Origin of the sequence: Algoriphagus lutimaris (assembly GCF_017051705.1) — a bacterium.
Classification (GTDB): Bacteria; Bacteroidota; Bacteroidia; order Cytophagales; family Cyclobacteriaceae; genus Algoriphagus; species Algoriphagus lutimaris.
The window spans coordinates 1,842,170-1,899,840 of sequence record NZ_JAFIDJ010000001.1; the positions used below are offsets into that span (position 1 = coordinate 1,842,170).

At 39.2% G+C, this 57,671-nt stretch carries 51 protein-coding genes (2 of these 51 running past the window's edge); 24 read left to right on the plus strand and 27 right to left on the minus strand.

Features of this window, described 5'->3' with window-relative positions; translation table 11 throughout:
- Together JYB62_RS07555 and menD are read left to right on the plus strand one after the other, a co-directional pair.
- Positions 1 to 926, plus strand: partial view of a chorismate-binding protein gene (locus tag JYB62_RS07555; RefSeq protein WP_205644794.1) — the 3' portion only. 292 nt of this gene lie to the left of the window's left edge; only the last 926 of its 1,218 coding nucleotides appear in the window; its start codon lies beyond the left edge, outside the window; it ends in the stop codon at positions 924 to 926.
- Complete coding sequence (gene menD, locus JYB62_RS07560) at positions 884 to 2,608, plus strand: 2-succinyl-5-enolpyruvyl-6-hydroxy-3-cyclohexene-1-carboxylic-acid synthase (RefSeq protein ID WP_317194640.1); 1,725 nt, start codon at positions 884 to 886, stop codon at positions 2,606 to 2,608. The genes JYB62_RS07555 and menD overlap by 43 nt, the downstream gene beginning before the upstream one ends.
- A 10-nt stretch (positions 2,609 to 2,618) precedes the next feature.
- Here the strand turns inward: menD and JYB62_RS07565 are convergent, their stop codons facing one another.
- The 4 genes from JYB62_RS07565 to JYB62_RS07580 form a co-directional block, all read right to left on the minus strand.
- On the minus strand, positions 2,619 to 3,737 hold the full coding sequence (locus JYB62_RS07565) for a glycoside hydrolase family 16 protein (protein ID WP_205644795.1): 1,119 nt from the start codon (positions 3,735 to 3,737) through the stop codon (positions 2,619 to 2,621).
- A 67-nt stretch (positions 3,738 to 3,804) separates the two neighbouring features.
- The gene (locus JYB62_RS07570) at positions 3,805 to 4,140 is read right to left on the minus strand and encodes a hypothetical protein (protein WP_205644796.1); all 336 of its coding nucleotides are present in this window, start codon (positions 4,138 to 4,140) and stop codon (positions 3,805 to 3,807) included.
- A gap of 167 nt (positions 4,141 to 4,307) precedes the next feature.
- A complete protein-coding gene (locus tag JYB62_RS07575; RefSeq protein ID WP_205644797.1) occupies positions 4,308 to 4,592 on the minus strand; it encodes a helix-turn-helix domain-containing protein in 285 nt (94 codons plus the stop codon).
- A 178-nt stretch (positions 4,593 to 4,770) separates the two neighbouring features.
- On the minus strand, positions 4,771 to 5,637 hold the full coding sequence (locus JYB62_RS07580; RefSeq protein ID WP_205644798.1) for a LysR family transcriptional regulator: 867 nt from the start codon (positions 5,635 to 5,637) through the stop codon (positions 4,771 to 4,773).
- A 100-nt stretch (positions 5,638 to 5,737) separates the two neighbouring features.
- On the opposite strand from JYB62_RS07580, the gene hutH reads away from it, so the two are divergent.
- The 4 genes from hutH to hutG all read left to right on the plus strand — a co-directional run bounded on the left by hutH (position 5,738) and on the right by hutG (position 11,618).
- On the plus strand, positions 5,738 to 7,303 hold the full coding sequence (hutH, locus tag JYB62_RS07585) for a histidine ammonia-lyase (protein WP_205644799.1): 1,566 nt from the start codon (positions 5,738 to 5,740) through the stop codon (positions 7,301 to 7,303).
- 11 nt (positions 7,304 to 7,314) lie between these two features.
- Positions 7,315 to 8,568, plus strand: a complete 1,254-nt coding sequence (gene hutI, locus JYB62_RS07590) for an imidazolonepropionase (protein WP_205644800.1) — start codon at positions 7,315 to 7,317, stop codon at positions 8,566 to 8,568.
- A 71-nt stretch (positions 8,569 to 8,639) separates the two neighbouring features.
- Positions 8,640 to 10,640 carry a urocanate hydratase gene (locus JYB62_RS07595; RefSeq protein ID WP_205644801.1) on the plus strand — a complete coding sequence of 667 codons (2,001 nt, stop codon included), beginning with the start codon at positions 8,640 to 8,642 and terminating at the stop codon, positions 10,638 to 10,640.
- 6 nt (positions 10,641 to 10,646) lie between these two features.
- Positions 10,647 to 11,618 carry a formimidoylglutamase gene (gene hutG, locus JYB62_RS07600; RefSeq protein WP_205644802.1) on the plus strand — a complete coding sequence of 324 codons (972 nt, stop codon included), beginning with the start codon at positions 10,647 to 10,649 and terminating at the stop codon, positions 11,616 to 11,618.
- Positions 11,619 to 11,668: 50 nt separating this feature from the next.
- On the opposite strand, the gene JYB62_RS07605 is transcribed toward hutG, so the two are convergent.
- Positions 11,669 to 14,605, minus strand: a complete 2,937-nt coding sequence (locus JYB62_RS07605) for an FAD-binding and (Fe-S)-binding domain-containing protein (RefSeq protein WP_205644803.1) — start codon at positions 14,603 to 14,605, stop codon at positions 11,669 to 11,671.
- 215 nt (positions 14,606 to 14,820) lie between these two features.
- On the opposite strand from JYB62_RS07605, the gene JYB62_RS07610 reads away from it, so the two are divergent.
- A complete protein-coding gene (locus JYB62_RS07610; protein ID WP_205644804.1) occupies positions 14,821 to 15,591 on the plus strand; it encodes a YdcF family protein in 771 nt (256 codons plus the stop codon).
- Positions 15,592 to 15,606: 15 nt separating this feature from the next.
- On the opposite strand, the gene JYB62_RS07615 is transcribed toward JYB62_RS07610, so the two are convergent.
- From JYB62_RS07615 to JYB62_RS07630, 4 genes are all read right to left on the minus strand, one after another.
- Positions 15,607 to 16,908, minus strand: a complete 1,302-nt coding sequence (locus JYB62_RS07615; protein WP_205644805.1) for a type II toxin-antitoxin system HipA family toxin — start codon at positions 16,906 to 16,908, stop codon at positions 15,607 to 15,609.
- Positions 16,902 to 17,237 carry a helix-turn-helix domain-containing protein gene (locus JYB62_RS07620; RefSeq protein ID WP_205644806.1) on the minus strand — a complete coding sequence of 112 codons (336 nt, stop codon included), beginning with the start codon at positions 17,235 to 17,237 and terminating at the stop codon, positions 16,902 to 16,904. The genes JYB62_RS07615 and JYB62_RS07620 overlap by 7 nt, the downstream gene beginning before the upstream one ends.
- Before the next feature lie 136 nt (positions 17,238 to 17,373).
- A complete protein-coding gene (locus tag JYB62_RS07625) occupies positions 17,374 to 21,267 on the minus strand; it encodes an AAA domain-containing protein (protein WP_205644807.1) in 3,894 nt (1,297 codons plus the stop codon).
- The gene (locus tag JYB62_RS07630) at positions 21,268 to 22,080 is read right to left on the minus strand and encodes an SDR family oxidoreductase (RefSeq protein ID WP_205644808.1); all 813 of its coding nucleotides are present in this window, start codon (positions 22,078 to 22,080) and stop codon (positions 21,268 to 21,270) included. It abuts the gene before it with no gap.
- 108 nt (positions 22,081 to 22,188) lie between these two features.
- On the opposite strand from JYB62_RS07630, the gene rlmD reads away from it, so the two are divergent.
- The 4 genes from rlmD (at position 22,189) to JYB62_RS07650 (ending at position 28,725) form a co-directional block, all read left to right on the plus strand.
- Positions 22,189 to 23,598: a 23S rRNA (uracil(1939)-C(5))-methyltransferase RlmD gene (gene rlmD, locus JYB62_RS07635; protein WP_205644809.1), complete on the plus strand. Its 1,410-nt coding sequence runs from the start codon at positions 22,189 to 22,191 to the stop codon at positions 23,596 to 23,598.
- A 128-nt stretch (positions 23,599 to 23,726) separates the two neighbouring features.
- Positions 23,727 to 25,397, plus strand: a complete 1,671-nt coding sequence (locus JYB62_RS07640) for a Na/Pi cotransporter family protein (RefSeq protein WP_205644810.1) — start codon at positions 23,727 to 23,729, stop codon at positions 25,395 to 25,397.
- A 74-nt stretch (positions 25,398 to 25,471) separates the two neighbouring features.
- The gene (locus JYB62_RS07645) at positions 25,472 to 28,051 is read left to right on the plus strand and encodes a cation-translocating P-type ATPase (protein WP_205644811.1); all 2,580 of its coding nucleotides are present in this window, start codon (positions 25,472 to 25,474) and stop codon (positions 28,049 to 28,051) included.
- A gap of 296 nt (positions 28,052 to 28,347) precedes the next feature.
- Positions 28,348 to 28,725 (plus strand): hypothetical protein, encoded by a 378-nt coding sequence (locus tag JYB62_RS07650; RefSeq protein ID WP_205644812.1) that lies wholly within the window; start codon positions 28,348 to 28,350, stop codon positions 28,723 to 28,725.
- A 160-nt stretch (positions 28,726 to 28,885) separates the two neighbouring features.
- Here JYB62_RS07650 and thiL read toward each other — a convergent pair whose 3' ends face one another.
- Positions 28,886 to 29,914: a thiamine-phosphate kinase gene (gene thiL, locus JYB62_RS07655; RefSeq protein WP_205644813.1), complete on the minus strand. Its 1,029-nt coding sequence runs from the start codon at positions 29,912 to 29,914 to the stop codon at positions 28,886 to 28,888.
- 96 nt (positions 29,915 to 30,010) lie between these two features.
- Positions 30,011 to 30,415, minus strand: coding sequence for a methylmalonyl-CoA epimerase (mce, locus tag JYB62_RS07660; protein WP_205644814.1), 405 nt, complete (start codon positions 30,413 to 30,415; stop codon positions 30,011 to 30,013).
- Between the two features lie 95 nt (positions 30,416 to 30,510).
- Between mce and JYB62_RS07665 the strand changes: the two genes are divergently transcribed.
- The 4 genes from JYB62_RS07665 to JYB62_RS07680 all read left to right on the plus strand — a co-directional run bounded on the left by JYB62_RS07665 (position 30,511) and on the right by JYB62_RS07680 (position 34,466).
- Positions 30,511 to 30,837, plus strand: a complete 327-nt coding sequence (locus JYB62_RS07665) for a HesB/IscA family protein (protein ID WP_074223443.1) — start codon at positions 30,511 to 30,513, stop codon at positions 30,835 to 30,837.
- A gap of 149 nt (positions 30,838 to 30,986) precedes the next feature.
- Entirely contained in the window at positions 30,987 to 32,084 is a 1,098-nt protein-coding gene (gcvT, locus tag JYB62_RS07670; RefSeq protein WP_205644815.1) for a glycine cleavage system aminomethyltransferase GcvT, read from the plus strand.
- Positions 32,081 to 32,794, plus strand: coding sequence for a 2-phosphosulfolactate phosphatase (locus JYB62_RS07675; RefSeq protein ID WP_205644816.1), 714 nt, complete (start codon positions 32,081 to 32,083; stop codon positions 32,792 to 32,794). Before gcvT ends, JYB62_RS07675 begins: the two co-directional genes overlap by 4 nt.
- Before the next feature lie 193 nt (positions 32,795 to 32,987).
- The gene (locus JYB62_RS07680) at positions 32,988 to 34,466 is read left to right on the plus strand and encodes an alpha-amylase (RefSeq protein WP_205644817.1); all 1,479 of its coding nucleotides are present in this window, start codon (positions 32,988 to 32,990) and stop codon (positions 34,464 to 34,466) included.
- 205 nt (positions 34,467 to 34,671) lie between these two features.
- On the opposite strand, the gene JYB62_RS07685 is transcribed toward JYB62_RS07680, so the two are convergent.
- Positions 34,672 to 35,433 (minus strand): PIG-L deacetylase family protein, encoded by a 762-nt coding sequence (locus JYB62_RS07685; RefSeq protein WP_205644818.1) that lies wholly within the window; start codon positions 35,431 to 35,433, stop codon positions 34,672 to 34,674.
- A 5-nt stretch (positions 35,434 to 35,438) separates the two neighbouring features.
- Entirely contained in the window at positions 35,439 to 36,197 is a 759-nt protein-coding gene (locus JYB62_RS07690; protein ID WP_205644819.1) for an SDR family NAD(P)-dependent oxidoreductase, read from the minus strand.
- A gap of 196 nt (positions 36,198 to 36,393) precedes the next feature.
- Here JYB62_RS07690 and JYB62_RS07695 point away from each other — a divergent pair, with 196 nt between their 5' ends.
- The gene (locus JYB62_RS07695) at positions 36,394 to 37,872 is read left to right on the plus strand and encodes a sulfatase (RefSeq protein ID WP_205644820.1); all 1,479 of its coding nucleotides are present in this window, start codon (positions 36,394 to 36,396) and stop codon (positions 37,870 to 37,872) included.
- Between the two features lie 102 nt (positions 37,873 to 37,974).
- Here JYB62_RS07695 and JYB62_RS07700 read toward each other — a convergent pair whose 3' ends face one another.
- Positions 37,975 to 38,313, minus strand: a complete 339-nt coding sequence (locus tag JYB62_RS07700) for a nucleotide pyrophosphohydrolase (RefSeq protein ID WP_205644821.1) — start codon at positions 38,311 to 38,313, stop codon at positions 37,975 to 37,977.
- A 118-nt stretch (positions 38,314 to 38,431) separates the two neighbouring features.
- On the opposite strand from JYB62_RS07700, the gene JYB62_RS07705 reads away from it, so the two are divergent.
- The 3 genes from JYB62_RS07705 to JYB62_RS07715 are packed head-to-tail and all read left to right on the plus strand — an operon-like array spanning position 38,432 to position 40,527.
- A complete protein-coding gene (locus tag JYB62_RS07705; RefSeq protein WP_205644822.1) occupies positions 38,432 to 39,076 on the plus strand; it encodes a MarC family protein in 645 nt (214 codons plus the stop codon).
- 12 nt (positions 39,077 to 39,088) lie between these two features.
- Positions 39,089 to 40,129, plus strand: coding sequence for a zinc-dependent alcohol dehydrogenase family protein (locus tag JYB62_RS07710; protein WP_205644823.1), 1,041 nt, complete (start codon positions 39,089 to 39,091; stop codon positions 40,127 to 40,129).
- Positions 40,130 to 40,140: 11 nt separating this feature from the next.
- On the plus strand, positions 40,141 to 40,527 hold the full coding sequence (locus JYB62_RS07715) for an iron chaperone (protein WP_205644824.1): 387 nt from the start codon (positions 40,141 to 40,143) through the stop codon (positions 40,525 to 40,527).
- 4 nt (positions 40,528 to 40,531) lie between these two features.
- Here the strand turns inward: JYB62_RS07715 and JYB62_RS07720 are convergent, their stop codons facing one another.
- Positions 40,532 to 41,791 carry an aminotransferase class V-fold PLP-dependent enzyme gene (locus JYB62_RS07720; protein ID WP_205644825.1) on the minus strand — a complete coding sequence of 420 codons (1,260 nt, stop codon included), beginning with the start codon at positions 41,789 to 41,791 and terminating at the stop codon, positions 40,532 to 40,534.
- A 255-nt stretch (positions 41,792 to 42,046) separates the two neighbouring features.
- Here JYB62_RS07720 and JYB62_RS20045 point away from each other — a divergent pair, with 255 nt between their 5' ends.
- On the plus strand, positions 42,047 to 44,746 hold the full coding sequence (locus JYB62_RS20045) for an alginate lyase family protein (RefSeq protein ID WP_317194642.1): 2,700 nt from the start codon (positions 42,047 to 42,049) through the stop codon (positions 44,744 to 44,746).
- A gap of 171 nt (positions 44,747 to 44,917) precedes the next feature.
- Here JYB62_RS20045 and JYB62_RS07735 read toward each other — a convergent pair whose 3' ends face one another.
- From JYB62_RS07735 to JYB62_RS07765, 7 genes are all read right to left on the minus strand, one after another.
- Positions 44,918 to 47,602, minus strand: a complete 2,685-nt coding sequence (locus JYB62_RS07735; RefSeq protein ID WP_205644826.1) for a hypothetical protein — start codon at positions 47,600 to 47,602, stop codon at positions 44,918 to 44,920.
- A 141-nt stretch (positions 47,603 to 47,743) separates the two neighbouring features.
- Entirely contained in the window at positions 47,744 to 49,222 is a 1,479-nt protein-coding gene (locus JYB62_RS07740) for an ATP-binding cassette domain-containing protein (RefSeq protein WP_205644827.1), read from the minus strand.
- Positions 49,223 to 49,268: 46 nt separating this feature from the next.
- Positions 49,269 to 49,721 (minus strand): D-aminoacyl-tRNA deacylase, encoded by a 453-nt coding sequence (gene dtd, locus JYB62_RS07745; RefSeq protein ID WP_205644828.1) that lies wholly within the window; start codon positions 49,719 to 49,721, stop codon positions 49,269 to 49,271.
- Positions 49,718 to 50,431: an NAD-dependent epimerase/dehydratase family protein gene (locus tag JYB62_RS07750; protein ID WP_205644829.1), complete on the minus strand. Its 714-nt coding sequence runs from the start codon at positions 50,429 to 50,431 to the stop codon at positions 49,718 to 49,720. Before JYB62_RS07750 ends, dtd begins: the two co-directional genes overlap by 4 nt.
- The gene (locus JYB62_RS07755) at positions 50,428 to 51,054 is read right to left on the minus strand and encodes a thioredoxin family protein (RefSeq protein WP_205644830.1); all 627 of its coding nucleotides are present in this window, start codon (positions 51,052 to 51,054) and stop codon (positions 50,428 to 50,430) included. The genes JYB62_RS07750 and JYB62_RS07755 overlap by 4 nt, the downstream gene beginning before the upstream one ends.
- A gap of 31 nt (positions 51,055 to 51,085) precedes the next feature.
- Positions 51,086 to 51,499: a YkvA family protein gene (locus tag JYB62_RS07760; protein ID WP_205644831.1), complete on the minus strand. Its 414-nt coding sequence runs from the start codon at positions 51,497 to 51,499 to the stop codon at positions 51,086 to 51,088.
- 3 nt (positions 51,500 to 51,502) lie between these two features.
- Positions 51,503 to 52,024 carry a DUF7935 family protein gene (locus tag JYB62_RS07765; protein ID WP_205644832.1) on the minus strand — a complete coding sequence of 174 codons (522 nt, stop codon included), beginning with the start codon at positions 52,022 to 52,024 and terminating at the stop codon, positions 51,503 to 51,505.
- A gap of 110 nt (positions 52,025 to 52,134) precedes the next feature.
- Between JYB62_RS07765 and JYB62_RS07770 the strand changes: the two genes are divergently transcribed.
- Both JYB62_RS07770 and JYB62_RS07775 read left to right on the plus strand, forming a co-directional pair.
- Positions 52,135 to 52,449, plus strand: coding sequence for a HesB/IscA family protein (locus JYB62_RS07770; RefSeq protein ID WP_074223427.1), 315 nt, complete (start codon positions 52,135 to 52,137; stop codon positions 52,447 to 52,449).
- A 34-nt stretch (positions 52,450 to 52,483) separates the two neighbouring features.
- Positions 52,484 to 52,978, plus strand: a complete 495-nt coding sequence (locus tag JYB62_RS07775) for a DUF6265 family protein (RefSeq protein ID WP_205644833.1) — start codon at positions 52,484 to 52,486, stop codon at positions 52,976 to 52,978.
- On the opposite strand, the gene JYB62_RS07780 is transcribed toward JYB62_RS07775, so the two are convergent.
- From JYB62_RS07780 to JYB62_RS07800, 5 genes are read right to left on the minus strand one after another with little or no spacing between them, the layout of a single operon-like run.
- Positions 52,975 to 53,433: a DUF4268 domain-containing protein gene (locus JYB62_RS07780; protein ID WP_205644834.1), complete on the minus strand. Its 459-nt coding sequence runs from the start codon at positions 53,431 to 53,433 to the stop codon at positions 52,975 to 52,977. The genes JYB62_RS07775 and JYB62_RS07780 overlap by 4 nt on opposite strands.
- Positions 53,434 to 53,435: 2 nt before the next feature.
- Positions 53,436 to 54,299 carry a ChaN family lipoprotein gene (locus JYB62_RS07785; RefSeq protein WP_205644835.1) on the minus strand — a complete coding sequence of 288 codons (864 nt, stop codon included), beginning with the start codon at positions 54,297 to 54,299 and terminating at the stop codon, positions 53,436 to 53,438.
- On the minus strand, positions 54,292 to 54,657 hold the full coding sequence (gene folB, locus JYB62_RS07790; protein WP_205644836.1) for a dihydroneopterin aldolase: 366 nt from the start codon (positions 54,655 to 54,657) through the stop codon (positions 54,292 to 54,294). The genes JYB62_RS07785 and folB overlap by 8 nt, the downstream gene beginning before the upstream one ends.
- Positions 54,657 to 55,643 carry a DivIVA domain-containing protein gene (locus JYB62_RS07795; protein WP_205644837.1) on the minus strand — a complete coding sequence of 329 codons (987 nt, stop codon included), beginning with the start codon at positions 55,641 to 55,643 and terminating at the stop codon, positions 54,657 to 54,659. Before JYB62_RS07795 ends, folB begins: the two co-directional genes overlap by 1 nt.
- A 3-nt stretch (positions 55,644 to 55,646) precedes the next feature.
- On the minus strand, positions 55,647 to 56,561 hold the full coding sequence (locus tag JYB62_RS07800; protein WP_205644838.1) for a WD40 repeat domain-containing protein: 915 nt from the start codon (positions 56,559 to 56,561) through the stop codon (positions 55,647 to 55,649).
- Between the two features lie 36 nt (positions 56,562 to 56,597).
- Here JYB62_RS07800 and JYB62_RS07805 point away from each other — a divergent pair, with 36 nt between their 5' ends.
- On the plus strand, positions 56,598 to 57,227 hold the full coding sequence (locus JYB62_RS07805) for a 4'-phosphopantetheinyl transferase family protein (RefSeq protein ID WP_205644839.1): 630 nt from the start codon (positions 56,598 to 56,600) through the stop codon (positions 57,225 to 57,227).
- Positions 57,228 to 57,232: 5 nt separating this feature from the next.
- Positions 57,233 to 57,671, plus strand: the 5' portion of a protein-coding gene (locus JYB62_RS07810) for a redoxin domain-containing protein (protein WP_205644840.1). The gene runs 140 nt beyond the window's last position; the window shows 439 of its 579 coding nt (coding positions 1-439); the start codon lies at positions 57,233 to 57,235; its stop codon lies beyond the right edge, outside the window.

Sequence of the window (57,671 nt, forward strand, 5' to 3'; positions counted from 1 at the left end):
ACCTACCAGAATGGGCAAAAATCCAGCTTGAAGACCAAAAGAAACTTAATGATGGAGAGCTTAGAAAGCTTCTTTTTGATCAAACTATCAATAATAAAATCATTACTTCAGGAATAAGTGAGGATAAATCGCATTTTCTCCGACTTGTAGAACTTGGAATAGAAGCGGTCAAGGAAAATAAGTTGGAAAAGGTTGTTCCGGCTAGAACTAAAACCATTGACATCCCGAAAGATTTTAATTTAGCATGTACACTTCTGAGTTTGATGAATTCCTATCCCAATGCGCTGATCAACTTTTTCCACATTCCACATTTAGGAACTTGGATGGGCGCTTCTCCGGAGGTATTAATCGAAACCAAAGGTGATATCTTCTATACGATGTCTTTGGCTGGGACCCAAAAAGCAACTGGGGATAACCCTCTTAAATCTGTAGCATGGACGCAAAAAGAGATCGAAGAGCAAGCCTTAGTAAGTAGGTATATAGTCTCTTGTTTTAAGAAGATACGACTTAGAGAATACGAGGAACACGGTCCTAAAACCGTTGTAGCTGGAAATCTATTACATCTCAAAACAGACTTTAGAATAGACATGGAAGCAACTGGTTTCCCAGAGCTTGGTTCCATCATGCTAAATTTACTACATCCCACTTCTGCTGTTTGTGGTATGCCACGAAAAGAAGCTCATGATTTTTTACAGGAATATGAGGATTTTGACCGCTCCTTTTATGCAGGATTTCTTGGTCCAGTCAATGTCCAAGGTCAAACTTCGGTCTTCGTCAATTTACGTACTGCTTCCTTATTCAGCAATAAAGCGGTTTTATATTCAGGAGCAGGAGTTACCGAGGATTCAGTTCCAGAAAAAGAATGGGAGGAAACTGAGTATAAGTGCGAAATCATTGGGAAATTCATCCAAAATCCAACGACTTGATCCTCTCTCACATTATCGAACTGGTGGCAATATGCGCTAAAAAAGGAATCAAGAATGTTATCTTGTCTCCTGGTTCCAGATGTGCTCCTCTTACCTTGGCTTTTGCACGTCACCCAGACATTCATACCCGAACGATCTCTGATGAACGTTCAGCTGCATTTATAGCTTTGGGGATGGCACAACAATTAGAAGAACCTGTGGCTTTGGTATGTACAAGTGGTTCTGCCGCCCTAAACTATTTCCCTGCTATTGCCGAAGCATTTTTTCAAAAAATCCCTTTGCTTGTTATCACTGCCGACCGACCCAAAGAATGGATTGATCAATACGATGGTCAAACGATATTTCAAGAGGAGGTATATGGTAAACATGTAAAAGGAAGTTTTCAATTCCCTAATTCAATTGGAACGGAAGATGATTCCTGGCTAGCTGCGAGGGTGAGTAATGAGGCAATCAACCTCTCCAAGCAATATCCTTGTGGTCCCGTTCACCTCAATATCCCATTAAAGGAGCCCTTTTATCCTACTGAAGGGGAATCAATCCATTTCCCCGAGAAACCTCGTGTTTTCAACCAATTTTCCAGCAAAGTACTGCTATCGGATGAATCTTTTGCAAAACTCAAAAATCGCTTAGGTGGAGTGAAAAGAATGCTGGTAATTGTTGGTCAACAAAGGCCTAATCCGGCAATCCTAACCCTGCTCAATTCTTTATCAGAAACACATCAAGTAGTTTTTATTTCCGATTGCATCGGGAATATGCAATCAGATAAAAGTATCACGTTACATGATCACTGGTTAGGCATCACTCAGCTAACCGGCAATTTAGAGCCAGACCTTATCATAAGTTTTGGGAAATCTATTATTTCCAAACCTTTAAAACTCTTTTTGAGAGAAACGAAGGCATCCCATTGGCATATTCAAGAAGATGGAAATGCGAAAGACACCTTTCAACGGCTTACCCGCATTCTGCCCACTAATCCAATTGCCTTCTTCAAATGGCTTACTGAAAACCTTCAACCACAAAACCCTGAGTATTATCAGGCTTGGCATTCCTTAGAATTTAAGGTTAAGAATAAGTTACCAGAAGCACTTGACAGGATGGATTTTGGCGAATACTCCGCTCTTCATTTAGCCCTTCATACCACTCCAAAGCAATCTAAAATTCATGTTGCAAATAGCATGTCCGTCCGGTATCTGAATTTTTTGGGTAGACGAGATCAGGAACTATGTTGTAATCGAGGAACCAGTGGAATCGATGGATCCAGTTCTACAGCTGTAGGTTGTACCTTTACTACCAAAGAGATGGTTACATTAGTGACTGGAGATATGGCGTTCTTTTACGATCGAAATGCTTTTTGGCATAATTATACTATGCCCAACCTCAGAATTATCTTACTAAACAACCATGCAGGAGGGATATTCAGAATCATCAAAGGCCCTAGTGAGCAGCCTGAGTTAAAGGAATTTTTTGAAACAAATCAAAAATTATCAGCTCAGTACTTGGCCACGGAATTTGGTTTTTTCTATTCCAAAGTAGTAAACCAGGAAGAATTAATGATCTCCTTACAGGACTTTTATGAGGAATCTTTACATCCAAAAATTTTGGAAATTGAAACAGAAAGCGATAGTAACACTCGAATTCTGAAAGAAATTAAGGATCAAATTTCTAAATCCTTACTGGAATAATAAAATACTCCTATTCTTCTTGAAATACCCTAATATAGTCTACTTTCATTTCTTGTGGAAAAACGGTGGTTCCATCTGGTCTTCCAGGCCAAATACCTCCCACTGCCACGTTAAAAATAAAGTACATCGGCTTATGGAATTCATCCAATCCAGCAGGAGTTATATCAATCACATGGTACTCTTCGCCATCTAATAACCAAATGATTTCCTCCCGATCCCAAATGATTGAAAAAACATGGTATTCATCATTGAATATCCCTGTCGCAAGTTTGGTGCTTCCTCCATAATTGGCATAGGATCCATTATTGTCCCAATGTACCGTCCCATGGACGGTTCGGTCACGGTCATCAGTCGAACCACCCACCATTTCCATGATATCTATTTCACCACATTTTGGCCAACTTACCTCATCAATATTTTCACCCAACATCCAAAGTGCTGGCCACAATCCTTGCCCTTTTGGAAGTAAGGCTCTGATATCAATCCTGCCGTAAGTAAAAGATTGTTTGCCTTTGGTAATCAAACGAGAAGAAGTATAATTCTTAGATCCAGCATTTTCATTTTTTGCTGTTATAACCAATTTACCGTCTTCCAATGAAGTATTTTCCTTTTTGTAATATTCAAGCTCTTGATTACCCCAACCACATAAGTCGGGACATCCATCTCCCAATTCAAATGTCCAATCGTCTGAAATAGTCGTGCCATCAAATTCATCAGACCAAACAAGTTTAAAACCTTCGTATGAATCAGGACTAGTATACCCCGTATCTGGATCCAATCCCAAAGAAGCGGCATTCATGTTAATCTTTTTGGTATTGACCACAAAAATTGATTCTGTAGAATGAGCGTAAACAGTGATGTTATAATCTCCTTTTTCAGTGTAGGTAAAGTTTGCGGTATTTCCATCTACCCTTTTTGGTACTTCTCCAGAAGTGCCAAAGTTAACCCTAAAGAAACTTGCATTATCTGCAGAGAATGTTGCTCTTACTTCACCATCTCCCAGTTTTTCAACCTCGAGAACAAAGTTTGTAATTGTTTCGATTTGGTCATCTACTTCATCGCCATTTGAACAGGCAATAAATAGAAGCGGACATATAACTAAAAAAAGGAATATTTGTAACCTAGGCATCCAAGAAAGCTTTTTTGGTTTATGAACTTTTTATTCTAAAAGCAATATTATCTTAAAATGTTTAAAATCAGAAGGAAAAAGTGGGAGACTGAACTCTTCCCACTTTTGGAATTAAATACATCAATAATCCGATTTGACCTAACTCAGCCAAGGATAAAAAGATCAAACCAAATATGGCTCCAATCCAAGAGAAAATAAATACTCCCGAAATTAAGGTAAGCCCTCCTATCACCATTCCCATGGAGAAAAAAGAGTTTTTATAGGCTATAAACCCAAATCCTATCAACACATAACAAAAGCCGAAAGAACTTATTTTCACCAAGTAATATTCTTCAAAAGCAATGATAGATGAATTTAATGCCCCCATGTCTGTCAGGTACCAGACAGTTGAGATTACAATCATTATCCAATAAGCTGATTTTTAGGAGCTGATTTAGAAAGATTTTAGAAACTTTAATCCAGCCAATTCCAAAAACTACATATCCCAAAATGGATAAAGATTTTGCAGCTATAAAGCCTAATTTTTTAAATGAATATTCTCCTGTTACGTACTCTCCTTCCATTGTAATTTCAAAAAATCGAAGCAAAGAAGTATAGAATTCCACCCGCCAATGCCAAATACAAAATACTCGGAACAGCCTTCTCATTTTCTACTTCTTTTAACTTAATGTTTTCCTGAATTCCCAACGCTTCAAACAAGGCTTTAATTGTATAACTCCTAGGAGTCACTTCACCTGCTTCAATGCGCTGGATCGTCCGAACATTTAGATTACTCATTTCTACCAACTCTTCTTGAGTTAGTCCTTTCGCCTTCCTTATTTCGGAAATTTTTCTACCAAGTTCTGGTTGCTTCATTTTATATAGTTTTTGATTAACCATGGCAATTTCTTCTTTTGAGTTGTGACATAGGCTGAAATAAGCTCGGTTTTCACCCGACATTTACCCGACATTCTGGATTGTGGATAAAATAATAAATATTGGATACCATCATTAAATAGAAACCCATCCAGATATTCTACTTGAACACTAAATCTTAAATCAAAGGCAATACCTGCTTCAAAGCTTGATTTCTATTTCCCGGCTTCCAGATTACTGACAGTTCTGAATATCGATTTGTATTGGGAATTTCCATAAATCTCACGGTTAGATCATAGCCTTCTTTTAGGGAAGTTGGAACTATCGCGATACCCAACCCATTTTCCACCAATTTAAAAATGGTCAAGGCATGTACAGATTTATGTCGGATTTTAGGAGAAAATCCTGCATCCTTACATATCCCAATTATTTGCTCGTAATAGAAATTGCTGTAATCACTTGAAAAAAGGATAAAGGATTCTTCCGAAAACTGTGAAATTGACTTGAATTGGCTTTCAGGAATGGGATGATCAATTGGGACTACCAGCGAAAAGGAATCTTTCATCACCGGTTTCATTTCCAAATTCTCTGCTACTGAAGCCAGTCTAACAAAGCCCAAATCCAACTTATCTTTCTGAATCATCTCTACTTGGGCAGAATTGCTAAGTTCCTCCAAGCTAGTTGTAATGAGCGGGTGATGCTGATTGATTTTGGCCAATAAGTCCGGCAATACTCGATTGGAAGCAGAACCCAAAAAGCCGATTCTCAACTCCCCTACCTTTCCCGAGTCAATCAATTTCAATTGACTCTTGGTAATCTCTAAGTGATTTAGAATAAAATCCACTTCCCCTTTCAAATAGGCCCCGGCGGCAGTCAATTTTACATGCTTCTGGTCTCTTTCCAGTAATTTGACCTCCAACAAGTCCTCTAATTGTTTGATTTGCCTACTCAAGCCCGGTTGGGATATAAATAATTTTTCAGCCGCCTTCCTAAAGTTTAGCTCCTCTGCAACGGCTTTAAAATAACTAAGATGTCGCAATTCCATGATAACTCAAAGTTATCAATATATGATAAAAATGATATCAAAACTTATCATGTAAATAAAGTATTTTTGTCTAACTCTTTAGAATATAACTCAATATGAAATGAACACTTTCCGATATGGCATAGATAGACTTACTTCTTCTTTAGCTTTAAAACTTGCAAGAAAAGAGGTAAAAGGGATTTTGACTGAGGAGACCAAATCCAAAGTGATAAAATCCAGTGAAGCAGTTCAGCAGATTGCAAAGGGAGATAAAGCGGTTTATGGGATCAATACAGGATTTGGCCCTCTATGTACCAGCAGAATCTCTGAATCTGATACCCGAACTCTTCAGGAAAACCTATTGAAAAGTCATGCTGTTGGACTCGGGGAACCAATTCCTGTAGAAATTTCCAAACTGATGCTGGTTTTGAAGGTGCAGGCTCTTTCACAGGGGTTTTCAGGCATTCAGCTGGCTACTATTGAGCGAATGCTTTGGATGTTGGAAAATGATTTAATTCCTGTGGTACCGCTTCAGGGTTCGGTGGGAGCATCAGGAGATTTGGCTCCACTTTCCCACCTCTTCTTACCCTTAATTGGATATGGAAAAGTTCATTTGGAAGGAGAAATCATTTCAGCTGAAAAGGCCCTTCAATCCTATCACTTATCCCCTTTACAACTTGGCCCAAAAGAGGGTTTGGCTCTCATCAATGGAACCCAATTTATTGCCGCATTCGGAGTTAAAGTGGTGGATCGGCTGCATAATGTACTCACCCACGCTGATATTACAGGCGCCATGATGATTGAAGGATTGATGGGGTCTATTAAACCTTTTTCGGCAGAGCTTCATCAATTGAGACCTTACCCTGGAAATAAACACACCGCACAAACCATCTTAAATCTGCTTTATGAATCTGAGATCGTGAACTCACACGCGAATTGTGCCAGAGTCCAAGATCCTTATTCTCTGAGATGCATGCCTCAGGTGCATGGAGCCTCCAGAAACGCTTGGCTACACTTAAAGGATACCATAGAAACTGAAATCAATTCCGTTACGGATAACCCTGTAGTACTAAATGCAGAACATACGATTAGTGGTGGAAACTTCCATGGGCAACCTATTGCCCTACCATTGGATTACGCATGTTTGGCGGCTTCCGAAATAGGAAACATCGCAGATAGAAGAATTTATTTATCTATTGAAGGTGATACTCCAGGAGTCCCTAAATTACTGCTTAAAGAAACAGGCCTGAATTCAGGTTTGATGATCCCTCAGTACACTACAGCAGCTTTGGCATCAGAAAACAAGGGGCTATGCTTCCCTTCCAGTGCAGATAGCATCCCAACTTCACTTGGACAAGAAGATCATGTAAGTATGGGGTCTATTGGTGCAAGAAAGGCCCTACAAGTAATTGGGAATGTGGAGAAGATTCTTGGAGTGGAACTGTTCTATGCAGCACAAGCAATGGATTTCCACAGCCCTATGAAATCAGGAAAAATCATGACCGCTATTTATGAGCATGTTCGAACCAAAATTTCTCCGGTTGTCACGGACCGAGTGATGACAGAAGACATGGAAACAGCCATCGAATTGATTCAAAGTGGAGAGTTAGTGGAAATTGCTAAAAAAGTAGCCATCGAAGAAGGCCTGGCTTTTGAAACGGAATGGAGTGCATTGTTCACCTATTAAAAAATTTCACCATGAATAAGCAAAAATTAATAGGTCCCTTTCATCAGCTTTTGACTTTGGATAAACTTCCCCTTAAGGGGCCTCTTAAAGACGAAAGTCTGGAAATCATTCAAGAGGCGGGGATCCTGATTCGGGATGATAAAATTCTAGAAGTAGGAAACTTCGAAGAGTTGAGATCAAAAATCACCTTGGACCAGACCGAACTCCATCTTTTGGAAGGGGATTGCATGGCAGTACCGGGTTGGATCGATTGCCATACACACATTTGTTTTGGTGGTACCAGAGCCAGAGATTTTGCCATGAGAAATGCAGGGAAATCCTATTTGGAAATTGCAGAAGCTGGAGGTGGAATTTGGGATACTGTTACCCAAACAAGAAAACTAGACCTCATCCAACTTGCTGCGAACACCACCAAAAATGCCAACCAGCACTTGATGGAGGGGGTGACCACCATTGAAGTAAAAAGCGGCTATGGTCTAAATCATGAAGAAGAGTTGAAAATGTTGAGGGCAATCAAAGAAGCGAATTCCAAAACCCTTGCAGATTTGATTTCAACCTGCTTGGCAGCTCATATGAAGCCTAGAGATTTTGAAGGTACTAATGCAGAATATCTGAAGCTAATTGGAGAGACCTTACTTCCTCAAATCAAAATAGAACAGCTTTCTAATCGGGTCGATGCATTCATTGAAAAAAGCGCATTCTCTTCGGAAGAAATAGAAGCCTATTTCGAAAAAGCTAAAGAATTAGGATTTGATATTACGGTTCATGCTGACCAATTCACTACTGGAGGCTCAGAAGTAGCAGTGAAATTCAAAGCAAAATCTGCAGATCATTTAGAAGCATCGGGAGAAAATGAGATTTCTTTGCTTGCCCAGTCTGATACCATTGCAGTTGCATTGCCGGGAGCAAGTTTAGGCCTTGGCTGTGATTTTACTCCTGCCAGAAAATTATTGGACCAAGGAGGTTCTTTGGCAATTGCTTCTGACTGGAATCCGGGTTCAGCTCCTATGGGAGACTTAATTACTCAAGCATCTATTCTTGCCACGTTCCAAAAGTTAAGCACTGCAGAAGTATTGGCAGGGCTAACGGTACGTGCAGCTGCAACATTGAACTTATCAGACAGAGGTATATTAAAACAGGGAATGCTGGCGGACTTTTCCATTTTCCCTACCAACAATTACCAAGAGATTCTTTACCATCAAGGAAAACTCAAACCTGTACAAGTTTGGAAAAGAGGTGTCCGAGTGACTGCTTCAGCTAAATAACTCAAGTACAAAGACTACCTATTTTAGGGAGGGTCCTTCTTTATTTCAAAACACTTAATTCGATCATTCAAATGACTTTCCAAGAGCAAATCATAAAGGGTATTCCAAGCATTTTACCATCTAAAAAAGTAAGAAGTGGACAAATCAGTCATGCCCCAAAAAGAAAGGATATTTTAACTGAGACGGAGAAAAAACTTGCGCTAAACAATGCACTCAGATACTTTCCCAAGGAATGGCATTACGAATTAGCACAGGAGTTTCTTGACGAACTTCAGGAATATGGAAGAATCTACATGTATAGATTCATGCCGGATTATGAAATGAAAGCAAGACCTATTATTGAATATCCTGCCAAGTCAACACAAGCTGCAGCAATCATGCTGATGATCCAGAATAATTTGGACCCGGCGGTAGCACAACATCCAGAGGAGTTGATCACCTATGGGGGAAATGGAGCTGTTTTTCAAAATTGGGCCCAATATTTACTGGTTATGAAATATTTATCGGAAATGACAGAGGAGCAAACACTCCATGTCTATTCCGGGCACCCGATGGGACTATTCCCTTCTTCCAAGGAAGCTCCAAGGGTGATCGTCACCAATGGAATGATGATCCCTAATTATTCAAAACCTGATGATTGGGAAAAATTCAACGCCATAGGAGTTACACAATATGGACAAATGACGGCTGGTTCTTACATGTATATTGGTCCACAGGGGATCGTGCATGGCACAACCATTACGGTGATGAATGCCTTCCGGAAAAAACTAGGAATCGGAAAATCCCCAAAAGGGAAACTATTTTTGACTGCAGGCCTAGGAGGCATGAGTGGAGCTCAACCTAAAGCAGGAAATATTGCAGGATGTATCACCATCTGTGCCGAAGTAAATCCAGCTGCGGCCAAAAAAAGACATGAACAAGGATGGGTAGATGAGTTGATCGAAAACCTAGATGAATTAGTACTCAGAACTCAACTGGCCAAAGCCAATGAAGAAGTGGTTTCGATCGCCTACATTGGAAACATAGTAGATGTTTGGGAAAGATTTGATCAGGAAAATGTATTTATAGAAATAGGTTCTGACCAAACTTCTTTACATAACCCCTGGGCAGGAGGATACTACCCGGTAGGTCTATCTTTTGAAGAATCTAACCGAATGATGGCCGAAGATCCTGAATTATTTAAAGAAAAGGTTCAAGAAACATTGAGAAGACATGCATCTTCTATCAATAACCATTCAAAAAGAGGAACTTACTTTTTTGATTATGGAAATGCGTTTTTATTGGAAGCATCCAGAGCCGGGGCTGCTATCATGGCCGAGAACGGCATAGATTTCAAATATCCAAGTTACGTCCAGGACATCCTTGGTCCCATGTGTTTTGATTATGGATTCGGACCCTTCCGCTGGGTTTGTACATCTGGGAATCCCGATGATTTATCCAAAACAGATCAAATTGCTGCAAAAGTCCTTAAAGAAATCATGCAGAATTCACCGGAATCCATTCAACAGCAAATGCAGGATAACATAACTTGGATCGAGGAGGCTGAAAAAAATCGTCTGGTGGTGGGTTCACAAGCCAGAATCCTTTATGCAGATGCGGAAGGAAGAGCAAAAATTGCGAAAGCGTTTAATCAAGCCATCGAATCCGGTGAAATATCTGCTCCTATCGTGCTTGGAAGAGATCACCATGATGTAAGTGGAACAGATTCTCCTTATCGAGAAACCAGCAATATATATGATGGAAGCAAGTTTACCGCTGATATGGCTATTCATAATGTCATAGGGGATAGTTTTAGAGGAGCTACCTGGGTCTCTATCCACAATGGCGGTGGAGTTGGATGGGGAGAGGTGATCAATGGAGGATTTGGAATGGTCCTCGATGGATCAGTAGAAGCGGAAAGAAAACTAAACTCCATGCTTTTTTATGATGTCAATAATGGGATTGCAAGAAGGGCTTGGGCTAGAAATTCAGGTTCACTAGAAGCCATCCAAAGAGAAATGGAAAGAACCCCGAATTTAAAAGTAACTCTCCCAAATCTGGTAGATCCTAGTATTTTGGATAAATTGGTATAAAAAAAGATGGGGCAATTTCACCAGAATCCGGAATCCTCCAATTGGTATGGTAGAAAATCGAATGCGATAGAATACTGGCATCAAGCCAGTATTTCAGTAAATAACCTCGAATTGGATACCATCATGGACATGCCAAAAGTGGGTATACTTGGTTATGCCGGCGAAGAAGGGGTAAATAGAAACCAAGGTAGGTTAGGAACGAAAGCAGGGCCTAAAGCTATCCGAAATATGTTGGGAAGTCTTGCTTTTCATCTTCCAGAACAAACCAGGGTTTTTGACTATGGCGATATCATTACTCTTAATTCAGACATGGAATCTAGCCATGATCTTATCACATCAACCGTAGTCAAACTTCTGGAAACAAATCACTTTCCTATTCTATTGGGAGGTGGCCATGATTTGGCTTTTGCCCATGCAAGAGGAGTCTACCAATACCTCCAATCGAAGGATGAAAAATTAGGAATCATCAACTTGGATGCTCATTTTGACTTAAGACCTTTAAACAATGTAAAAGGACATTCAGGATCTCCTTTCTTCCAACTTGCAGAGGAATATAAAGATGATTTCCACTACCTATGTTTAGGTATACAGCGATCCGTAAATCCAAAGTCACTTTTTGAAACTGCAGAAAGATCGAATTCGCAGTGGATGGTCATGGAGGACTTTCGACTAAATAACTGGGAAGTCATACATGAGAAAATTCTTTGGTTTCTGGATTCAAAAGATAAAATATATCTCACAGTAGATATGGATGGATTTGCCTCAGCCTATGCCCCAGGTGTTTCAGCTCCATCCCCAATGGGATTTGAACCAGAGTTTGCCTTTAAAGTGTTTGAATTAATTACTAAAAGCAAGAAAGTCATTTCCATGGATGTAGTAGAGCTCAATCCAAACTTTGACTTAGATCATGCTACTGCCAGGCTTGCCGCGAGGTGCGCGGAATATGTTGCAAGAAAGGTCTTAGGCCCCTCCAACTGAAAATTTAATCGATATAAATCCCGTTGATTGATTTCTGGTTGAATCAGAAATCAATCACTTAAGGCTTCCCATAAAATCTCAACCGGATGCTTGGCTTTTCTCCCGGTTCCATCCGCGATCTGGTGCCTGCACGAAGTACCTGGCGCCGCAATAATTGTTTCAAGCTCCGTCTTTCTCACGGTTGGAAACAATACCAATTCACCCACTTGTTGAGATACTTCATAATGTTCGGCTTCATACCCAAAACTTCCGGCCATCCCACAGCATCCACTTGGAATCGTCTCCACTGTATAATTTACAGGTAGGGATAATATTTTTTGTGTCCAAAGAACTGAAGAAAGGGCCTTTTGATGACAATGGCCATGAAGTTTAATTTTCTGAGTATTTGTGGTAAAAGAATCAGGTTTGATATTCCCTGCAGCTGCTTCCTGAGCCAAAAATTCATCGATTAACTTCACATGAATTTTAAGCTTCTTGGCAGATTCTACTAATTCCTTGCTTACTAATCTTGGGTACTCATCTCTAAAGCTCAAAATTGCCGAAGGTTCCAGACCTATCAAAGGAGTATTTCCATCAATCAAGTCCGAAAACACTTTTACATTGGCTTCTGCATGTTTTTTGGCTTTTGGTAATAAACCTTTTGAAATGGCAGATCGCCCACTTTCCTGATGATCGACGATTTTGACATCGTATCCCAATTTCTTTAAAAGTGAAATCGCTTTAATGCCAATTTGGGTATCATTGTGGTTGGTAAATTCATCCACAAAAAAATAAATCGACTTAATCGTTTGCTTTGCCCCAGGCAATGCCCGATAATTCTTTTTATACCACTTTCTGAGGCTTTGATTACTAATGGCAGGAAGGTTTCGTTTTGGGGCAACCCCCAAAACAGACTTCATCAATCCTCCCGTAACACTGTTACTTAAGAAGAAATTTGCGATCCCGGGAATCAAGGAACCCAATTCATTCAGTTCATTAATATGAGCAAAGGCTTTAGACCGTAAAGGGATTCCATTGGCTTGTTGGTATTGATATTGAAATTCCGCTTTCAAGCTAGCCATGTCCACATTGGAAGGACATTCGGAGGTACAGCCTTTACAGGAAAGACATAAATCCATGGCTTCTTTGATTTCAGGATGATCAAAGGCATTTTCCTTTTTGTCCATGGTCAAAAATTCCCTCAAGGTATTGGCACGTCCTCGGGTGGTATCCCGCTCATTTCTGGTTGCCATATAACTCGGACACATTGTGCCTCCAGATCCAGGTAATTTCCTACAATCACCTGAGCCATTACATTTTTCGGCCATTCTAAGAATCCCTCCTACATTAGAAAAGTCCATCAAAGTAGGATGCTCCGGAGTTTTAGAATCTGGCTCATATCGAAGGAATTTGTTCATAGGAGCCGCATCTACTATTTTCCCAGGATTGAAAATATTTTGAGGATCCCAAGTGAATTTCAAACGGCGAAACAACTGGTAATTTTTCTCTCCGACCATCAGTGGGATAAAAGCAGCTCTAACCCGTCCATCTCCATGTTCCCCACTCAAAGAGCCTTGGTACTTCTTCACTAATTCGGCAGACGCTTTGGAAATCTGATAGAACTCCTCTACGTCTTTGGACTTTTTCAAATCCAGAATGGGCCTCAAGTGAATTTCCCCTGCTCCGGCATGGGCATAATGAACCGGCTTTTGATTAAACCCTTTCATCATCTCATCCACTTCATCGATGTAATCCGCCAAATCCTCAATATCCACCGCAGTATCTTCAATACAAGCCACTGCTTTTTGATCTCCCGGAATGTTCGCTAATAAGCCCAATCCTGCCGATCTCAATGCCCAGGCAGCAGAAACCATGGATGGTTCAATGATTGGATAGGCATACCCAATACCCTTTTGTTGAAAATCTTCGACCAACTTCTTCCCCTTTTCCATAGCTTCTTCCAGCGTTTTACCCCGGAATTCTACCATTAAAAGCGCTTCAGGATCTCCCTCCACGAAATACCGATTTTTGGAATATTCAATACTCTCTTTGGTACAGTCCAAAATGATTTTATCCATCAATTCAACCGCAGTGGCAGGATGTTTCATGGCTGTTTGGGATGCAACCATACTTTCATGAATGGTCTCAAAATGAGCTGCAACTACGATCTCAATAGGATCTGGTAAAGGATCTAAACTGATTTTGATCTCCGTAGTGAATGCCAAAGTTCCTTCTGAACCCGAAAGAAGTTTACAGAAATTAAATTTTTCTTCCCCTTCAAAAACTTCCGATTTGAGCAATTCATCTACTGCATATCCCGTATTTCTTCGATGGATAGATTTTTTTGGGAATTGGGCATGGATTTCTTCTCTCGCTTCAGGGTCGCTTAATTCCTCTTCAATTTTTTTATAAATGGCTCCTTCCAGTGTATCCAGTTGGGTCTTTTGTGCAAATTCTACCTTACTTAAAGCTTCAAATTTTACAGGATTACCATCGCTTAAAATGGTATGTAATGAAATCACTTTATCTCTTGTGACCCCATATACAATAGAGGTGGTTCCAGAGGAATTATTACCTACCATCCCACCAATCATTGCTCTGTTAGCGGTAGAAGTAATGGGACTAAAGAAAAGCCCATGAGGTTTTAAAAATCTATTAAGTTCATCTCTTACCACTCCTGGTTGAACCCTTACCCATCTTTCCTCTTGATTGAGTTCCAAAATCTTGGTAAAGTGCTTAGACACATCCACCACGATTCCATTTCCTACACATTGACCAGATAGAGAGGTTCCTGCCGTTCTAGGTATTAAGGAAGTTCCGTTTTTGGAAGCAAAATGAATAAGCTTCTGAATATCTGATTCAGTTTTGGGAAAAGCTACTGCCAAAGGCATCTCCCGATAAACGGAAGCATCGGTGGCATAAAGGGTCTTTGTCAAAGAATCGAATTGCAAGGTTCCTTCCAATTGGGAAGAAAGCTCCTGTAGTAAAGGCAATAGGTTTGAACTCATGCCCAAAAATAACTTTCCTTTAGAGATAAAGGAATATTCAAGGATAAAGAATTTTTGAATTGAATCAGATTATTTTAAAGAATTAGATTTGGAGTCTACATCACTTTACAAGCCAAATAAGCTCCACCTATATCTAATTGAATAGGTACATTATTTCTTGAATTTGAAAATTGAGGAATTCCCTCTTTTCTTTGTGGATTACCACCCGGCAACTTATGTTTTTCTACCTTTCCCAATTCCTGAGTTTTTTGGCGATGCCCTTGACCATTATCTCTTTGCTAATTGTAGTTGGGGCAATTTATTTTCGCCGAAAATGGGGCAAAAAAAGCCTTTGGGCTGGAATTATTTTGCTTTGGTTTTTCTCCAACCAATTTATTGCAAACCAAGCCATGTTGGCTTGGGAACCGGAATTCAAGGAATTCGATGAAGTCAAACCCCATGAATACGGAATTGTCCTGACCGGGGTCACCAACTTGAGTAAAACAGCATACGATCGAACGTTCTTCAATAAAGGGGCAGATCGGATTACCCATGCCCTACAACTTTACCGGATGGGCAAAATCAAAAAAATCCTGATTACCGGTGGTCAAGGCTTAAACCCTGTCAACCCACAATCAGAAGCGGAATTATTGCAGCGATTTCTGTTGATGACCGGCGTTCCTACTGAAGATGTATTAATCGAAAACAAAGCAAAAAACACGGCTCAAAATGCGCAGTTTACCAAAGCTTTTCTAGAGGAAAATAAGATCGATACCAATCAGGAATTTTTACTGATCACCTCAGCATTTCATATGTACCGCTCTAAAGGTTGTTTCGATAAGGTAGGATTGAAAACTGAAACTTTCCCTACCGATTATTACAGCCATGATGTGAAGTTCAGCTTTCCTACACTGGTTTACCCTAGCCCCTCTTCCATCGAAAACTGGCATAAACTAGTGAAGGAATGGATTGGCATTACGGTTTATAAACTGGTAGGATATATCTAGGCTCTAAGGAAGGAGTCAAACCAAGAGCGTTTTCTTGATACCTGATTTTAATTTCTCCTCCACCCCTACTTGAGCAGCAAACTCCTCCCAACGCCGGATGGCGTCAGTAACTTTTGCAATTTTCTCTTCGGGCTTTTTGATATTCATCTTTCGGGCTACTTCCAAAAAATCTGTTTCAGAAATCCCATCTCTTTTTCCATTCACTGTTAATGACTGGGAACTTACCCAAATGCTTCCAGGTCGGTAGGCATGGCAAATATCATAAGCTGGAGATAATGTCCATTTTCCTGTTTGATCCATTAGAAATGCAAAATTCTTGGTATGGTCATCACAATTTCTTGCAAAAACATTAAATACCATTCGGATAAACATCTGCTCTGCTTCTGGATAGGTACATCGAAGCATCCTCATGGTTTCAAACACCTGTTCGTAGCTAAACTCTCCCACCCTGTTGAAATCAAAATGGCGGATACCACAGAGGCTTTGCATATGGATCTTTTGACCATCATTCGTTCGATCAAATCGCTTGGTCATAAAATGAGCTCTTCCATTTTCTTCCAAGAGCTGGGACTCGTTCATCTCTATTCCCGCTTCCAATGCCATTAGGTAGTAGGCCATTTCTACCCTCCCATATCCCAGCGTGACTCCAAATTGCGAATCATGCACGCCGTCAAACTTGATAATCCAATAGGAAAATCCTTTGGGAGCTTTGACCTGTCCACTTTTTACAGCTCCAGTTTTGGGATTATAGGCAATGACTGCTTTTGCCCGAGCACCTCCAGCAGAGGTCCCTATTTTTAGAATATCCGCTAAAGCAGACTGTTCCTGGCTACTGAGATCCGATCCAAATCCCACTCTCGCATTCAATATTTTTCCTGCAATATGGACCAAGCTATCCACTTCTATGTTCGTGGCCCTACTTAACTCTGTTCTCAAGGAGGGCTTGATTTCTAAGGCACCTACACCTCTCTTTCCAATAAAACATAATTGCTCTACCGGATTGAGACTATCTGCAGGCCGACCATTCTGTTGCAACCAGGTATTGATTAACTGACTTCCATATTTATCAGGAAGCATGTCGGCCAATAATCCTGGCAGACCCTTAAACGTATCGAATACATCTCCCCTGGATTTCCTTAATTCTGGAAATGAAAAAACCCTTCCTCCTTGGGCCAAAGGCATTTTGATAGGAGATAAATCTAAGCCTGAACGGAGGAACTCCTGATTAAACTCAAATCTCCCAACCTGCTGCCTTTCATCCCAAAGTACCGCCCCTACCAATTGATCCCAAATCCATATTTCTGCTGCTATTACCATTCTGAGGGAGGATTTTCTGCTGCTTTATCCGTATTACGAACACGTTGTCGTTCATACTTCTTTTGAAGCTTGATGTAATCCATCGGGCTAATGGTATTTTTCAGTTCAAAAGCTTCCAACCATTGCAATTGATCCAATACACGTAGTACTTGAATCATAGTGATCAGATTGACCTTCTCCCCTCTCTCCAATAAGCTTAAGGTAGATCGACTGATCCCGGCTTCTGAGGAAAGCTGATCTTGGGATTTATTTTGAGCAATACGCTCCGCTTTTACAAAGTCTCCTATCTGCTGGAGAATCTGAATATCTGTTTTAGTACTATAATCCATGACTTAAAAATCATTCATTAATTATAAATATACAATATAATGAATGATTAATCATACGATTTATAGATTATTTTTTGAATGAAAATTCATACATAATAATTAAAAAATGTACCTAACGAATGATTTATCATACAAATTATTTATAAAATTCTTCTCTACTCCATTTCCAATCCCATTTCCAGCCTTTTTGTTCCAATAAAATCGGATGATAGGTCATGGCTGCCTTAGCAGAGCTCGCATTAAAAAACCGCTGATCATCAGTGAGAATCGCCTTCCACTGACCATCGCTTTCCTGTTGGATCAAATCCATCACGGAAGAAGGGACTGAATCAGTAAAGGAAGCATCTTGCATCAATAACCGTTTTTTCAAACTCCAGTCCACCTCAAAACCAACTCTTTGAACCTCGGAAACCTGAACTCCTGGCCTTTTTCCCTGCTCCTGCACAAAAAGTAAAAAGGATCTTAATAAAGACAGACCCGGATTTTGGAGATGAGAGGGACGAAAATCGTTTGGTTCCAGACTACTGATGACATGCATTTTTTTCCTAGCCCTACTGATGGCCACATTCAGACGGTTTTCAGCACCAGACTTCCCGAGTAATCCGAAATTGGTTACTAACTTCCCTTCCCTATTGGAAGCATAGCCCAAAGAAAGAATTACCTGATCAAATTCATCTCCTTGTACATTTTCAATATTTCGAACCTTGATCCCATTATCCTGCATCCCCGAACTCCAAAGCCCTTCCCTAATAAACTCCATCTGGAAATAATTGCCCGTTACCACTCCAATGGTATCTTTTGGACAATTCAAAACCAAATCTCTTACTCTTTCCAAAACAGCTTCAGCTTCTACTCTATTGATTTGATTTTCCCAAACTCCTTCCACTTTTTGCCAAGTAAATGCTGCATGCTTGGCTATAACAGTAGCATAATCAGGCAGGGTTTCTAATTGATTTTCGTAGAAATGTGAATTAGAAAAATGGATTAATGCCGGATCCATAGATCTGTAATGCCCTTTCAACTGTCTCTTTTCAAAAAAGAATCCTGCCAATTCCAGCAATGAATCTGATTCAAATGCCACTCCTTCCCCCTCTGAGTCCCATTTAACTTGATAGAAGTCAGAAGGCCTTAACTGCTTGGAATCCCCAGCAATTACTACCTGCTTTCCTCTTAACATCGCCGGTATCCCTCGCTCCACTTGGCATTGGGAAGCTTCATCAAATATTACCAAATCAAATATACCTTTGGAAATATCCTGGGTCGGAAACACCGCTGAGACAGTTTCAGGACTGGCTAGCCAACAAGGCAAAATACGGAATACCTCCTCACTCAACTCACTGATCACTTTCCGAACTGGCCATTTTTGACGCTTTTTATTGACTTGATGTGCTAATTCCCGATACGTTAATCGGTTTCCCAAACGATTAAACTCAAGATTGGAACTCATATGCTCCCTAAGCCGCAGCAAAGCCACATCTTTCGCCATTGCTCTTTTTTCTAAAATCGCAGTTTTCAGTTCCTGCATTTCATGGAATAGCTTCATCCCACCAGCCTCAGCTAGAACCGGATCCTTTTTCTCGATTTCCGAAACCCAACTAGAATACCATGAGTTTTCAAATACCTCTATCTGAAAACCCGTATCAGTTTCCGGGTACTCCGATTGTAAATTCTCAGCGATCTTCCTTTTCGACAGTTCCCAGTTTTCTAAAAATTTATCAAATGCCTTCAACTCGGATAAATCCTGAAATAAATTAGCTTGATTAACTTTCTGTTTTTGGAATAAAACCTCTCCAATTTGCCAAGAAGAAAAATACATTTTCCAGGATAGCAATTGCTTTTCAAAGCTATGGACCTGCCCATGTAACTGTTTGAGAAAGATTGAAAGCTTCTCAGGCTTATTTTCAAACTTCATCCAATTGAAAAAAGATTTTAAAACTGGAATGCTTGTCCATAATTCTTCCCAATGGATTACATCATTTAACTCCTTCAAGTGCTTTTCCAAATTCACTACTGAGAGGTTTAGTGATGAAAAACTAGGAAGAGTAGTCACTTCAGATTCAATAGCCGATAATTGATCCAATTCATTCAACAATACTCTTAGGTTTTGAAGATTGAATTTCATTCCATTTTGGTCTAACCAAGCAGCAATGTTCGGATACTTACTCTTAGTAAAAGAAAGCATCCATCGATCCTTCCAATGTTGAAGCTTCTCTTTCAACACAACAGACTCCTCCAATACGGAAGACAAATTTTCTGGCAGATTTAGAGAAAGGGAATCCAATCGGGTTTTCGCAGAATCGGACCATTCTTGGATCTTTATTACGTCCTTTTTCCTTTTCGGAAATAGGATCAATTCCAATGCAAGTGAAAGATTTCCCAATTGATCAAATCCTTGAATCACCTTTTCTAGCTTATCTGAAATGGCATCATTCTCCAAAATGTATTTCATCAGCCCCTCCCAGCTTGTCTGATCAGAATACTCAGGAATATTTCCAGCTTGAAAATTTTCCAGTGACACCAAGGCATCTTGGACAGATGCGAATTGTTGGGAATCAACATGAGAAAAAGAGTTTCTATGCTCCCAAAAGCTCGACCTGAATTTTTTTGAATAGGATTTAAAAACCCTAAACTCACTTTTAAATTGACTGGCTTCTTCCCAGTTCAATTGAAGGAGTCCAGTATTATTGAGCAACCTATGACTACCGGGACCTGCGGATTTCAAATACATAGCCTTGACCGGCAACCCCACCTTACTACTATCAAGCAAACACTCCCTTAAATCCTCAAATTTGGAAGAAAGTGATTCAATCGTTTTGGACCGAAGTGAAATTTCCCTCTCCAAATGCATGGAGTCAATCCCTCGGTTTAATTCCTGATACTGTTCTATAGAATCAATCTGCTTTTTGATTTTTGTGAACAGTTCCTTTTGATCGGCTCTATAATCATGCACCAAAGCTAAAAACTCACCAAACCCTGCCTTTTCCATTCGCTCATACACCACATCCAACGCCGCTCGTTTTTGGGAAACCACCAACACCTTTTTTCCTCTGGAAATGTAATCTGAAACCAAATTCGCAATGAGTTGGGATTTCCCTGTTCCTGGAGGACCCTCTACTACCAGACTTTTCCCCTTCCGCACGGAATGTAATACCAGCTCCTGCGAAGAATCCAAAGGAAAAACCGGAAACAGGTTCGACTCCTTAGGATTAGGCAATTCAGCATCCAATGCAAAGAACTCCTGAAACACCTGTTCTAAATCATGATTTCCATAATGCTCCAATAGGTATTCATATTCCTTAAACAGAAAACTTTCTTTTTGCCCATATTGCCCAAGCAGAGCATAGGTTTTCAAACTGATTTTTCCATCCTTGAATTGATCTTGGTCCAAAGACTTCTGGGAATTTGGGAAAACCTGAATCTTGTCTTCAAAAAGTGCAGAATGAAGTTGAATAGAGAATGTATCCTGAATCAATTTGGACAGGCCAGTTCTAAATTCCACGGGGTCTTTGGACAGGGAGTTTAGTTGCTCCTCTAGTTTTTCAACATCCAATTCATGTTGGTAGGCCAGTTGATAAGCCAATAAAAATGCAGGATTGATCTGCCACTCGCCTTGAATGCAGAGGTTCCATTGTTCTTTTTCTTTCCGAATGGCTACCGGATGAATTAGCAATGGTGCTCTTAATATCTGACCATTCATCAGCTTGCCTTCTACAAAAAGCCAAGAAATAGCCAAGGTATGTTCCCCAGTTTCTTCTTGGGTCAACTGGTCCCTAAACTGTAATTTGGAGAGTGCTTTGGAAAGTTGGTTGTTTGAAGTTTGTCGAGGGTCGGATATTGGAATTAGAAAAATAGATTTCTTTCCTTGAATCACTTTTCTAATAATATCAAATGCTGGTTCGCCATTTAGGAAATCAAATTCTTGAAGATCTAAAAATCCACTTCCTTCAACTTTGGGGATATACAACGACTTGTTTTTTGAAGACAAGTCAGTCAATCTATTCAGGTAGTTTTGAAAGATCGATTCCCCCATTTATTTAAAAGGCGAATCTGGTTCCTTGGCCATTTCCCGATAAACCATGCCATCCATGATTCCTGGAATCCACTTATTTAAAAATACGGCGAGTTTACCTTGGGTGGTTAAGACTAAATCTCTTTTCCTTTTTTTGGTAGCTTTCAAAATAGCATCTGCCACATCTTCTGGGGACATCATATTTGATTCATCTCTGGGTGATTCACCTTGAGAAGCCCCATGAGCCGTAAGTGCATTATTTCGAATATTGGAAGCAGTAAACCCTGGAGATGCAACCAAAACATGGACTCCATTATGCATGACTTCCGTTCTTAGCGATTCAAAAAATCCATTCATCGCATATTTACTAGCGGTATATGCAGTCCTGGCAGGAGTTCCTCTAAATCCATTAATGGAAGAAATCCCAATAATAGATCCTTTGTTTTCCATAATAGAAGGTAGACAATATTTCGTTGCGTAAATAGTTCCCCAAAAATTGGTATCCATTACCTTCTTAAAGACATCCAAATCTAGATCCTGAAATAATGCACGCATAGAAATCCCTGCATTATTGATCAAAATATCGATTCTCCCATAGACAGCTAACACTTCATCAGCCATTTTTTGGTTATCCGATTCTGAGGCTGCATCAGCCAAAATCGCCAAAACTTCAATTCCTGCCTCTTCCAGGATTTCTCTTTCAGACGCTAATTTCTCAGCATTTCTGCCTGTAATAGCAATTTTTGCACCTTCTCGACCAAATGCATACGCACAAGCAGCACCAATTCCTGAAGTTGCTCCTGTAATTACGACGACTTTGTTCTTAAATTCCATGGGTTTACGATCTTACAAAGATAGTCAAAACAAAAAAAATGAAAGGATCGTGCCACCTTTTAAACATGGATTTTCTTTGGCCCTTTGTTTTTCCCTAATTTTGCGCCCATGTCGCGGAAAATGAAAAATAAAATTGTCACCAATCTTCAAATCGAACGGATTGCTTCGGAAGGTAAATGTGTGGGGCATCATGATGGAAAAGTCGTGTTTGTATCCGGTGTAGCACCTGGAGATGTAGTAGATGTTAGAATTACTAAAGGAAAAAGTTCCTTTATGGAAGGAGATCCTGTTACCTTCCATCAATATTCTAAAGACAGAATTGAACCATTTTGTTCCCATTTTGGCACTTGTGGTGGCTGTAAATGGCAACATATTAATTATGACCTTCAAAAAACCTACAAACGTCAGCAGGTTTTGGATCAATTCCAGCGAATCGCAAAAGTAGCACTCCCGGAAGTGTTACCTACTCTAGGATCTGAACAGATCCAATATTATAGGAATAAGTTAGACTTTACTTTCAGTAATAAGAAATGGCTCACTCTGGAGCAAATCAGGTCAGAAGAAGATTTTGATCGTAATGCATTAGGTTTTCACATTCCAAAAATGTTTGACAAGATCATAGATGTAGATCATTGTTATTTACAAGGAGGAATTTCCAATGATGTTAGAAATGAACTAAGAAGTTTTGCTCTTGAAAATAAACTTTCATTCTATGATATCCGAAATCAGGTTGGATTGCTAAGGAATCTGATCATTCGTACTACCAGCACAGGGCAAACCATGGTAATTGTACAATTCGGAGAGTCTGACCTAGAGTCAATAGATAAAGTAATGGATTTTCTGAAAAACAGATTTCCTGAAATCACCTCTTTGCTCTATGTAATCAATACGAAAGGAAATGAAACGTTCCATGATTTAGAGTTAGTGACTTTTGCTGGACTTCCCTATATCGAGGAAGAAATGGAAGGTCTCAAATTCCGAATCGGACCGAAATCTTTTTATCAAACCAATTCAGAGCAAGCCTACGAACTTTATAAAGTGGCCAGAAACTTTGCCGATTTGAAAGGAGATGAGGTAGTGTACGATTTATATACAGGCACTGGGACCATCGCTAATTTTGTAGCCCAAAAAGCTAAACAGGTAATCGGGGTGGAATATGTGGAGGCGGCAATTGAGGATGCCAAAATCAATTCCCAAATCAACGGAATTGAAAATACCCTATTTTATGCGGGTGATATGAAGGATATCTTAAATGAAGAATTTATTCAAAATCATGCTGCGCCGGATGTCATCATTACGGATCCTCCTAGGGCGGGTATGGATGAAAAAGTGGTTCAGATGCTGCTTCGCCTAGAAGCTCCAAAAGTGGTTTATGTTTCATGTAATCCTGCTACTCAGGCAAGAGATGTAGCACTTTTGGCTGAAAAATATGATGTGGTAAAAATCCAACCCGTAGATATGTTTCCGCAAACCTATCATGTGGAAAATGTGATCTTGCTGACAAAACGAACTTCTTAAATTAGCTTAAATCCAAACCTGATTTAAATCAAGTTTTCAAGTCCCAATTTTTCCAAAAAACTGGGTTAAATTTAAGTGTGCCTCAATCTATCGTAAAGAGGCACACTTCTTTAACCTGAGTTTAACACATGTGGGAAAACTTTGATCTTTGGAAATTTTTAGCCGGACTTGGGCTTTTTCTTTATGGGATGTCCCAATTGGAAAATGGTGTCAAAGAATTAGCCGGTAGAAGGTTCAAAATTTTTATTAAAAAACACACGAAGAACAAGTTTAAAGCCATTTTGACAGGAACCTTGGTGACAGCCTTGTTACAAAGTAGTTCGGTGGTATCTCTCATGCTCCTTGCCTTTGTGGGTGCAGGAGTGATCAGCATGAAAAATGCTTTAGGCATTATCCTAGGATCTAACCTAGGTACCACTTTTACTGGTTGGCTCGTAGCTACCCTAGGTTTCAAAGTAGATATCGAGAATTTCATCATGCCTTTTATTGCATTAGGAGGTTTATTGGCAGTGCTTTTTCCAAAACGCCCTCAGCTCTTCAATATCGGAATTTTGATTCTTGGTTTGGCCTTTCTTTTCCTTGGCCTGTCCTTTATGAAGGACAGCATTTCCTATTTAGCAGAAAATTTTGACATCAGCATATTTGCAGATTATGGCCCTTTGGTATTTTTATTAGTTGGGTTTTTCTTCACTGGTCTTATCCAATCCAGTTCTGCCACCATGGTGATTACCTTAAGTGCCTTAAATGCTGGAATCATCGAATTTCATGCAGCCGCAGCTTTAGTCATCGGTGCCGATTTAGGAACTACTATCACTGTATTATTAGGAGGATTCCAAGGGACTGTTTCGAAGAAAAGAGTCGCTCTAGGCCATTTCTTATTTAATTTGGTTACAGACATCCTGGCATTTTTATGCATGGGAATGTTAATCCTTTTTATTACAGATATCCTCCATATTCAGGACAAATTATTTGGGTTGGTAATTTTTCACAGCTTGTTTAATCTTTTGGGAATCATCGTATTTTTCCCATTCCTGAAACAATTTGCCGATTTTCTAAATAACAGGTTTTCCAGCGGAGAAGAGCGAATTGGAAAATACATCCATGACGCCACCGTAGAAGATCCCGAAATCGCTTTAGAGGCCTTACGTAAAGAAACGGGGCACCTAATTCAATTGGTCCTTAATTTATGGAGAATGGCATTCCTGCAAAGAGAAAACTATATCTCCTACCCCAAAAACAGGAATATTTTTAAGCCAAAAGAAAGTTTCAAAGATCATTATTATGAAATAAAGCAGCTCCATGGAGAAATGATTAACTTCTATGGAGATATCCAGAAGCAATCTTTAACGGAGGAGGAATCCCTAAAGCTTTCCAGAAGTATTTCGGCAACTGGAAATGCGCTTTATGCAGCAAAAGATATCAAAGACATAGAAATCGATCTTTCTAATTTCCGAAAATCAAGTAACGGAACGCTCAATGACTTATATTCCCAATTCAATGACATAAGTCATTTGATGATTAGCCGTGCTGAGCAATTTCTACAATCAACTGAAGAAAGTTTATTTTTAGAAGACTTGGGAAAGCTTATGCTGGATAACCAGAAAAATTATGATAAAATGTTGGAAATGGTCTACGATCATTCCAATAGAAAACATCTGGAAGAGGAAGAGATTGCTACAGTTTTAAATGTAAATAGAGAACTTTATTCCTCATGCAAGTCTATCATTTTAGTGCTCAAAGATCAAAAGTTGAACCCAGAGCAAGCGGTTCAGTTTGAAAGTTTACCCCCATTTAGATAATTTATTGATGTTTCTTATTCAATAATGTCTAAGCAAAACCTAGCTTTTAGTTTTTATAACCACATACTTAACTCGTGATCAATCCAGAAAAACTTTCTATAGATGAGCTGTTAAAAAGCTTAAGAGTAGATCCCACAAAAGGATTGACTGAAGAGGAAGTTTTAAAAAGAAGGTCAATTCATGGTTTGAATCAAATTCAACCAGGGAAAGTTCGATCTTCTTGGAGTATTTTCATCGCCCAATTTAAGAATCTGATTGTAGGGCTATTAGTGGTTGCGGCGCTCGTTTCTTTCTTTTTCGAAGATTATTATGAAATGGTTGCCATACTAGCTGTGATTTTAATCAATGCTGTGATCGGTTTTATTTTGGAATCCCAAGCTAACCGTTCAATGCATGCATTGAAGTCCCTTGAGCAGCCCAATGCAAAAGTAATTAGACAGGGTAAAGTTATTCAGATACCATTTCAAGAGTTGGTTCCAGGAGATTTACTATCCGTGGAAGCAGGGGACCTGATTGGGGCGGATGCCCGGCTTTTAAAAACCAATGCACTAGAAGTAAATGAATCTGCCCTTACTGGTGAGTCTTTGCCCACTATCAAACAAACTTCGGCGATTACAGAAGATGTTACTATTGGGGATCAAAGTAACATGATTTTCAGAGGAACTTCCGTTACGAGAGGAAATGGATTAGCATTGGTAGTATTCATTGGAAAGGAGACCCAAATTGGAAATGTATCTTCTATGATAGAGGAAGCCCAAGAAGAAGAACTTCCTCTCAATAAAAAACTGAATAAATTTAGTAAAACTTTAATCTGGTTGAGTTTTGCAATAATGGTTCCCTTCGTAGGTATAGGGCTGCTGCAATCCAAAGAGCCCTACCTGCTGATAGAAACAGCCATTGCCTTGGTGGTAGCAGCCATCCCAGAAGGTTTGCCTATTGTAGCGACCATTGCACTTGCCAGCGGTATGTTAAGACTCTCCAAAAAGAAGGTTCTAGTCAGTAAACTTGCTGCAGTAGAAACTTTGGGAAGTACGAATATCATTTTAACTGATAAAACCGGAACCCTAACAGAAAATCACTTAAAAGTGCTGGAGACACATCCGGAACTATCAAAATCAACCAATTCCACCAATCTACTTACCACCTTGGTTTTATGTAACAATGCTGAGATCAATGATCATGACAAGGATGTCGGAGATCCTGTTGAAATAGCTTTGTTGAAATGGGCTGAAGAAATTGAACCTAATTCAATACATCAAATCAGGTCTATTTGGACCAAAACCGATGAAATGCCTTTTGAAAGTGAAACCAGAATCATGATTACTTTTCATCAAAATGGAAAAGAGCTACGTGTTTCATTGAAAGGGTCCACCACAGAGGTACTTAAAAAATGTAGCTTTTATGAGGAACAAGGAGCAATCAAAAAACTGGATGAGCCAGGAATCCAATATTGGATGGAGCAAACAGATCTGCTTTCAGCAAAAGGTTTGAAGGTATTGGCGGCAGCCTATCAGGTCATCGAAGAACCCAACTCTACTAAAGAAGACCATTTTATACTAGCTGGACTGGTAGGGCTTCAAGATCCTCCTAGACATGATGTACAAGACTCCATTGCTGAATTCAAAAACGCTGGGATTCGAGTAGTCATGGTTACAGGTGATCATCCTGAGACCTCCAAGGCTATTGCCAAGGACATAGGACTAATAGATGAACATGATCATCATGTCATGCAGGGAAAAGACCTGTTATTCGACTCTGAAAAGACTTCAGAGCTTTTAAATACTTCAGTTTTTTCAAGGGTGAGTCCAGAACAGAAGCTTAGATTAGTGGAGTTTTATCAGTCACAAAATTTGGTAGTAGCCATGACGGGAGATGGTGTGAACGATGCTCCTGCCTTAAAAAAAGCAGACATAGGTATTGCTATGGGGCTCAGAGGAACCGAAGTTGCCAAGGAAGCAGCAGACATGATTTTACAAAATGATTCATTCACCTCCATCACAGATGCCATTAAACAAGGTAGAATCATATTCAACAACATCAGAAACTTCGTTATTTTCTTGCTTTCCTGTAACCTAAGTGAGATTCTAGTGGTGTCGAGTGCAGCATTTTTAAATTGGGGATCTCCTTTGCTTCCACTGCAAATTCTCTTCCTCAACATTGTCACAGACGTTTTCCCTGCCCTAGCTTTAGGAATGGGGCAAGGAAGTAAAAAAGATGTTCTACAAGAACCTCGAACCATCAATGAACCCATTTTAACAAAAGCTTATTGGAGATCTTTGATCGTATATGCACTAACCATCACTTTGAGCATACTAGGAGTTTATGCGTACGCATCTTTTCATTTAGGGCTTAGCGAGATCCAAACCAACAACGTAGCCTTTTTTACCCTGGCTTTTGCCCAACTGTTCCATCCTTTCAATTTGATCAAAAGAGGGGCAAATATTTTCCAAAATAGCATTGTCAGAAATCCACATTTATGGGCCTCTATTATCTTCTGTTCACTGCTATTATTGGGGGCTAGTTTGATCAGTCCTATCAACCAACTTTTGGAACTTTCCTTCCCCAAAAAAGAGATGTGGAATCTCATTTTTATCGGTAGTTTATTACCCATACCCCTGATCCATTTTTTCAAATTTTTGAAATTGATCAATTAAATTTTAAGATAGGAAATGTTCTTTTAGAATGGGGTCAAAAAGAAGTGATAAAGTGATGTTTTTGTAAAGGAAATTTCGACTTAAAAACACCATGAAAAGGGAGTGAAAACCTCTACATTTTTGAGGTCTAATCAAGAGGTAACTTTCTTTCAATTTATTCAATTCAAATAAACATGGAAATTGAGTCAAAATTGTCCGTACTTTGTTCTCAAAGGTTACCCAAAAAAAAGTTAGAAATGGAATGAAAAAGCGGAACCTTGAAAGAAAAAATTGTGAATAAAATACTCGTATAAAAAATGATTTCAGATTTCAACGATCCAGAATTAAGCGGAAAATATTTAGGAACCATTACTCAGGATTTTGTGAAAATTTCTGACACTTTAAAGGAAGCATCGTATCAAGTACGCTCTAGAAAATTTTCAGACTATCCCATTTTCCCAATCTCAAAAGAGATGCAACCCATCGGTAAAATATTTTTAGGCAAGGCTGAAAAAGGCTTGGACTGGAATTATTTCATCACCTATGTAGATGAGTTTGTTCAGCGAAAATTGATCTCGGAGGAGGCGCTAGAAGACTTTAAAAAAGCTTATAAAGACCCGGATGAATTCTGCTGTCTATTTGTCATGGATGGAGCTTTCACAAGTTTTGTCTACGTACCTTACCCTAATGAATAGGCTATCTAAGTACCATAAAAAAAGCTTTACCTTTAATTTAGGTAAAGCTTTTTTGTTTACTGATTTTCAATTTGATATACAAACATATGTTAAGTCATAATTGACTACTTAAACTACTTAGAATTGCTAATTTTCAATACTAAGTTTATACTTAAGTAGTTTAGAAATGCTTCCAGCCCTGCGCTTTGATCTGAACGGCGGTTCCACTCTTTGTGACCAGATATTTTCCTTCAGCTTCTTTTGTAATATGACCAATGAAATGGATATCTGGATGCTTTTCCAACTTCTTAAAATCTTTCTGATCGATGGTGAAAAGAAGTTCATAATCCTCACCTCCATTTAGGACACAGGTGATGGGATCCAAGTTCAATTCTACAGCTGTATCAAATGTTTGCTTGTCGATAGGAAGCTTGTCTTCATAGATGGTTGCTCCTACCCCTGAGGCTTTACAGATATGGAAAATTTCCGAGGCAAGTCCATCCGAAATATCCATCATACTAGTGGGTACTACACCTAGTTCTCCCAACTCATGAACAATGTCCATTCTAGCGTCTGGTCTGAGTTGTCGACCGGTAACTATGGTGTATTTTTCAAGATCAGGTTTCATGTCAGGATTTGCCAAAAAAACCTGCTTTTCCCGCTCCAAAATTTGAAGGCCAACCAAGGCTGCCCCAAGGTCTCCTGTGACACAAAGTATGTCATTTTCTTTGGCTCCTGATCGATATGAAATCTGTTCTTTTTTTGCTTCTCCGATGGCAGTAATTGAGATAGCCAAACCTGTTCTGGAAGCGGTGGTATCTCCCCCAATTAAGTCCACTCCATAATGGTCACAGGCAGCATAAATTCCTTCATATAATGCCTCCACCGCTTCCAATGAAAAACGATTGGAAAGTGCGATGCTTACGGTAATTTGTTTTGGGATTGCATTCATGGCTGCAATGTCAGAAACATTCACTGCAACAGCCTTAAATCCTAAGTGAGGAAGTGGTGCATAGGAAAGGTCAAAATGTACTCCTTCCATCAACAAATCTGTAGATACTACTTTTACATGGTCTCCAGAATCTATCACCGCTGCATCATCTCCAATTCCTTTGAGGGAAGATGGATTTTTGATAATTACTTTTTTGTTGAGTCGGTCAATTAGACCAAACTCTCCCAAATCACTAATTTCTGTTCTTTTCTCTGACATATTTTTTTTACAAGGTACCAAGCCCAAAGTCCAATGCTTTTAAAGCAAAACCATTGGGCTGATTATTGTTTACTTTTTACTTTTTACTTTTTAATTCTAAACTGAAATCTCTTGACAGAGTTCTACCAAAACCCCATTCGTACTTCTAGGGTGCAAAAATACCACTAATTTATTGTCCGCACCTAGTTTTGGCGTTTCATTCAGGATTTGGAATCCTTCCTTTTTAAGTCTTTCTACCTCAGCATGAATATCTTCCACATCAAATGCGATATGATGAACTCCTTCTGACTTCCGGTCAATAAACTTAGCAATTGGGCTGTTTTCACGAGTTGCCTGAAGCAATTCTACTTTGGTTTCCCCAACTTGAAAAAATGAGGTTTCAACCCCCTCACCTTCTACCCGCTCAGTCTTAAAATGCTCTTTTCCCAATAAGCGTGCAAAAAGTGCATTGGATTCTTGAAGATTGGAAACAGCAATCCCTATATGTTCAATTTTCTTCATTTTTAAATTTCTTATATTTGCCATTGAATTATTTTCAAGTAGTTGATGTTGCCATCAATACTGAATCATTGAATATAAAGTAAAAGCATAAAGATATGATAATCGTTTCTGACAAAGCCAAAGAGCGAATCCTTGAACTCAAAAGAGAAGAAGGTCGCCAAGAAGGAGAAAACATCAGAGTTTCTGTGAAAGGTGGTGGCTGCTCAGGTTTGATGTATGACTTGGGTTTTGATGCCAATACAGTAGAAACTGATCATGTATTTGAAGATAAAGGAGTAAAAATCATCGTAGACCGTAAAAGCTTATTGTACCTCGCAGGAACTACTTTGGAATTTACAGATGGGTTAAACGGAAAGGGATTTCAGTTTATCAACCCAAATGCCTCCAGAACTTGTGGATGTGGAGAAAGCTTCTCTATTTAATTCAGAAAATTGTTTAAATAATAGAAAAGACAGCCTTAAAAGCTGTCTTTTTTTTTGTTTATAAGGATTTCCCTTTCCTTTTTCAATTTCCCATTCCGCAAAATCCACCTCATTCCTTACCTTTGCACACGTTAAATTTTACCCAAATTATGGAAGATCAAATCAAAAAAATTCAACTCAACGACCTACACATCGCCATTGGAGGCAAAATGGTACCGTTTGCAGGTTATAATATGCCCGTTCGATACAGCTCGGATAAGGAAGAACATCTTTGTGTAAGGAATGGAGTGGGCGTTTTTGATGTATCTCATATGGGAGAGTTTATGGTGGAGGGTCCAGAAGCCTTGAACTTAATTCAAAAAGTAACTTCAAATGATGCTTCCAAACTAATCAATGGTCAAGCACAATACTCCTGCTTTCCGAATGAAACAGGTGGAATCGTTGATGATTTAATCGTCTACAAATTTGAAGATGAAAAATATATGCTGGTGGTCAATGCTTCCAATATCGATAAGGATTGGGCTTGGATAAACAAGTTCAACACCATGGGAGCCAAATTGACCAATATCTCAGATGAGATTTCCCTTTTCGCTGTACAAGGACCTAAAGCCATAGAGGCTGTTCAAGCCCTAACTCCTGTAAATCTTTCTGAAGTAAAATTCTATCATTTTACAGTGGGTGAATTTGCCGGTGTAAAGGATGTGATCATTTCTGGAACTGGGTATACTGGAGCTGGCGGATTTGAAATCTATGTCAAGAATGAAGATGCTGAGCACGTATGGAAAGCAATATTCGAAGCAGGAAAAGATTTTGATATTAAGCCGATCGGATTAGGCGCAAGAGATACCTTGAGATTAGAGATGGGATATTGCCTTTATGGCAATGACATTACAGATACTACTTCTCCTTTAGAAGCTGGCCTAGGATGGATCACCAAATTCACCAAAGAATTCACCAATTCTGAGGCATTGAAAGCCCAAAAAGAAACGGGTGTTTACAGAAAATTGGTAGGTTTTGTCATGCAAGAAAGAGGAATTCCTAGAGGCCACTACCCTATTGTGGATGCAGCTGGTGAAACTATTGGAGAAGTAACTTCAGGAACTCAATCACCTAGCATGGAAGTAGGAATTGGTTTGGGATATGTAAAAACAGAATTCGCCAAACCTGGGACCGAAATTTTCATCCAAGTAAGGAATAAAAACCTAAAGGCATTAGTCGAAAAGCTGCCTTTATTGAAGACTCCATGAGAAAAGTAGAAATCTGCTTTAGCCCAGAATTAATTCATTTACATTCATTGCAAAGTAAAATCGTAGTGGTGGTAGATATTTTTCGTGCCACCTCTACCATGATTTCCGCACTGGCTAATGGAATATCAGAGATTAAAACGTTTGCAGATTTGGAAGAGTGCAGAAGTATGAAATCTCAAGGATACCTGATTGCCGGTGAAAGAAATGGATTGACTGCACCAGGTTTTGGACTGGGAAATTCTCCAGTGGCCTATTTAAATGAAGCCTATTCGGGGAAAAAATTGGCGATGACCACTACCAATGGAACCTTGGCAATTTCCAAATCAGCCGAAGCCGATGAGGTTTTAATTGGTGCTTTCCCAAACCTAAGTGCCACCATCCGATACCTTCAAGGAAAAGAACAGGACGTTTTGATCCATTGTGCTGGTTGGAAAGGCATGTTTAACCTAGAAGACTCCTTGTATGCAGGAGCCTTGGTGAAAAGCCTGGAATCAAGCCATGAGCCATCTGAAGACGGGGCATTGGCAATGAAAGCATTATTTGAAAAAGAAGGCCATGATCTGAAAGGATTTTTATCAAAAGCTTCTCATGCCAAAAGACTTCAGAATCATAACATTGAATCAGATATTGATTTTTGTTTAACCTTGGATTTATTCAGTTTAATTGGAAAAGTTGAGAACAATTCACTTGTAGCGATTCCAATTCACTAACTATCTGATCAATACTATTTTGTCAAAAACAGCCGGTTTATTTTGTTATAAATCGGCTGTTTTTATTTTATTCAACATTTAACTCCTTTTATTTCTAAAGTTCTTATTAATTAATTAAAAGTAATTTAGCCAAGTATCTCTAAAAGTCGTTTATACGATAACTTAATCGTACTACCACTATCCATTTTTAAGTATGAAAAACGGCACCATGATCCAATTTTTCCATTGGTATACTCCTGAGGATTCTTTATGGAAAGAACTGAAAGAAAAAGCTGAATATCTAGGCTATCTGGGTATTACGTCAGTTTGGTTACCCCCTGCATCGAAAGGAGAACTTGGCGGAATGAGTGTAGGTTATGATAGTTATGACTTGTATGACCTTGGAGAATTTGATCAAAAGGGTTCTGTCAGAACAAAATATGGAACAAAAGATGAATTTTTGGAAGCGACAAAAGCGCTCCATGGTAGAGGGGTGCAATTTATTGTTGATTTTGTTTTTAACCATAAGGCCGGAGGCGATGAATCAGAATTGTTTCATATTGTAAAAGTATGTGAAGATAATAGGCAAAACTATCTCACGGAGTCTTACGAAATTGAAGCATTTACCCGATTTACATTTCCAGGAAGAAATGGGACCTACTCTGACTTTATCTGGGATAGGCATTGCTTTGGAGGTGTAGACTATGATCATCGCAATCAGGAGGCCGGTATCTTTAAAATCATGAGTGAATACGGATATGATTGGCAAGAAATGAATGATGATGAAAAAGGAAATTATGATTTCCTGATGTTTTGTGACATTGAGTTTAGAAATCCGGCCGTAAAGGATCAGCTTCTTAATTATGCAAGTTGGCTCCATGAATTGATCCAATATGATGGAGTAAGGCTGGATGCAGTCAAACACATCCCAGCATCCTTTTTCAAAGAATTTCTCCATTTATTGAGGGAAAGAACAGGTAAAGACCTTTTCGCCGTAGGGGAATATTGGGCACCAGAACAACTGGAATTATTGACCCAATATATTGAAGCGACAGAAGGCACCATGAACATGTTTGATTCGGCATTACAGCACAAGTTTCATCAAGCTTCAAATGCTGGGAGCGACTATGATCTAAGAAAGATTTTTGATGATACGCTTGTTTCCATTAAACCTGAACTAGCCGTGACTTTGGTGGATAATCACGACACCCAGCCACTTCAGGCATTAGAAGCTCCTGTCGAAAGCTGGTTTAAGCCACTTGCTTACGCATTGATATTGCTTCGAAAAGATGGATACCCTTGTGTATTTTATCCAGACTTGTTTGGGGCTTCTTATTGGGACAAAGGTGAAGATGGAAAGGACTATGAAATTTTCATAAATCGCATAGATGAACTGGAATCCATACTCTATATCCGAAAAGATTTCGCTTTCGGAAGGCAACGGGATTATTTTGAAAATCAAAATTTCATCGGCTGGACAAGAGAAGGTGATGAAAATCATTCTGGTTGTGCAGTAGTAATGTCAAATCAAGAAGGAACCACTATTTCCATGGAAATCGGCAAAAGATACGCTAGAAGAAGCTTCCGGGATAAATTGGAGAAAACCCAAGTTAAAGTCTTGATAAACGAATCCGGTTGGGGAGATTTCCATTGTACACCTGGATCTGTTTCAATCTGGACGGAAGTTATCTGAATAAATCTTCTCTCTATTAAATTCTATTATTCCCCTATTTTTTAAAATAGTGTACCAGCCATCGAGGTTTTCACAGTTAAATAGATTGATTTTTTTATGTCTGAATTCTATTGGCCTTGGGAAAAGGCTGCCTAAGTCATAATCAATAAAAGTGATAGAATAGTCTTTTTCATTGTAAGTTTTGAATTTGAAAAGCAAATATCACTTACAAGATTGAGGAGGCTGAGTTTTTGCCATTAAGTTTCACAAAAGCTTCAGCGGCTGGCACCCCGGCTTCCATCCCTCTAAACTTTTCCATTGCCTCATGTCCACAAGCATAGATTCCTAGAGGATCTTGACTTTCATGGCAGAATAAAGCCTTTCTTTTGATTTCCTGTTCATTCGAAATATCTACGTAATCTGTGGGATGAAAAGTCATTGTTTGTTCTCCGGCACAAACTTCGTAAAAGTAAATCTGAAATTTTTTCTTAGTCCTCAATCCTGCTTGCATAGTCAGGATACTTGCTGCCTGATGATCTCTATGAGAGTCTATGGGCCACTGTGTAAAAACCAAATCCGGTTTCTCGCTTTCCATAAACTCAGTCATCTTGGTGATCCACTCATTATTAACCATCGTTTTACCATCTACTTGTCCAAGAAAAGAATGCTTTACATTTAGGATCGAACAAGCAGATTCAGCTTCTTTGGTTCGGATATTTGCAGCTTCCATCTCTGATTTCCCATCAATCCCGCCTTCTCCACGTGTCAGATATAAAACTTTCACATCATGACCTTTTGCACTAAACTTTGCAAGTGTTCCTCCACATCCACTTTCAGGATCATCTGGATGGCCACCTACACAAATCACTTTCAGTTTAGTTCCCTGATCACGAGAATTTGTTTGAGAAAGAGCTGAAAGAGGCAAAGTAGCCAGGCTAAGCATTGATGCTTTTTTAAAGAATTGTCTTCTCGTAGTATTTTGACTCATAATATCTATTTTACTAAAATCCCTCCATCAATTGTATAAGCAGCACCGGTAATCCAAGAAGCTTCATCAGAAACCAAAAAAAGAGCAAGCGATGCGATGTCTTCCGGCTTTCCTAATCGCTTCATCAGCGTACTTTCTGCGGTTTGCTGAACAATCGTTTCCGGGTTTTCAAAAGCTTTTGCAGAATCCCAAATCAGGGGGGTATCCACCGGACCGGGACAAATGGTATTCACACGGATTTCCGGCCCATAATCCACTGCCATTTCTTTTACTAAGGCCACTAGAGCAGCTTTACTAGCACAATACCCCGCATGGTTTGGGAAGCTTTTAAAAGCAGCAATAGAACTATTGGCCAATATCGTTCCGCCTCCATTCTTCTTCATTTCTGGAATTGCAAATCGGGATAAATAAAACACTGCATTCAAATTGGTAGCAAAGGTCTCTTGCCATTCTTCCAAAGAAACCTCAGTCACAGACCCTAACCCTAATTTTCCAGCATTGGTCACCACCATATCGAGTTGACCGAATTGCTTGATTGCAGTTTGGACGAGCAATTCATTCACTTCTATTTTTCCCACATCACCCTTCACAAAAACCGCCTTGCCCCCTCGTAGTTTCAAACTTTTTTCCAGTTCTAACCCTACTTCTAAATTTCTACCACTTATGACTAGAGATGCACCTTCCGCAGAAAATCGTTCTGCAATGGCTTTTCCCATTCCACTGGTAGCTCCTGTAATGATCGCAGTTTTCCCTTTTAACCTCATATTTTATAAATTTCTTTAGTCAGAAAAATAGACTAGATAAGTTCCCAAAGCAAAAATTATAGGAGACAATAGATGGCTATTCTCTTTATTTTACAATTGGCTTTATTAATTATCGCAAGGAAATACCGGTTAAATAAACTAGATTTTAACTTGCTTAAACCTGATTTAACTTCCTTTTCAAACTATCATCAAACCCATGCCTCGCATATTCACTTTCCTATTACTAATTACTTTCTTTATCTCAGAAAACCTACTTGCTCAAGGTTCTGATGACAAAAAACCAAACATACTTTTTATCGCGATTGATGACCTGAGGTCTGAATTAGGTCATTATGGAAACACCCAAATTCAAACACCCCACCTTGATCAATTAGCTGCTTCAGCAGTTAGTTTCACCAATCATTTTGTACAAGTACCTACCTGTGGTGCTTCCAGAGCAGCAATGCTGACAGGCTTTCGTCCAAGGAGAACCGCAGAACTTAGTAACCTCATTATGCAAAATGAATTTTCCGGCAGAGCCGAAAATGAAATGCCAGAGACATTTATCCATCACCTAAGAAGAAATGGATATCATACGGTAGGTATTGGGAAAATCAGTCATTCTGCAGATGGATATGTGTATGAATACGAGGAAGAGGTCTCTTCGAAAAGAGAATTACCATATAGTTGGGATGAATTACTTTTTGATGCAGGAAAATGGGGAACAGGTTGGAATGCATTCTTTGCATATGCCGATGGTGAAAATAGGCAAAGCATGAACAAGCAAGTGAAGCCTTATGAAGCTGGGGAAGTAGATGATTTAGGTTACCCTGATGGATTGACAACACAACTTGCGCTAGAGAAACTGAAGGAATTAAAAGAACAAGACCAACCATTTTTTCTTGGTGTGGGGTTATTCAAACCTCACCTTCCTTTTACTTCTCCCAAAAAGTATTGGGACTTATATGATGAAAGCGCTATCCCTATCGCGGGTAATCCAACAAAGCCTAAATATGTTTCTGAAAGCAGTTTGTTGCCAAGTGGAGAATTTAATCAATATGCCTTAGGGGAAGAACACCCAGACTTGGAAACAGTGGCTTCCGAGGCTTATGCAAAAAAAATCAAACATGCTTATTATGCTGCCGCAAGCTATTCAGATGCACAGGTAGGATTGATTTTGAATGAATTAAAAGCCTTAGACTTGGATAAAAATACCATTGTGATCGTATGGGGAGATCATGGATGGCATTTAGGAGAACAGCAGATTTGGGGAAAGCATACCCTGTTTGAAAATGCTTTAAATAGTGCTTTGATAATCAAAATCCCTGGAAAAGAAGAAAAAGCCAGACTTGAAAACAGTATTGTGGAATCGGTAGATATCTACCCTACCATCATAGAATTAGCTGGAATTGAAACTCCCTATGAATTGGATGGTGAAAGTTTAGTTCCTTTGATTGAACAATTAGAAACACCCTCCGAACAAACAGCTTATGGTTATTTCAAAAGAGGTATTACTGTAAGAAATGATCGGTACAGACTCACCAGGTATTTCCGAGATCAAGAGCCTATTATTGAACTGTATGATCATGAAAATGATCCCCTTGAATCCATCAACATTGCTGCTCAAAATCCAGAGGTCATACAAAGGCTCATGCCATTATTGGAAAAAGGGAATACAGGATTGTATGATCAATAAAAACATCAAGGATAGACTCACTACTTATCTAAAATGGATGTAAGACTGAATCTTACCAAGAATTAATTGGTTTTTTTAGTATTGAATTCAGTTCAGATTGATTCATTTCAACTTATCATTATTCTTATGTCGATCAATATCACGGATATTCTTCTTTTCTAAATTCTTCCTTAAAGCCTCGGTCAAATCCACTCCAGTCTGATTGGCCAGACACAATAATACCCAGAGTATATCCGCCATTTCATCTCCCAGATCTTTTCCTTTATCTGATTCTTTAAAAGACTGTTCACCATAAGTTCTTGCCATAATCCTGGCCAATTCTCCCACTTCTTCCATTAAAATGGTCATATTGGTCAATTCATTGAAGTATCGGACTCCAACTGTTTTGATCCAGTTATCTACCTGCTCTTGAGCTTCCGAGAGCGTTATTTCTTTTTTCATTTGAATTTTCAATGGTTCTTGAAATAAAATATTAAAAGTACCAAGCTAGGAAACAGTAGAAAACAATTCTGCTTTTTTATCTTGCTTAATCTTTCTAAAATAATTACACCACTCACATATGTCTATTTCGACTAGCGAATTATTTACTTTTTCACTCTCAGTATTTACAGGATTTTTCGCCATTATGAATCCAATTGCCAATGTACCGATATTTACCTCTTTAGTAGAGGATGCAGATAAAGAGACAAAACGGAAAATCAGTAAGAAAGCCACAACCGTTGCATTCCTGATTGTATTTGTTTTCGTTTTACTAGGGAAGTTTATTTTTGAGATATTTGGCATTACCATTCCTGCTTTTAAGATTACGGGTGGATTATTAATCTTTTTTGTGGGCTTTGAAATGCTTCAATCAAAAAAATCCACTGTAAAAAATTTAAAGGAAACTGCATTCGATGAGAATATTGCAATTTCCCCCTTAGCCATCCCCATCCTGGCTGGTCCTGGAACCATTGTCACTGCGATGAACTTTGTTTCTTCCGGTGATTTCATTCATATAGGGATAGTAATTGCCGTTTATGCCATCATGTGTATTCTGACTCATTGGGCCTTTCGATTGGGAGATAAACTCGTGCTTCGTGTAGGGAAGAATGTCATTACAGTGATCGGAAAAATCATGGGTTTAATCATTGCCATTATCGGAACCAGTATGATCATCGAAGGGATCAAAGTGGCATTTGACATTCAAGTACCAGGAATAAACTAATTACAAAATCCTATGAAAGCGCTCCTCTATGAATCTTTTCAATCTACCCCTAAAATCACCAAGGTTCAAGACCCATCTCCAAGTTCAGACGGAGTTGTGATTGAAGTGAAGGCTACAGGGCTTTGCCGTTCCGATTGGCATGGGTGGATGGGTCATGATGAGGATATTAAATTACCGCATGTTCCAGGGCATGAATTTTCAGGCATCATCTCAGCTATAGGCAAGGATGTAAAAAACTGGAAGATTGGAGATCGAGTCTCCGTTCCTTTTGTTTGCGCCTGTGGAGCCTGCCCTGAATGTACTTCTGGTAACCACCAAGTCTGTGATGCTCAATTTCAACCTGGATTTACCCATTGGGGTTCTTTCGCAGAATTCGTAGCCATCGATAGAGCAGAAGTCAACTTAGTTGCTTTACCGGACCAAGTCAGTTTCGAAACAGCAGCAAGCTTAGGCTGTAGATTTGCTACCTCATTTAGGGCAATAGTAGCACAGGGCAAAGTGACTGGCGGACAATGGGTAGCCGTGCATGGATGCGGAGGAGTGGGCCTTTCTGCAATTATGATTGCCAATGCTCTGGGAGCAAATGTAATCGCCATTGATATTGACGAGGAGAAATTGAAATTGGCAAAATCAATAGGTGCAGTTTATACTATTAATAGCCTGAACAATCCTAACCCAGTTGAACAAATCAGAGAATTCACAAAAGGAGGTGTACAAGTATCAATAGATGCATTGGGAAGCCCTACAACTTCTTTTAATTCCATTGCCAACCTGCGAAAAAGAGGAAAGCATATCCAAGTAGGCCTCATGCTCGGAGATCACAAACATGCTGCAGTTCCCATGAACCAAATACTTTCCAAGGAGCTGGAAATTTATGGGAGCCATGGCATGCAAGCTTATAAGTATCCGGAAATGTTGGAGATGATCTTGCAAAACAAAATGAACCCTGAATTATTGATAGGAAAGCATATCCGACTGGACCAAGCCATTGAGGAATTGACTGAAATGAATAAATTTAAAGGAACGGGCATTACCATCATCAACTCTTTTTAACTGCTTCTCCCATGAATCCAAAGCCAAGTTCCATCGAAGAATACATATCTTGGTTTCCTTCTGAAATTCAAGAAAAACTTCGAGTCATTCGGGAAACCCTAAAAAAAGCTGTTCCAGAGGCGACGGAAGTCATCAGTTACCACATGCCCGCCATCAAAACAACTGAAGTATTGGTCTATTATGCAGCGATGAAAAATCATTTAGGATATTATCCTACCAATCACCCCATAGAAGAATTCAAAAAAGAACTGGAAGGGTTTCATACTTTGAAAGGAGCCATACAAATTCCTTATTCGGTAGATTTGCCCTTGAAGCTTATTTCTGACATCGCTATCTACAGAAATGAAAAAGCCAAGCAAAATGCTGAAATGAAAAAATTGAAGAAAAAGAATAAATAATGGGTTAAGCCAACACTTTTTGAACTGCATTCAGCAAAGCATTGACCTCTGATTTCTTGTTGTAAATATGTGTCGATATACGGATCGCATTGATTCCTCCTTCCGGAACAATTCGAATTCTAAATCCTTCTTGACTGATTTCCCTATAGGCCACATCGTAGGCTTTATTTTTAGGTTTGAAGGCGACCATGCATATCCTGGATTCAGCTTCTTTTGGAGTAATAATTTCTAGCTGATTATTCATTTCTTCCAAGCCATCATACAGCTGCTGGTTCAAATACCGAATCCTGGATTCTATTTTTTGTCTTCCTATTTCCTTATGAAAATTGATGGCAGCCAATACCCCTTTGATCATCGGTAAACTTTGGCTCCCATAATCATATCGATGTGCGGTGTCCACATATCCATTCAGCTCTAAGGGCACCTGATGCAGATCATATCCTGTTTCAGAATATGCTCCTACTTGAAAAGCTTGTAATTGATCCAATAAATCTTCTTTTACATACAAAAAACCACTTCCATTTGGCCCCAATACCCATTTATGATAACTGCTAGCATAAAAATCAACACCCAGCTCTTTTAAATTCAAGTCAAAGGTTCCCGCTCCATGAGCCCCATCAATTGCCGTGTAGATTCCTTTACTTCTGGCAAAATCCGCAATTTCTTTAATGGGCATGACCAGACCAGTCGTACAAGTAATATGAGGGATAGCAATCACCTTGGTTTTGGGTGTAACCATGCTTTTAATTAAATCCAGATTTTCCTCCTGTGTTTTACCTGGTTCAAAAGGTTTCAGCACGATTCCATGTAGTTTTGCTCTGTTCAACCATGGAATGGCATTTCCCGCGTGTTCATGGTACGTAATAATCACTTCATCTCCTGCCTTCAACGGTAAACCCCAAACCATAATATTAATCCCTTCTGTTGTATTATGAGTCAATGAAATTTCCGATTCTTTGATTCCTACAAAAGCTGCTAATTGGGCACGAAAAGGAGCAATATGCCCATATTCCCCCGAGGTATTCGTTTGTTCAAATGAGTCTTGTAATGCATCTAAAACAGGCTTTGGAGAGGGGCCAAATGTTCCATTATTCATGTAAATGCGACTTTTAGTCAATGGAAACTGTCCCCTTACTTGCTCCCAAAAATCCTCTCCTTGAAGAGTTGAGTTTAACCCATTTGCTTGAACCTCCTGAAATCCTACAAATCTAGGAGCAATCACGCCAAGACCTAGTTGTTGCAAAAAGGATCTTCTACTCTTCATATTAGTTGGTTTTGAAATTCAAAAAAATAGAATTTGAAAGGGTTCTTCAAATACTAATGAGCTTTAAATATAGAATAAAAATTAATCTTTGATCTCACCTCCTATTCATCAGATATCAAAGAAATACATAAAAAAAATCAACTTTCATCCTAAATAGAAACAATACTAGAACCGCTTAAATTTATCAGGAATCTATACTTTCATACCATCAAAAATAATTGCATTTTAAATCTTGATTCAATCTTAAAACCCAAGATGCCGCAATCCCTTTTAATTCTGTTTTTTACTTTTTTCTCAACCCTCAATGTAGTTGGAGAATCTGAATATCTTGTATCTAATCCTTATGCTAAGGAAAAAGAAAGAGTAGTTCGATTGGCGGAAGAATATACCACCTTCAAACCCATCACAGTAACTGCTGAACAAAGCCCTAGAAGTGCTGGAGGAATCCATGATTTTTACTCGGAAGGGGATTATTGGTGGCCAGATCCTTCAAACCCATCTGGCCCTTATATTCAACGGGACGGACTCACCAATCCAGATAATTTCACCGCCCACCGAGAGGCCATGATCCAGTTCAGTCAGATTTCCGGTGCGTTGGCATCTGCGTATTTAGTGACGAACAAAGTAAAATACGTACAAGCTCTGGCGCCTCACCTGAAAGCCTGGTTTATTAATGAAGAAACCAAAATGAACCCAAGCCTACTATATGCCCAAGCAATCAAAGGAAAAGTGACGGGTAGAGGAATTGGCATTATAGACACCATTCATTTGATGGAAGTGGCAAAGGCGATCGAAGCTGTTGAAAATTCGGGAGTAATTCCAAAATCAGAAATTCAGCAAATGAAAGATTGGTTTGGGTCTTACCTAGAATGGATGACTACTCACCCCTATGGAATCGATGAACGGGATCATGGAAATAATCACAGTGTATGTTGGACCATGCAGGCAGCAGTCTTTGCCAAGCTTGTAGGAAACCAAGAAGTCCTGGATTTCTGTAAAGAGATGTATAAAAACGTATTGCTTCCAGATCAAATGGACGATGATGGAAGCTTTCCGCTAGAACTCAAGCGCACCAAACCTTACGGTTATTCCTTGTTCACCCTGGATGCCATGGCTACGCTTTGCCAGGTATTTGCAGAGGAGACTAAAAGTCTATTCCAATATCAAACCTCCGATGGGAAGTCTTTGGAACGAGGAATCGCATTTTTATTTCCGTATGTAAAGGATAAAAACTCCTGGCCCTATGAAAAAGATGTCATGTTTTGGGAGGAATGGCCAGTGCGGCATCCATTCCTTTTATTTGGCGGCATAGCTTATGAAAAAGAGAACTATTTACAGCTTTGGAATCAGCTGGAGTCGGACTTCGATACTCCTGAAGTGGTCCGAAATATGCCTGTGAGGTTTCCTTTACTATGGGTTTCTGAGAAAGAATTAAACAGGCAACATCCACTTCCCATTACAAATGATCAGCTTCAACAATTCATCTCGGCTGGATCCATAAGCTACAAAGATTTTGGTGCGATGGGAGATGGGGAAACGGACGATATGGATGCAATCGTCGCAACCCACGAGTTTGCCAATGAGCATGGGTTGAATGTAAAAGCAGATGACATGGCCACCTATTACTTGGGAGGAGCAGGAAAAACCGCCATCATTCAAACAAATACTGACTTTGGCTCAGCTAGCTTTGTCATTGATGATCGAGCCGTCCAAAATCGTACGGCTCCGATTTTTCTTGTTAGTTCCAAATTGCAATCCTATCCGCTGGAAGGAATTTCCACGCTCAAAAGAAACCAAGAGAAACTGGAAGTCACATTCCCTGAACCAAGCCTAATCACCGTTACCAACTCCAACAAAAAACAATACATCCGCTTTGGATTAAACCAAAACATTGGTGCTTCACAGACAGATATTTTTCTAGTAGACACAAAAGGGAATGTGGATATGAATACCCCCATTATCTGGGATTTTGAAGAAATCACTGATATCACGGTGTTGCCGATAGATGAAAAAGTTCTCAACATCAAAGGCGGCAAGTTTACTACGATCGCAAATCAAGAAGAATCCAAGTACAATTATTATAGCCGAAATATCTCCATCAAACGATCTAATGTAATGGTCGATGGATTAGAGCACCGAATTATTGGCGAAGGTGACCAAGGTGCTCCCTATGGTGGGTTCCTGAACATCAGTAATTGCACGAATGTCACAGTCCAAAACACCATATTAACCGGTCATAAAACCTATCAAACCATTGGCAATGCTGGTAAACCCGTTTCCATGGGGAGTTATGATATTTCCGTCAGCCGAGCATTGAATGTTTCCTTTATTAACTGTAGTCAAACCAATGACATTGACGATCCCACTTATTGGGGAATCATGGGGTCTAATTATTGTAAAAACCTGTTGTATGACCATTGTACCCTCTCCCGTTTTGATGCGCACATGGGGGTAGCTAATGCTACGATCCGTAATTCGACGATGGGACATATGGGAATCAATGCGATTGGAAGTGGGACCCTGCTTGTTGAAAACACCACTATCAGAGGAAGAAGTGTGATCAATTTGCGTTCTGATTATGGCAGCACTTGGCAAGGAGCCTTCATCATTCGTGATTGTACCTTTATTCCAAATGGAGGTAAACCATATAGTGCTTCCCTGATTAATGGGTATAATTCTGGCCAGCATGACTTCGGTTATACCTGCTACATGCCTAAAAAAATCACATTTGAAAACCTGAAAATCGAAGACTCCAATCATCCAGAGGGTTATCAAGGTCCTGCCATTTTTCACAATTTTAATCCTGAAAATAGTGATGCTTCCTATCAGGAAAAGTTTCCCTATGTAATCACAAAAGAGGTCGTTTTAGATAATGTGACTACTTCCAGTGGGAAAGAGTTAAGATTAAGCGAGAATCCCTATATGTTTAGAACTGTGAAAGTGGTCACCAAATAAAACATAGGTTAAATGGACCTTTGGCTACCTGGTTAACCGTTAGCCAATAACTTACTTCATAAAATTTCCTATTGGACCACTTTTCAAAGCCAACATGCTTTAAGTGAAGTCTTCGTTTTTAGTTGAATAACCAAGGAATAACAAGTAGAAAAAGAAAAAAATGAAAATCCATTACTTAGATTCTACGGTATACTCCAACTCCTTGAATCCGACTTCTCCATTGGGCGTCAAGGCTTCAAGAATAATGAATTTTTTTCCTGTGATATCAGAGTTATAATAACTCAATTCCTCTTGCCCCATTTTCGATAATTCAATATTGTTTTTCCAAAACAACAAAGATCTGAGATCTGGTTTAATCAATTGTTCTTCAGTTAGAACTGAGTAATCCATCTGTTCATATTCCCGCATCGCTGAAAAAACAGGTAAGGAGGTTTTCATTACTCCCTCGGAGGCATTTGCCCCAAATAGCCCTTTGCCAGCATAAGTGTATATAGCAATTACACTTCCAACAGGAGGAGCGGCCAAAGGATGTACCCAAGGAAAAACCTCCAAAAAGAGCTTGGGAAACCCTTTCGCATTTTTAATAATTTCAAAACTTTTCACTTCTGACGGATCAATATTTTGGATCAGGTGATAATCATAATTCATAACAGGTATACCATCGACCACCACAAGTGTGAGCCCACCACCATTTACTTTGGCATGCAAAAAACCTCCATTAATATTGATCCTGGTGACTGAAATCAATTCAGGATAATTAAAAAGTAATATACTATAAAGCCCATAAGACCATTTTTCTTCTTTGGATTCAATTTCTGCTCCATCTACGACATGGGTTGGTTTTCCGAATCTATCCATCACTTCCTGTCTCTGCGGAGTCATTAAATAATCTTCTACCGTAAACTCTTCCAATTCGATGAAATTATTTGAAAGGTTAAAAGCCCTATCCACCGTATCTTTTTTCTGCTCCTTGATAATTACATTCCGTTTGATGCTATCCAACCTCAAGATTGTTTCTCTTTGATCAAACGAAATAGGTGGCACCTCCTTATCATCAAGAAGAATTGAAAAATCTTTCTTTTGACCCTTTTCATCTACTGTTTGGACTAATGCATTTATTTCAGTTCCAAACATATCTGGAAGCACGAAATTAAAGCGCCCCAAACTATCTGTTTGCTCCTGAAAAACACCGACCTGATTCCCAAAAGTCATTAGGGTAACTTCTATTCTATTTATAGCTTTTTTCCTTAGAAAATTACCTTCCACCCTTCCTGAAACTCCAATAGTATATTCAGGGCTTACTTTCCCTTCTACCTCAAGATGATGAAATTTATAATCGCTTGGTCTCTTTGTCATTAACCAAGTATCTAATTCCAACGCATTTTCGGGTTGAATCAATGAGTCCTCATTTGCCATGGAATAGTTAAAGTCACTAAATAACAGGGTTCTCGCTATTAAACTCTGTTGCTCCTTCTTGTATAGTGCATATAATTGTTCATCCAAAACTTTGACAGATAAAGTCGCATCCCTATTTTGACCTTCTGAATCCAGCAAAGCAACATTCAATTTTGTCAATTGACGCTGACTGTAACTTTTTGAATCTGTATTAGCTATTATTTGAAGCCTACTCTGTGGTTTTGGATTAAAAATATAACGGCTAGCCAGAACCTTTTTTTCTTGATCAAACAATTTTATGGATGACACACCTTCTGGAATAGAATCTAGGGGGAATTTTAAAAACATTTTCCCTTCTGACAATACACCTCTAGCATAGAGGTATTCTACACCCCTGCAGGATAAACTAACATAGCTGCTATCATTGAAATGATTGGAAGAACTAATATCCAGCCTTAATTCATCATTCGTTTTATAAGCAAACAGTACATCTCCTTTAATTTTGGTTTCTGGTAATTGGATGGTGAGTATACCGCTTTCTTGATTTTCTAAAGGAATTTCGGCGAAAAATCTTTTTGAAGTATCTCCTTTCAATAAAAAGCTTCCAATCCCTCTTTCGGTACTTTCAAATGTAGTTATTAGTTTTCCCTCCTGATCTCTGACTTTCCCATTGATTTTAACTCCTTTCCCTTTCACATCCATCGCATGAAAGGCAACTCTAGAATAAATCCCATGAACTAAACTCCCACTCTCCGGAACAAATTCAACCTCTGAAACCCCATCCTTTAATGCTACAGTTTTGGTATAACTCATACCATTATCGGTACGCATTCTTAAACTTACCACTTTGTCTTTTGGAGAAATGGGATAAGAAAGTTTATAGATTTGATTTTCTTGTTTAATACTAAGAGAATCTTCTAATCCATCTCTGGTCACAAAAACATCTAACTTCCCCTTGACTAAACTATCGATGGAATAAGGATCAAAAATTGCTTTTAGAAATGTGTTGCCGGACTCCTCTTCTACTAAAATTAAATCATAAATAGGGTCATTTTCATCAATTTCCTGGGAGGCATAAATATCAACATACTTTTCAGAGATAAAATCTGCTCCAAAATTTTCATTCCATTTTGTGTAGGCTCTTAGTAAATACCTTCCTGGCAAGTAAGACTTATATAGGTCAAAAAATGCTTGTCCCAATCCATTATCCAACTTTATCGTTTTCCTATCTAGTATGATTTCATTGAAATCAATCAATTCAATATATAAAACCCCGCTAAGTTGACTGAGTGAGTGATCTGCTGCATTTGTAACAATCGCATTCACCCAAAGCGTCTGATTGTTTAGATAAATGCTCCTATCAGTAGTAAGAAATATTTTTTCGGCAAGTGAAATAGGATAGCTTAGACTGGACTCCTGCCCAAAGGCCACATTCGATCTTAGGAAGAATAACCCGACCAATAAAAAAAAAACTAAGGGTGTGTTTAAATTGTCCTTTTTTAAAAAAGCTGGTTTTAAACATTTCTGATCTTCCTGTTTTTCAATAGGATCGTAAAATATGATCGCTCTAGGAAAAATAAAAAATAAACCAGATTAATATTTTCACGACCTCAATTCTAAAACTTTCCCAACTGCCTCTGGCACATCCTCTTCATAATGGCTGACATAAATCAAAGAAATGGAACAGCCTTCACAGACTCTTTGAACGGTTTCTTTGAAAAGTCTTCTTTGAAATTCGTCCATCCCTTGACTCGCCTCATCTAAAATCAACAATTTCGGCTGCTTGATCAATGCCCTAGCCAAAAGGGTCCATCGTTGATGTTCTAAGGACAATCGTTGAATGACCGTATGCTGAAGGGGTTCTAATTTAAAAAGCCTGATCCACCTATTGGCCAATTCCTCTTGTTCGGGACTGACTTTTCTGAATAACCCCATTGTATCAAATAAACCAGAAAGAATCACTTTTCTGCAAGTTTGATTGGCCGGGAAATATCGACTCAATTCGGGAGCTACAAAACCAGTAGGCCTCTTAACATCCCAGATACTTTCTCCTGTCCCCCTTTTTCTTCCAAACAACCAGAAATTCTGCGAATAAGCTTGGGGGTTTTCGCCAATCAGCAAACTGATCAAGGTGGATTTTCCAGAGCCATTCTTCCCTTTCAAGAGCCATTTTTCCCCTGCTTTAACCTCCCAGTTGACATCTTCTAAAATCACCTTATCTCCATATTTGATATGGACATTCTGGAGTATTATTGGAGCATTTAACAATTCCCTATCCTTCGGGAGAAGCGATTGAAGTAAGTCCCAATCCCATGCGGGGACATTCATCTGCTTTCCTCCATTTTGATGGTAATCTTCCTTGGTCCAAACACTGTCCACCCCTGATTTTGAAATTTTGGCAACATGTGTTATCCCTTCCGGAATTTCATTCCCTGAAGTAGTCAATAACAACTGGACACCGGCTTTGCTGATCTCTTGGATAATTGTCCCAAACTCTTCTCGGCTTTTCACATCCAAGCCCGTCATTGGTTGATCCATCAAATAAATATAGGGCTGATGCATCAAACCTAATGCAATGGCCAACCTTCTTGTTTCCCCATTGGAAAGCTTCAATAGAGACTTATCCAATAAGGCTTCAAGCCTTAGAAGTTTGGCCACATTTTCCAGATTCCAGGGTCCCGAGACTTTCGGATTAACTTCAATTAAATATTCCAGCACGGTTGCAGTTTCTTCAGATTCAGAAGAATTGAATCGTTGCTGAAAATAAAAATTCTGGATGTGAGAACGGTTTTTAAACTCGTACTTCTGGGAAACATAGGCTATCAAATCCCTAAAACTATGTACCTCCCCTGCTCCTGTTTTTTCTTGAACATATGCCTTAGCAAATGGCCTTTGAACTTCGCCTTTAGAAATCACTGTATTTCCCCTCAACGTTTCTATAAACGTGGTCAACTCCCAACCAGAATCTCCAATCACCGCCCAATTCTCACCTGTATTCCAGTTAAAACTTAAGTTTTCAAAAGCCTGCTGAGCTTTGAATAAAACAGTGGCTCCATGAATAGTAAGGATAGATTTGGACAAAATAGTTTTTGTTAGTGGTTACTAATCTAAAAATAAAAAGAAGGGATTAAACTTTGTTTTTGCTATCAATTTGAATGGTGACAGGCCCATCATTTACCAGGCGGACTTTCATATCAGCCCCAAACTCACCTGTCCCAATTTTCTTACCCAAATCAAATTCCAAAGTTTGAATGAGCTTTTCGTACAAAGGTATTGCTACCTCGGGTCTTGCCGCTTTAATATAAGAAGGTCTATTTCCTTTTTTAGTACTGGCATGCAACGTGAATTGAGAAATCAATAATAGTTCACCATTGACCTCTATCAGGCTTTTATTCATGATCCCATTTTCATCTGGGAAAATCCTCAGGTTGACGATCTTCTTGGAAAGCCAGGAAATATCCTCCTGATTGTCTTCATTTTCAATTCCCACTAATATCATCATTCCCGTTCCGATTGCTGATTTTATTTCCCCTTCAATCTTGACGGAAGCTTCAGAAACTCGCTGTATGACTACTATCATTTTGTTAAATCTTGCATTTGCCCGGAATTGATAATTTCCACATTCTTAGAGCTAGCTTGATTGGCCACAAATACCATTGCTTTTGCTACCTGAAAATCATGTATAGGCCGATAATTTTTTAGGACCTTAAGCCAAACCAAAGGTTTCATAGCGATGGTTGCAAACCATTCTCCAAGCCTGAATTCATTTCGGTTGCCAAGAAGCAAAGAGGGTCTAAAAATTCCAAGAAATGAATAGTCCAATTTTTGTAAATCCTGCTCCACTTCCCCCTTCACCTTACTATAAAAAACGGATGATTCTGGATCAGCACTCAAAGAGGATACGTATAAAAATTTAGAGGCTCCTAGATTTTTTGCCCATGTTGCAAATTCCAACACCATATCATGATCGATTTGGTAAAAACGCTCTTTGGACCCCGCTTGTTTGATGGTCGTCCCTAGGCTTGAAAACGCATGAATTTCTGCTTTCTTCTCAAAAATCTCCTCTCTTACAAGCTGATATTCTCCGCCTAAAGAGCTTGACATCAGAAGGTGCTCCCAATCCCAGATATTGATTTTTAACAAATCCCCCTCCAGCTGAACTAACTTCTCATGTTTAAGGGCCAACTTTCTTCTCCCCACACTGATGACAAAGTCATATTTTTTTAACAGTTGATGCAATAACTGCATGCCAACCATTCCCGAAGTTCCTGAGATTAAAGCGATATTCATAAGGTTACATATTGCGCAATAGCTTCTTTTAATTCTTGTTCTATTGCCTGATTTCTATTTCTTGCATACCAAAGGTAAGTTCCTTCGGAAAACTCTTTCGAACTCAATCCTTGAGGGTCTTTCTTGTAGGATATCAATCGTTCCTGTAAATATTGAGGTCTTGGTCCCCAAGTAAATAATTCCTCATTCAAATCCTGAGAGAGACCGATCAGCTTTGGAATGGATCTCGCTCCATTGGTCAAATATTGATCCATCAGTTCAGGATTTTCATCTCTTAAAACCAATTTCAAGTTGATGAGCGGATTGAGGGCTGCCAATTTTGCAAAGTACGGAATACTTTGGGAAGCATCTCCACACCAAGCCTCTGTCAATACTAACCAAGTTTGTGGCTCCTGAATCCCTTTTATCAAAGACTCCATTTCAGATGAAATTTTAGCAGTCTTGTCGACCCTTCTCATCCGGGCCACATTCATTTTTGTGTAATTGATATTGGCTTCCGAATGATTGGTTCCAGTAGTTTTTCCTTCAGCCAAAAGTTCATCAATCATTTGGCGATATTCATCGTAAGAAAGCCCAGATTGGACAATTTCCTCAGAAATCAATTGGGTAGTTGGGTTAAGCATACTTTTGGAATTTGGGAACTAACAGCTCAGATCAAGCTTGAGTTCTCTCGTACTCCAAAAATTCCTCAATTTCATCTTTCATCTTGGCATAAATGGCTAAAACCACCGACAAATCATCGGCAAAACCAAAAAAACCTAAAAAATCAGGTACTAAATCTATGGGGGAAACAAAATAAACCAAACCTAATAATAGCAATCCCAAGGTGCTAGTAGACAATTTATGTGAACCATTAAAATGGGCTTTGATCATTCTAATGAATACACCAAGGGGCATCACCAACTTTACAAACCTGGAGTCCTTGCCGACTTTCCCGATTTTTTTAATGGTGCTAGACATCAACTCCTTAACCTGCTCCTCTTTTTTGACCAATGCCTCCACCTGCTTTCCATACAGCTTTCGGGCTTTATCAATCATTTCAGTAGCTTTTGATTTAAGAGTGGACATAGGTTAAAAGTAAATATTGATCTCTGACTTTACTAATTTCAACGCATAGCTCACTGCATCGTTATTCTGTTCTAAAGATCTGGTGAAAATCGCTTTTGCCAAATCCATTCCACTCGCCTCTTTGTCTACGGACTGACGGCTCTGATTTATCAGGGTGTTGACGTTTTCCACTGCATTTTTTACAGCTTCCCAAGTCTGTTCCGAGAAATATACCTGTTGAGAGAAGTTATGGTTAAACTCTTCCCGGACTTCATGTAGTAATTGAGCATGCAGTTCGCTAGCAGTAAGGGAAGCAGGATTTGATCTTCGGACCAAGTTATTCGGAGAAATTCTTTCCAGCAACAGGCAAAGTCTTTCTGCAGCTTGCAACCGGATAGGCAAAATAGTTTGGGAATTTTTGGTTTTTAATTCCACAATCATCTTTTCCCTTTCTTTGGAGAGAAATGAAACAACTACCAAATACATCCCATAAAGGACAATTCCGGCAGGTAAAAGAATTTTTAATAAATCTATCGCGTAATCCATAGTTGGCAATTTCCTTCGAATATCTATAAATAATTTCTGTCAAAAAACTTCAGAGATCGTAAATTTGAAACGAAAACGAACCAATTCCGCGCCAAAAACATTTGACTCACATGATTATTCCTGTACAAATCACAGAAAAAGCTGAAGCTGAGATCAAAAATATCATGGCTCACAAAAACATTCCTGCAGACTACAGTTTAAGAGTAGGAGTTAAAGGTGGCGGTTGTGGGGGTATGTCCTATGCTTTGGGTTTTGATAAAGCCAAATCGGATGATCAGCAATTTGAAATTGCAGGCATCCCCGTGCTGATTGAAAAAAGGCATTTTATGTTTCTGATGGGAATGCAAATCGATTTTTTCGAAGGAGATGAAGCAAGGGGATTTACCTTTATCAATCCAGATATCCCTAAGAGACACGATCTTTAATTTTTTTTATAAATTCATCAGCAAATCCTCGCTAATGAAAACTCCTATTTTAATTATTCTCTTCTGCCTATTGGCTTTCCCCATTTTTTCACAAGTCAGGCATTTGAAAGAAGGTGAAGAACCTGGTATTGGAAACGTTGAAGACTTGGATTGGGTAGTAGGTTATTGGTCCGGAACGGGACTTGGAGGAAATTGTGACGAAACCTGGATGCCAGCCATAGATGGAACGATGGTGGGTACTTTTAGATTTTGGCAAGATGGCAAATTGGTCTTTAGTGAGTTTATGAATTTAATCCAGGATGGAGAAACCTTTTATCTAAAACTCAAGCATTTCAACCCAGACCTTTCGGGATGGGAAGAGAAAGAAGAATGGACCATTTTTCCTTTAGTGGAAGTAGAAGAAAACACCATATGGTTTCATGGGTTCACGATGAAAAGATCAGGTGATAAAATGGTCTTGAGTCTGGAAATTTCAGAAAATGGAAAGACCCAGCAGGTGGAATTTAATTACACCAAAAAAACACTTTAAAAATTCTCAAAACCGGGTTTGATATTATCCCAAAAGGCATCTAATGCTATGATTCTAGGCTTAAGAAAGGAGATGATTGAAGGCCAATCATTTTGATCCATGACATTTACTCCATCCAACACTTTTTCAATTTTGGAAATTCGTTGACCAAATTCATTTTCTACCAACAATTTCCAGTCCCATTCTTCTCCTAATTCCGCAGTCAACAACTTTTTAAAGACCTTAAATTGGTCGAAGAATAATTCCTGAAGTTCTTCATCAGAGTGACAAATTTCTATACCAATAGAAGCAAAACCTTGTTCGGCCTTCATCCTGAAATAAATATCCTTGACTCCGGTTTTATAATTGGGCCAATTAACTCTAAATCCCGAAGCTCCTCTAATCGGCTTCATATATTGACCGAAAGAAATCCAAAATTCTTTCCGGATTCGGGAGGTTTCTGCCCGACTATACATACTTAATAAGACTCGTGACTATCGGATGGTAAAACTAGGATGATCTGACCAGATTTTTCATAATCAGCATTCAAAGAATCCATTTGATCTTGCGTCACTGTATGGATATTGATGATCTCCAAGTCTGGAAAACGTGCATTCAAATACCATAAAATTCCCTCTCCGTCTTTGGAATGGTAGGAACCGTTCACGTGGAGGATTTTATGGCCAGATGCTATGTTGGAGAATAAAGATTCCGCCATCGTCGCATCTTTTAAAGCCTGTGCCTGTACCATAAAATCAGAATTCATAGGGCCTCCATGCATCATATCTTTCATTGCCACATAACCAGGCATGGTCATATCTATTTCAAAAGGTAAAGTAGCCATATATCCTTTTGCTTCCTGATTTAAGCTATCCAAAGCTGAAATACCGGATCTACTCGTAAGTGATGCATATTTCCTAGGCACATTACTGGCTATAAAATGTAGGTTATGCTCTTTTGCAAACCTCATCAATGGTCGATAATCTGTTTGATAATTATTCCACAATTTGGCCTCTGATTCAAAATTCTTTTCAGTCATTTTCCCGGCAAACCATTCATCTATATTCAATTGATCATCTCGCTCAAAAAATTCCGCAGCCAAAACAAGCTCTGGATTGTTTGCCGTCATTTCTTTCAATAATTGTAATTGAAGCCAATGAGCAAGACTATTGTTATGCAATTCCCCAAAAAAAGTCACATCCGATTTATTCGCGATCTTCACCACATCTTTAAAATCCAACTTCTTGCCTTTATTGGAAAAAAACTGGTAGGCTTGCCCCTGTCCAAATGATGTCAAACATGCTGAAATAAAAATTAATGTCACTAAAACTACTTTACGCATAATCTTCAGGGTAATGGATTTGAACGGCTGAATATTTCACTAAGCCACCGAGAGATGGGTGATGTTTTTTTAAGGTCAATTGAATTTTTTTGACCTCCGGATATACTCTCAATATATCATCGATGATCAAATGTCCCAAATGTTCCAGCAATTTGACTTTGACGTCCATCCTTTCTTTGATCAGTTTATAAAGCTTGGTATAGTCTATAGTGGATTTCAAATCGTCCTCAAGCATGGCCTTTTTAAAATCGGTATCCAATTCCAAGTCAAGGGTAAAACGATTACCTAGCACATTTTCCTCAGGATATGCTCCATGATAAGCGTGAAACTCTATCCCCTCTAATGATACTTTTCCCATTAGTCAAATTGGTCAAAAAATGATCCCGATCCTTTATCAATATCTTTTCTTGGAGTCGGTTGTTCTTCCGATATGGAGGAAGGTTTTACCTCTACTTTCTTTTGAATGGCAGCAGGCTCTTCTTCTTCCATTTGATCAATTTCTTCTTGGATCGACTCCTCTTTGATCTCAGAGGATACCTCTGAGGTTTGGTCTTCTTTCACTACTGATTCAACTTCCTCCAAATCCATCTTCAGATCAGGTGTTGAATCATGCATTTCTAATTCTAAATCTTCTTCAATGACCTCCATTTCTGCGATTGGATCCTCTTTTTCTGGTTCTGGAGTGAAAACCTCTTCCTCTTCAGGAGCTAAGTTTTCGATATTGGCAAACGTAAATGCATTGGATCTACTCAATTCATCAATGGCTCTTTGATAAGCTTTTGCATCAATCCTTGAGAAATGTGCGTCAGAAAGATCAATCTGATTCAGCATATCCTGTGAAATTCGTCTCAGGCTTTTCACCAATGCTTCTCGCTGCTCCACCAAGCCATCATACGATCGAACAAGCCCTTGCATACTTTCCCGAAGCTCAACGATGGTTTCTTTCGCTTTGGCTTCAGCTGCACTGATAATGACAGACGCTTGTTGCTGAGCATGAGCCTGTGCTTTCTCTGCATATTCGTTGGCCTCAGCAATGGTCTTTTCAGAATGTTCATTCGCTTCAGATATAATCAAATCAGCTGCTTCATTTGCTTCCTCAATAATGGAAGCCCCTGTATCCTCAGCTGTTTTCAAGGTTCTGAATAAAGAGTCCTCAACATCCTTCAACCTTTTAGCTTCGGCTTCTGTGTTTTGAAGCTTGGATTTTAATTCGATATTTTCCTGATGAAGTCGGTCAACGACTTGGCTGACTTCTTCTAAGAACTGGGAAACTTCCTTTTTCTCAAAACCTCTAAATGCAGTTTCAAAGGATTGTTGCCTAATGGCGGCTGGTGTGATCTTCATGGGTTAGCTTGCTTCTATTTGCCAAATGGAAATTGTACGGTCATCAGATATGGATATTACCTGCCCTGAATAGGTACTCCAAAGTACTTTATTTATGGATGTGCCGTGCCCGGCATTTCTTGCTTTGTCTATTACTTTCAACAGTTTTTTCTCTTTGGCATCCCAAACTTTAATGGATTTATCCATGGAGCAAGACACCAGAAAATTTCCGTCTTCTTTGAAAGATATATAATTAATGGCATACATATGTGCCACGATGGTCTCTTCTAATTGATAATTTTCTGTATTCCAAAACTTCAGCCTAGCATCCCTAGCTCCACTGACAAGGCTGTTTTCATCTGGAGAATAAGAAAGCGCAAATACAGAGTTTTCGTGACCGATGAGGTTAGCAATGGGCTGGAAGTCATCCCTTAAATCCAGCACTTTGATGGTGTGATCACTAAGACCAATTGCCAAGTGCTTTTTGACCGGAGAAATCGTCATTACCCGAATACTCTTAGAACTGAGTTTAACCCGCTTTTTCAAAGACTGACTAGGAATATCAATGATGACCAAAATCCCGTCTCCTGTCCCTACATAGGCCTCATTTCCAAAAATCTTAATATCAAAAATCGCCTGATCAGTAAATTTCAATGACCATACTTCTTTATTTTCATTCAGATCGATGACATGAATTCCCTCGAAGTTATGACCAATAAATAGCAAATTCCTCTCTTTATCTACCTCCATGGCATATACCGAATGCGGAAGTTTAGCGATCAACTTCCCGTCTTTTGGATGATCAAGGTCCCACTCTACGACCATGCCATCTCCAGCACCTGTATAAAAGAAACTCGGATCACTCCCTTCCGTCAAAGCATAAATACAGTCATTATGCCCTGTCAGCGTTTGTAATTTATTTACTTGAATTTTTGACATATATTGGACGATGACTTAGCTGTGCCCTATTGGCCTATGCAAACAAAAATAGAAAAAATTGACTCTTCATCGGCTTTAGCCATCAAGATTATTGAGACGCATGATGTAGATAGTTTAGATTTCCTGAGTTTTAGAGAAAAACTATCCTATGCTAATATCTCCCACCCCGAAAAAAGGATGGAATGGGCTACTGCAAGAAGAGCCATTAAAGATGCGTTGGACACCTTGTATATTCCTTATCCCGGATTTTTTAAAGATGAACATGGCAAATCTCATTCAATGAATGGGAATGGATTTGTTTCCCTGTCTCATACTGAAGGGTTAGCAGGCGCTATTTTCCATCGAGATACTCCAGTAGGAATTGATATGGACCTCATCCGTGAAAAAATCCTCCGAATTGGGTTTCGGTTTCTTGATCCATTCGAACTGGACTTTCTGGAAAAAGATCCCTTACATTATACCTTGGCTTGGTCAGCAAAAGAGTCTATTTTTAAATGTCAAGGCAGAAGGGGGGTCAGTTTTAGAGATAATATCCTCTTAGAACCATTTTCTCCGGATGCAACGGTCATTAAGGCCAAAATCAGAGAAACTGAATATTCTGATCACCATTACACGGTACATGCCCGAGTGATAAGTGATACCGTTTTAACTTATACAATTTGGTAACTACCATGAAAAAATTTTACTCCATCCTATTTTTCCTTTACCTATCTATGGTATACGCTAAGGCACAGGACATAAACAGCCTTAGCTTACAAGATGCGGTGACTGAAAAGCCTTTTTCACTTGAGAATGAAGTAAATCAAAAAGCTTTGGTTTTAATTTTTCACAGTACTTCCTGCCCCTTTGTCAAGATGTATGAAGAAAGAATCATTACTATCCGAGCAAGGTATCAGAATCAAGGAATCGATTTTGCATTAGTAAATTCTGAACCAAACCCTGAAAACCAAAAAGCTTCTGATTTAAGGAAATATGTCGATGAGTCTGGATTAAACATGTCCTATTTAATGGATGTCAACCAAGATTGGATCAAATTCTTCCACATCACCAAAATCCCAGAGGTTGTAATTATCACGCCAAGTACCAATGGACTAATTACTGCTTATAGAG

Coding starts and splice junctions, on each gene's coding strand:
- JYB62_RS07565 (WP_205644795.1), bottom strand. CDS start 3,737: ATGCCTAGGTTACAAATATTCCTTTTTTTAGTTATATGTCCGCTTCTA.
- JYB62_RS07570 (WP_205644796.1), bottom strand. CDS start 4,140: ATGATTGTAATCTCAACTGTCTGGTACCTGACAGACATGGGGGCATTA.
- JYB62_RS07575 (WP_205644797.1), bottom strand. CDS start 4,592: ATGAAGCAACCAGAACTTGGTAGAAAAATTTCCGAAATAAGGAAGGCG.
- JYB62_RS07580 (WP_205644798.1), bottom strand. CDS start 5,637: ATGGAATTGCGACATCTTAGTTATTTTAAAGCCGTTGCAGAGGAGCTA.
- hutH (WP_205644799.1), top strand. CDS start 5,738: ATGAACACTTTCCGATATGGCATAGATAGACTTACTTCTTCTTTAGCT.
- hutI (WP_205644800.1), top strand. CDS start 7,315: ATGAATAAGCAAAAATTAATAGGTCCCTTTCATCAGCTTTTGACTTTG.
- JYB62_RS07595 (WP_205644801.1), top strand. CDS start 8,640: ATGACTTTCCAAGAGCAAATCATAAAGGGTATTCCAAGCATTTTACCA.
- hutG (WP_205644802.1), top strand. CDS start 10,647: ATGGGGCAATTTCACCAGAATCCGGAATCCTCCAATTGGTATGGTAGA.
- JYB62_RS07605 (WP_205644803.1), bottom strand. CDS start 14,605: ATGAGTTCAAACCTATTGCCTTTACTACAGGAGCTTTCTTCCCAATTG.
- JYB62_RS07610 (WP_205644804.1), top strand. CDS start 14,821: ATGTTTTTCTACCTTTCCCAATTCCTGAGTTTTTTGGCGATGCCCTTG.
- JYB62_RS07615 (WP_205644805.1), bottom strand. CDS start 16,908: ATGGTAATAGCAGCAGAAATATGGATTTGGGATCAATTGGTAGGGGCG.
- JYB62_RS07620 (WP_205644806.1), bottom strand. CDS start 17,237: ATGGATTATAGTACTAAAACAGATATTCAGATTCTCCAGCAGATAGGA.
- JYB62_RS07625 (WP_205644807.1), bottom strand. CDS start 21,267: ATGGGGGAATCGATCTTTCAAAACTACCTGAATAGATTGACTGACTTG.
- JYB62_RS07630 (WP_205644808.1), bottom strand. CDS start 22,080: ATGGAATTTAAGAACAAAGTCGTCGTAATTACAGGAGCAACTTCAGGA.
- rlmD (WP_205644809.1), top strand. CDS start 22,189: ATGTCGCGGAAAATGAAAAATAAAATTGTCACCAATCTTCAAATCGAA.
- JYB62_RS07640 (WP_205644810.1), top strand. CDS start 23,727: ATGTGGGAAAACTTTGATCTTTGGAAATTTTTAGCCGGACTTGGGCTT.
- JYB62_RS07650 (WP_205644812.1), top strand. CDS start 28,348: ATGATTTCAGATTTCAACGATCCAGAATTAAGCGGAAAATATTTAGGA.
- thiL (WP_205644813.1), bottom strand. CDS start 29,914: ATGTCAGAGAAAAGAACAGAAATTAGTGATTTGGGAGAGTTTGGTCTA.
- mce (WP_205644814.1), bottom strand. CDS start 30,415: ATGAAGAAAATTGAACATATAGGGATTGCTGTTTCCAATCTTCAAGAA.
- JYB62_RS07665 (WP_074223443.1), top strand. CDS start 30,511: ATGATAATCGTTTCTGACAAAGCCAAAGAGCGAATCCTTGAACTCAAA.
- gcvT (WP_205644815.1), top strand. CDS start 30,987: ATGGAAGATCAAATCAAAAAAATTCAACTCAACGACCTACACATCGCC.
- JYB62_RS07675 (WP_205644816.1), top strand. CDS start 32,081: ATGAGAAAAGTAGAAATCTGCTTTAGCCCAGAATTAATTCATTTACAT.
- JYB62_RS07680 (WP_205644817.1), top strand. CDS start 32,988: ATGAAAAACGGCACCATGATCCAATTTTTCCATTGGTATACTCCTGAG.
- JYB62_RS07685 (WP_205644818.1), bottom strand. CDS start 35,433: ATGAGTCAAAATACTACGAGAAGACAATTCTTTAAAAAAGCATCAATG.
- JYB62_RS07690 (WP_205644819.1), bottom strand. CDS start 36,197: ATGAGGTTAAAAGGGAAAACTGCGATCATTACAGGAGCTACCAGTGGA.
- JYB62_RS07695 (WP_205644820.1), top strand. CDS start 36,394: ATGCCTCGCATATTCACTTTCCTATTACTAATTACTTTCTTTATCTCA.
- JYB62_RS07700 (WP_205644821.1), bottom strand. CDS start 38,313: ATGAAAAAAGAAATAACGCTCTCGGAAGCTCAAGAGCAGGTAGATAAC.
- JYB62_RS07705 (WP_205644822.1), top strand. CDS start 38,432: ATGTCTATTTCGACTAGCGAATTATTTACTTTTTCACTCTCAGTATTT.
- JYB62_RS07710 (WP_205644823.1), top strand. CDS start 39,089: ATGAAAGCGCTCCTCTATGAATCTTTTCAATCTACCCCTAAAATCACC.
- JYB62_RS07715 (WP_205644824.1), top strand. CDS start 40,141: ATGAATCCAAAGCCAAGTTCCATCGAAGAATACATATCTTGGTTTCCT.
- JYB62_RS07720 (WP_205644825.1), bottom strand. CDS start 41,791: ATGAAGAGTAGAAGATCCTTTTTGCAACAACTAGGTCTTGGCGTGATT.
- JYB62_RS20045 (WP_317194642.1), top strand. CDS start 42,047: ATGCCGCAATCCCTTTTAATTCTGTTTTTTACTTTTTTCTCAACCCTC.
- dtd (WP_205644828.1), bottom strand. CDS start 49,721: ATGATAGTAGTCATACAGCGAGTTTCTGAAGCTTCCGTCAAGATTGAA.
- JYB62_RS07750 (WP_205644829.1), bottom strand. CDS start 50,431: ATGAATATCGCTTTAATCTCAGGAACTTCGGGAATGGTTGGCATGCAG.
- JYB62_RS07755 (WP_205644830.1), bottom strand. CDS start 51,054: ATGCTTAACCCAACTACCCAATTGATTTCTGAGGAAATTGTCCAATCT.
- JYB62_RS07760 (WP_205644831.1), bottom strand. CDS start 51,499: ATGTCCACTCTTAAATCAAAAGCTACTGAAATGATTGATAAAGCCCGA.
- JYB62_RS07765 (WP_205644832.1), bottom strand. CDS start 52,024: ATGGATTACGCGATAGATTTATTAAAAATTCTTTTACCTGCCGGAATT.
- JYB62_RS07770 (WP_074223427.1), top strand. CDS start 52,135: ATGATTATTCCTGTACAAATCACAGAAAAAGCTGAAGCTGAGATCAAA.
- JYB62_RS07775 (WP_205644833.1), top strand. CDS start 52,484: ATGAAAACTCCTATTTTAATTATTCTCTTCTGCCTATTGGCTTTCCCC.
- JYB62_RS07780 (WP_205644834.1), bottom strand. CDS start 53,433: ATGTATAGTCGGGCAGAAACCTCCCGAATCCGGAAAGAATTTTGGATT.
- JYB62_RS07785 (WP_205644835.1), bottom strand. CDS start 54,299: ATGCGTAAAGTAGTTTTAGTGACATTAATTTTTATTTCAGCATGTTTG.
- folB (WP_205644836.1), bottom strand. CDS start 54,657: ATGGGAAAAGTATCATTAGAGGGGATAGAGTTTCACGCTTATCATGGA.
- JYB62_RS07795 (WP_205644837.1), bottom strand. CDS start 55,643: ATGAAGATCACACCAGCCGCCATTAGGCAACAATCCTTTGAAACTGCA.
- JYB62_RS07800 (WP_205644838.1), bottom strand. CDS start 56,561: ATGTCAAAAATTCAAGTAAATAAATTACAAACGCTGACAGGGCATAAT.
- JYB62_RS07805 (WP_205644839.1), top strand. CDS start 56,598: ATGCAAACAAAAATAGAAAAAATTGACTCTTCATCGGCTTTAGCCATC.